We start from the raw sequence: 56,795 nt of genomic DNA on the forward strand, positions 1-56,795 counted from the left end.
GCTGCGGCCTTCGGAATGGGTTTGAGCGTGGTCATCGCGGTGGTGGTGCTCGCCTTGCGGCAACCCTCGATCGGCCTGAGCTTTGTGCCCTCGGCAAATGGGGAGAGTGTGCTGGTGCAAAGTCCCGAGCTGGAGGAGCGAGAGGTCACCGGAATGGTCTGGGAGGGAGGACGCTTCGAACTGCTGCCGCTCGATCTAACGGTGGAGCCGGACGGGGCGATGGGGGACTATGCGAGCTACGACACCTTTCTCAGCCGACAGCAAACGCTGTCAGAAATTCAACGAGCCGATCGCTTCACCCTTCTCACCGAGCAGGGTGAGATTCCGGTGCAACCCTCGCAGAGCGGTCGAAGCTTTTTCTCCCTGCCCAAGGGCTTCTGGGTACAGATTGTGGTGGGCTTGTTGGCCTTCCTGGTTTCTGCCGGAGTGTTCGCTTTCCGTTCCGGGAGCGCTGCAGCCCGTTACCTGTTGTTCAGTGGCGCGGCGACCTTGCTGTTCGCGCCGGCGGCGGCTCTTTACTCGACGCGGGAGCTGGCGCTGCCGGGCGAGTTGTTCCGATGGGCGAATGATCTGAATTTCCTCGGCGGAAGCCTGTTCGCCGCGAGCTTCGTAGCGCTGCTGCTGCACTACCCGCGAAAGCTCGCGCCGTGGTGGGTGGGGTTTTCGGTGGTTTGTCTGTTCGTCGTCTGGTGGGTCGCGCAGCAAGTCGGAGTGTTCGAATCGATGACCTTCGCGCGGCGTTTTCTGGTGATGATCGCGGTGCTTGCGACCTTCATCCTGGCGGGGCTGCACTGGTTCGGGACCCGTCGTGATCCCGTGGGGCGCGCTGCGCTGAAATGGTTCCTTCTTTCCTGGGTGCTGGGCACCGGATTGTTCGCCGTCGGGATTCTCCTTCCGCAACTTTTCGGGGTCGATACCTCGCGCCTTCAAGGTTACGCCTTCCTGCTTTTCATTCTGGTCTACGCGGGTCTCGCGTTCGGAATCCTTCGCTACCGGCTCTTTGATCTGGGCGAGTGGTGGCGACAGATCCTCATTTGGGGAACGGTGGTCTTGTTGCTGGTGACGCTCTACTTTTCGCTGGTGACCGGCCTGCAACTGCCGCCGGGACTTTCGCTGGCGCTTGCCTTGCTGTTAGGCGGGGTGTTCCGGATCATCATGCGCAACCGGCTGCGCCGTCGCGAGGGCCCGCGTCGCGAGGACCTCTTCGCAAGTGTGCTGGATGTCGCCTTCGGGCCGGACGACGGGTTGGAAAAGCGATGGAAAGAACTTCTCGCCGGACTCTTCCATCCGCTCGGGCTTGAGGTCGCGCGTCCATCTCCCCGCTCGGTTACGATTGCCGATGATGGGGCATCGATGCTGGTTCCCGGAATCGGGACGGCTGCGGCCATTCTGTTAGAGTTCCCGGAAAAGGGTGGGCGGCTTTTTTCCCAGGCGGATGCGGCGCTGGCGACGGAGAGCCGGAAGATGCTGCAGCACGCGCTCGAGAGTCGTGAGTCGTATGAGCGCGGAGTCACCGAGGAGCGCTCGCGCATCGCCCTGGACATTCACGACAACATTGCCTCCGGTCTGCTCACCGCGCTTCATTCGCCGGACGCCGCGCGGAAGGATCAGTGCATCCGCGATACGATGACGGAGATCCGCGAGATGATCCGGAATGCTGCGTCCGAGGGTCTGACCCTCGAAGAAGCGCTGGCGGAGCTTCGGGTGGAAACGGCGGAGCGGCTAGCCGCCGCCGACATCACACTGGCATGGCGCTGCGATGAAATCCCCGCCGAGGTGCTGGGCTCCGCGCATGTCCACGCCCTCCGCTCCGTGATCCGCGAGGCGGTTTCCAACATCATCAAGCACTCCGCCGCGAGCCACGCCGAGGTCTCGCTGAGCCTCCACGGAAAAACCCTCGAGCTGAAGGTTTCCGACAATGGTCGGGGTTTCGATCCCTCTCAGGAGTCTACCGGCAGCGGGCTCGCGAATTTCCGAGAACGGCTCCGGCCATTCTCCGGAGAGGTGGAACTGGCCTCCTCGGCAAGCGGGACATTGCTTTCGGCTCGAATGGAGCTAAAAGTGGAGGACCGCAGGGTATGAAGAAAATCCTCATCCTAGAAGACAAACCCGAGATCCGGAGCTGGCTCGAAAAGCTCGTGGCGGCGGCTTTTCCCACGTCGGGTGCGCATCATGCCGCCTGTCTCGCGGAGCTGAGCGATGGGCTCATCCGCGAGCGTTCCTTTGATCTCGCCCTGATCGACCTCGGTCTGCCCGATGGTTCCGGCCTGGATGGTCTGCGTCAGATCAAGTCGCTCAGTCCTGACACCCTGTGCGTGATCGTCACCATCATGGGCGATGATTCTCAGGTCGTTGCCTCGCTGGCAGCGGGAGCGGACGGCTATCTCCTCAAGGATCAACCGCCGGAGCAGATCCAGGTGCAGCTCAGGAATATCTCGCTCGGCCTGCCGGCCATTTCGCCGACCATCGCCCGCCGGATCGCGAAACATTTCAGTCTAACAGGACCCAGCTCGCCGGACGAGAGCACCCTCACCGCGCGGGAAAACGAGATCCTTTCGCTGATCTCGCGCGGTCATCGGAATGTCGATGTTGCTACGGCTCTCGGCATTTCGGAAAACACCGTGGCGAGCCACATCAAATCGATCTACCGGAAGCTCTCGATCTCCTCGCGTGCCGAAGCTTCCTGGCACGCCACCCGGCTTGGGTTGTAGAGCCCGTCTCACCTGTTCAGGGGATGGACGAGGTTTTTGGGTCGGGTAGCTTCGCGCCCTCGGAACCATCGCGGAAGTGGCGTGGTTTCGGAGTTCATTTATACCCCCCGGAAACCATGGAGGCCCTCTCCCGATTGCTGTTTGTTCTGATTGGATCGTTTTTTCTCGCCAGCGGAGTCTGGGCGCAAAGTCAGTTCGCCGGCGATTGGGAAGGGCCTCTAACCATCGACTCGATTGCAGGCCCGCAGCCGGGGGGCAAGATCGCGATGCGCATCAACACCGCCGGTCAAGCCACCGCGCTCCCCGGAACCGCGGTCATTTTGGAAGGCTCGGTCAACAGCGCTGGTCTTCTCATCATCGCCACTCCGAACATCCTCGGATTCACCTCCGCGCAGATCACCGGGAACACGATGAGTGGGACCGGGATCGTTTATAATCCCGTGCTCGGGAACATGACGAATTCCTTCGTGCTCACCAGATCCGGCGGTGGCGGCGATCCCGTGATTCCTTCGGCACCATCTAACATGTCGGGGTACCGGGGCCGGAGCGACGGGCCTTTCCTCTTTCAGATCACCGGCAGCAACAGCGGCAGCATTTGGGGAACGGACATCTACACCGATGATTCGTCGCTCGCCAAGGCGGTCGTGCATGCCGGGGTTCTAACAGCAGGGCAATCGGGCGTGGTCGAGGTGACCCTGCTTCCCGGCAGGACGAGCTATTCGGGATCCACTCGGAACGGCGTGAACTCCTCCAGCTACGGCAGCTGGAGCGCGAGTTATTCGGTCTCCGCGCCCGGCCCTCCGGTCGACTTTTCCGTGACCGCGCAGCCTCAATCTCTGCGGAGCCAGCCGGGCTCGCCGGTCACCTTGTCGGTGAGTGTTTCCGGAAGCGACCTGAGCTATCAATGGTACATCGGTGATCGCGGCGTGGAGACCCAGCCAATTTCTGGAGCCATCACGGCCAGCTACTCATTCGATGCTCCGGCGGCCTCCACCAGCTACTGGGTAAAAATCACGAATGCCAGCGGGTCCGTGGCCAGCGAGGTCGCGCGGCTTACCATTGCGCCACCCGAAAAACTTCTCGCCCACTACACCTTCGACGGAGCTTCACCTGGTCTCGATCAGTCCGGCAATGGCTTCAACCTGAACACTCTGGGCAGCCCCGTCGTCACCACCGGACAATATGGAAATGGCATCCAGTTGAATGGCAGCTCCAGCGGGTTTTCGCTGTCGGTGGGCTCGGACTTTCAGGTCGAAGCGGTCACCCTCATGGCCTGGGTGAAGCCGCTCGGCAGCGGTCAGTTGAATCCGCGAATCGTCTCCGTAGGACCGGGGAACAACTCGCTGCATAGCTACAGCATGATTCTCGGAGGGACCTCGTCGCCGCGTCCTTACCAATTCTTCGGTCACCAATCAACCGAGGTCAAAAGCGCGAACACCTCGGTCCAGAACAGCCAGTGGGTTCACCTGGCGATCACCTACGACGGACAGCGCGTGAAGTTCTTCCTCAATGGTCAGCCGGACGGTGTCGTTTCGGCTTCGGGAACGATGAAAGACATCGGTGCCAACGCGCTCCTCACCATCGGCAACGCTCGCGGTTCATCGGATTGGTTCAACGGCGTGCTCGATGAGGTGAAGATCTACAACTACTCGCTTTCTGAAGCCCAGATTGAGGAGGCTTCGCTGGAAGCTGTTAGCGTGGCTGATCCCGCTGCCGCCTATCAGGTGACGGTGGATGCGAAATCCACGGGTAGCTTCGGCTCCCCGGTTCTCAGTGCGAACTCGCTCACGCCGGCCGCGACCTTCACCGAAGCCGGCCAGCAGGTCATCCTCACCGCCAGTGGCAGCGTGAACCTTGGCGAAGGACTTGTCGCCGGGCCCGAGGGCGTGACGGCGACCCGCGCCCAGATCATCGGCTACACCCCGATGGAGGAAAAGGAGATCGACCTCGGAAACATCACCCAAGGAGCTCTTCCCGCCCAGGTGGCCAAGGTCGGAGCCCTGATGTATGTGTTCGTTCCTTCATCGGTCGCCGATGCTTCGGGATTCGTCGCTCACGACCTCGATGTCTTCGCAGGTGGCGTGGGAAGCAGCGGGTTGATGCTTGTTGGCAGCGGCCCACTTCCTTTCATCGCCCCGGGACCGGGCACCCTCTACCTCGGCATCAACGAGGCATACGCCGCGAATAACAGCGGAGCATTCCAGGTGAACGTCGACCCCCATCTCGCCTCGGAAGGACTTCAACTCCTTCATCGAGCAGGCGAGATCGTGCTCACTTGGACGGGCGCGGCGGTGCTGCAGGCCTCTCCCGATCTTACTGAGGGATCGTGGGAAGATGTCACAGAGGCCGTCGCGCCATTCTCCGTCACCATCAAAGAGCGGGAGTTTTTCCGACTCTGTCGCTAGAACTCAGCGCCTCCCGAGCTTGAAGAGGCAAGCGTAACTCGCCCGCCATAAGGGAGTAATGTCGATTCTCGGAAAATATTTCCATCGACTCAGAAGTTGGCACGTCGGGTGCTTTAACCTTACCTGTCGCGACACATTAGGCGGTCCGACTGACATGCCCCGGGGTTAATGGGTTTTCCCTTGGGTCCTCAGTCGGGCCGCTCTTTTTTGTTTCAGGAGAGCGGTGGCGGATGAGGAGAGCTGGCGATCATGTTTTTTTCCGATCCGGCAAAGAATACCGTCCCTCGTGGAGGACGATCTTTCCTTCATAGATCAGCCGCTCGAGTGAGCGCCGTTGTGGGTCACTGAGCACATTCTTCCAACTGGGGGTTTCCACATTCTCGTAGGATTGAGTGTTGTCCTCGCCTGCTTCCTCCGAAAGTTGATCGTGCGTCAGGGTCCTGTCACCGATCTTGGCGAGGAAGTGGACGTAGTCGGACGCCAGTCGTTCCGCCGATGATGCCGGGTTCCGGGTCATGGCGAGCATCCAGCCTGCCAGTAGAACGCTGAGGCCAAGGAACAGGCTGTCGCCATTCACATCGATGACGATGCGCCTGGAGGTTTTCTCGAAGAGCGTGCCGAACCAGCATACGATCAAGACGAAGCCTGAAACCCATAAAGACACTTTCGCAAACATACGGGAAACAAGCAGTTTGCGACTGCCAGGGAAAGACCTGAGTAAGGCTGGGGTGGGAAAATCCTGCGGGCCACGAAAAATCGTCCGTCCTCACTATTCGGCGAAGCCCCAGGAAGTCAGGTGGTTCTTTTCCTTGATCAGAAGTCGGTCGTGCAGAAGCGCGGGAGCCGCCCAGGTTTCACCTTTCGAGACCTGATAGTGGTGCACGACGTTTTCCTTGTCTCCGGTTGCCTGCAGGATTCGGCAGGTACCATCGTCGGTGAGGGTGAGGATGTAACCGGGAATCGACAGCAGTTGAGCATTCTCCCCCATACGCGGGGTGCCTTTCCATTTCATGGCCCCGGTGAGGGGGTCGAGGCAGAAAAATTGACCCGTTTTGAGCGGCGAAAATCCGTAGAGCAGGCTGCCTTGAACCACCGGACTGCTCATCTCGAGCCCCGCTTCGCGATGTCGCCAGATTCTTTCCGCGTTCCAGCCATCGGCGGACTTGCTGATCCGCAGGCCGAAGACCTGCCGGCTTTCGCCACCGACGACCAAGACGTTTTTGAAGCGGGCGGGCGTCGGGGTGTTCTGATTGTTTCCGAGGTGGGGGTAGGAGTGCTTCCAGAGAAGACTGCCATCCTCGAGATCATATCCGCAGAGCCCGTCGTGATTGAAACTCACCAACTGGCGGACGCCCTCGAAGGTTTCGAGTCGCGGAGATGAGTAGCAATTGGCTTCTTCCTTGCGGACCCACAGGTCTTTTCCGGTTTCGGGATCGAGGCAGAAAAGCGCGCCATTTTCGCAGCTTCCGGTGTGAGCAAAAAGACGATCGCCCTCGACGAGGGGAGAGGTGGCGGTCCCCCAGTAGGGGTGGGAGACATCGAAATACTCGCGGAAGTCGCGGGTCCAAAGACGCTTGCCATCCTCGGCAGACCAGGCGGTCAAAACCCCGATGATGCTGAGCGTGAACACTCGGCCATCGGCATAGGTCGGGGTGGATTTGGGGCCGAGCCCGTGACTTTCCCCATTCCGTCCCGGCACGAATTCTACCGGCATCTGCTTTCGCCAAATGGCTTTCCCGCTCGTCCGGTCGAGACACCAGACCACCTCATCATCGCCTTGGCGCGCATGCTGGAAGATGCGGTTTCCGATGACCAGCGGGGTGGCGTAGCCTTCGCCCACTTCGACCCGCCAGTGCTCTGTGAGTTTATCGGGCCAGGTTTGGGGTGCTTCAAATCCCTGAGCCTGCGCCGCACGGTCCGGCCCCAGCCAACCTGTCCAGCTGGAGCTTTCCCCATGGGATGAGAGAGATGAAAGCACCGCCAAAAGGAGCGAAGCGAGGGTTCTGGAGGAAGTTGTACAGCTCAAGGGTTTCATGATCGGAACGCTTTCATACGAACCATGCACGGCTGCCATTTCGTCGCAAGTTAGGAGATGATGGAATGGTCGAGATATCGCCCCATCACCTCATCTGAAGTTTCGACAACCTTCAGCTGTTCTGATTTTGCGCGAGCGTCAGGTGATGTCTGGCGGCTCGGCCGCTGATCGACTCGTGCTCGATGAGCTCCTCGGCAATCACCTTGACGGCGGTCCAAGTGGCCTTGTTGGCGAGCAGATGCTGGGTTTTATCAAGCAACTTGTGCACCAGTTTGCTTGCCTGGCGGGGATTTCCGGAGCGGGCCATGGCCAACTTTTCGACCGCTTGAAGATCCTGGCTGGCACCCTGCAGGTTGTAGCGTCCGGACTTTCTGCCCTCGGCCGCCATGCCTGCGAGGAGGATCAGGATTTCCGCTTCCAGCTTGTCCTGAACCTGCTTCGCCCGGCCTTTCTGAATGTGGCACGAGCCGAGCCGATTCTGGGAGGGAATGATGCTGACCTTCTGGATCGAGCGTCCCATGAGCAGCGCCATCACGGCATGTCCGGCTTCATGATAGGCGGTTAGGCTTCGGGTATCGGACATCGCTTGGCGGAGCCTTCAGGCTTGGGAGCGGGATGACAAGACTGCATCGCTGGCGCGGGCCCCGCCCGATTTCGTCTGGAGCTCCGGGGTTTTGTTTTCTAGTCTCTTGCATTCTGAGTCATGGGAACTTTGGCCCGCCGCGAACATCACCTCTTTCACCCTATGAAATTCCGTGCGAACCTCGTGGGCATGCTGATGGGCTTGTCCGCCTTTTCGGTCGTCGGCTCGGAATCCGGACCACCCTTCCTTCTGGATGCGAGCAAGCTCGAGGCTGCGGTGATTTCCCGGCAGCTCGACAAAGCCCTGGCGGCGCCGATCGTTTCCGTCACCGACAAGCCAAAACCGTCGCCGACGGGAGATGAGCATGACTACGTGAGCTACCGCCGCTACTGGTGGCCGGATCCCGAGAGTTCCGATGGGCTGCCATTCATTCGGCGGGATGGCCACTCAAACCGGGAACAAGTGGCGCTGGGTGACCGGGGGGAACTGGAGAGTTTCATCAAGAACGTGTCGGTCCTGGCCGCCGCCTGGCATCTCGATCAGCGGGCCGACGGTGCCAAGCGCGCCGGGGAATGGTTGCGAGCCTGGTTTGTTGACCCCGAGACGCGCATGAATCCGAATCTCGAATACGCGCAGATCTGTCTGGGCCACGATGATGACAAGGGATCGGGTTACGGAATTCTCGACGCGAGAGGCTTTACGAAGGTCATTGATTCGATCGGCTTGTTAGAAGACTCACCGGGCTTATCCGCGCAGGATGATGAAGCCATTCGGAAGTGGTTCCGCGACTATGCGCACTGGCTCATCACCAGTAAGAATGGTCGTGCGGCGCGCTCCGCTCCGAATAATCACGGGACCTGGTATCGTGTTCAGGTCATCGCGATTTCGCGTTTTCTGGGTGACGAAGACCTGGCGCGGGAGTTGGCGCAGGAAGCCCATGCGCTGCTCGGAAAGCAATTTGCCAAAGATGGAAGCCAGCCTCATGAAATCGCCCGCGCGACGGGTCTCGAGTATTCCTGTTTCAATCTCGAAGCCATGTTCCAGCTGGCCACGCTCAGCGCGCCGCTCGGCATCGACTTGTGGAACGATGTTGCCCCAAATGGTGCCAGCTTGAGGCTTGGGCTCGATTACCTGCGGCCCTTCAACTCCGCCCCCGATAGATGGCCGCACAGGCAGACGAAACCCATGAAGCCCGGCTTTCTCGAACCGCTGATGGAACAGGGCAGGCTTGGCTGGTCGGCGAGCGAGTCGTCTACAGGGGAGTAGCCTCTCTTTCGGGAAGCGAGCCGTGAGACGCGGGGACTCAAGGTGCTTACAGCCGAGGGATGGCAAGCGGGTGATCAGCGTCCAGCGGTGATGCAGGAGAAATCCTACTCACCACTGAGTTTTTTGATCTCCGCTTGGCTTTCCTCCGAGAGCCGGCTGAGGGGGTAGTAGGTGTTTGTTCCGTTTTCTAGAAGCAGATGGGCCTTGCCATCCTTCAGGCCCATGAAGGTGGCGATGATGGTGACGCCTTGCTGATTGGTCCACTCGCGTGGTGCAGGGCCGGCCTGGGGCTCTGCTTCTTCCCCGACGAATTGCTCAGTGAGAAGGACACCGTCCTTGAACTTGAGAATCCTGGCAGGGTCCATCTCCTCATCTCCCTTGTCACCTTTCTCGCGACCGATCTTGGCGCCTTCGTGAATCCAGTTGGCGACCGTCATGATCTCTTCGGGAGTGAGCGGATCCCCCTTGCCTTCCGGCGGCATGGCCTGCTCGTCGTCATGAGGACGGGTGACCGTCACAAAAAGATAGCTGGCGTCCCAATCTCCGGGGATGACGACGTCGTTCTTGCCGAAGCGTTTGTAAAAATGATCGGGGTCATCAAGACGCAGGCCTCCCTTGATCTTCTTGGCATCGGCGCTGTGGCAGTCGTAGCACTTCGCCTTGAAGATGGGCATGACGTCCTTTTCGTAGTCGAGAGCAATGGCAGGAAGCGTGAGAAAAAGCGAGCCGATGAGGAGAGGCGAATTCATGGGAAGCTGATGACGGTGGCTTGTCCAGACGTCGCTCTATGAGCAACTCGGATAGTGGTATCCGGGATTCGTCGATCCGCGAGCTTCGAATGTGTAATCCTCTCCGAGGTGCTTCTCCTTCTCAAGATTGCGGAAGGCCGGGAGCTCTGATTAAATTCTTCGTGGATTGAATCATGAGACGTCATAAGGAAAAAGGCGGGAGCCCCAATAAGAAGCGGAAGAGTGGAACAGCGCGGGACAGTCGCGCGGAGTCTGAAGAATTTCTGAAGAAGAACCGCTCGAAGGCCGATGTCATCGAGACGGCAAGCGGGTTGCAATATTCGATCGTGGATCCAGGCGAGGGTGCGAGTCCGACGGAGTGGAGCACCGTTGAAGTCAATCAGCGAATCCTGCTGGTGGACGGGACGGTGATCAAGGACACCTTTCGCACACCGGACAGAGATCGTTTCACCATGGAAGAAGCCATCCCTGGTCTCAAGGAAGGCTTGCCCATGATGAAGGAGGGCGGCCGATTTCGGTTCGTCGTCCCTCCGGATTTGGCTTGGGGAAAACGCGGCGCGGGAAACAAGATCGGACCCAATGCGGCGCTCGTCTTCGACATTCGTCTGGAAAGGGTAAACGACTGATGGCGTCGGCCTGTCTTCCTAACAGACTGTTAGGGATCAATGTTCAAGCGGTAGAAACACGCAGGAAGGTTCAGGGCCTCAGGGGCAGCGAAAATCATCGGGGTTCCCGTTCCGACGACCGGATCACCAACATTTTCCCAGCTGCCGGAAGCAAGCGTCTCGCTTCGCTGGAGCTGATAAATGCGTCCCAACACACTCCGCACGCTCAGCTCGGTCCCCGTGCTGCTGAGGCGCATGGCGGGGGAACGCAGTTCTGCTTCTGAAATGGGAGCAAAAGGTTTGGCACTCACTGACACCGAATCATCGCTCTCACCACCCTCGCTGATGGCCGAGACCACGTAGTGATAGGTCATCCCATTGACGACATCGGTGTCGACAAAGCTGCCGCCCGCCACGCTCGAGATGACTGTGAATTCACCACTGCTGATGTTGGAGCGTTTGAGGTGATGCCGCGTCGCCCCATCGGCCAGGGTCCAGTTCAGCACGACCTGCCCATCTCCGGGTGTGGGCGTAAGATCGCTTGGAGCGAGCGGAGGCATCGGTGTGTGACCCCAGATTTCCATTTCCGTGATGCTGTTCCACCCGTTGTTTGTCGAATTGCCGTGGCCGACGATCCGCAAGTAGCGCGCCAGGGAATCCTCCACATCGACGGTCTCCAATTCGGAGCTTGCCCCGGAACTCTGCAGGCCAGTCGCGATGGTGTTCCACGTCTCGCCGTCGTTGGAAATTTCCACGTCGAAGGTCGACACGCGGCTCTCCCCATTGAACCACGCGATCTCGAGATGCTGGATGAACCCTGGCCGACCGAGATCATAGCGGATCCATTGTCCGTCTCCCTGCGCCGACCAGCGCGACTCGAGATTCCCGTCGATGGTGTTGGCGGCCCCGTTCGTTTCCTGGAAGTCGCTGGCGCTCACATCGGTTGGAGCGAGGACAAACATCATCGGTGGAAGTTCACCGCGAGGATAGCTGGCGATCGAAAGGACGCGGATGTCCTCGTCTCCATCTCGATCTGCGACCTTTACGGAGAAATCGGTGCGGCCCGCAGCGGCGATGGGACCACTGAGAATCCCACTGCTGCTCAGGGAAATTCCTGCCGGGAGATCTCCGCTGACAAGGGACCATGTCAACTCTCCTTCGCCATCGATTGCTGTTAGTGTCTGCTGATAGAAATCACCGACCGTTCCATAGGGGAGGGAGTTCGTGGTGATGACCGGGGAGGTGCCGGTGGGCGCGATGGGACTCGCACTGGCCTCGCCGGACTCGCGGCCCATGACTCCATCGAAATCCGCTGCCACCACGTAGTAGTAGGTCGTTCCCGCCGTCAGGTCGCGATCGACGAAATTGGTCGCTGGCAGCCGATCTGCAAGCAGCGTGTAAGGTCCCCCACTCGTCAGCGAACGCTTCAAGACGTATGAGGTGGCGCCGGAAACGGCGCTCCAATTCAAGTTGATCTGTGTGGCATCGGCCGCGTTGGCAACCAGTTCATCGGCGCTGAAGGTTGGCGCCTGATAATACAGGCTGGCAATTTCATGATCAGAAAGAGCCACGTCGTATAATCTTACGTCATCAAGGTTTCCATGATAACTGAAGCCGTTGATCTGACCTCCGATGGCGGCCGATGTGATGCCACTCATGGCTTTGTTCCGTCCGGTATCGGAATGCCATAACACGCCATTGTGATAGATCTTCATCATGCCTGCGCCGGCATCCTTGGTGAAGGTCCAGTGGTTCCAGCCGTGCTTGAATTGGGAGTCGACGGCCAGCTTGTTGATACGGTCATAACCATTGCTGTTGCCGGCATCCCAATAGACCTTGGAATCCTCCCAGGGGAGATGGATGTTCAGCACCCGCGTCGTCCCGGCGGTGGCGTAGAACGACGAATCGCCCAGCGCTTGCGCCGCATCGCCGTAAACCCACATGCTGATCGTGATCTCATCGTCGATCGAGCTGAACGCGGACCCAGGAATCGTGACTTTCGAGTTGCTGCCATTGAAGCTGAGGGCTCCGCCATCCATGCCGGCAACCCGGCTGGCGTTGCTCAGGCTTCCATCGTGTCCATGGCCGGAGGAGTCGGCGACGAGCGGGCCGGAAGCTTCGTCGAACTTCCAGTGCCCCACCAGCACCCTCGGGTTCCGGACAATCGAAAGCTTGTTCAGCAGGAACGCGTGGGAGGTCCCGGCGATGCTGACCTTCATGCTCTGGACACCTTCGCGCAGGGAGACGCCGCTGGCGATGGTGAGGGTTCTCCAATCCTCCGGTCCCGTGGAATCTGGTGCGCCAAAGGGAATGGCAACTTCGCCCGTCCTGTCCACACCACCGAAGGCGAACTTGATCCTGCCCCCGGCGGCGGAAGCTGCGTAGCGGATGGAAATGTCATAAAGTCCCGCCGCTGGGACCGCCACCGTGTAGGTCATCCATTCCCCCGCTTCCAGTGAACTCAGGGCATGGCCACCTTCGGAACAGGTCGTGATATCTACCCCTTCGGAGGTTCGATAATAACCTTCCGTATTTTCGTTTGTGAGATCGTGATACGTGCGGCCTTCTCCGCGGGTGGTGAAATGATCGTAGTTCTCCGCTTCGATGCTCCCGGGGAGGACGTTCATCGCATACACCGGCAGACCACCTGCAAATCCGCTGATCGGATCTCCATGGCAGAGCTCCGGACGGCGGAAGGTAAGGGCGCCCCAGCCGATGGCATCATTGGTCCATCCTGCCACCTCGTAGCCGGAGTTCTCGATGGCGATATCCCGCGCCCGCTCGGTCCACCTTACCTCCTCATCCGTCTTGATCCCTCTCCCCTGATAGTGGGCCAGCGGCATTTCAAAGATGGGCCGTTTGTTGGAAAAATCTCCCACGCCGTCCGGACTGATCGCCTTTGAAAACCATCGGGCGGTCCGGTCCAGGCGCTGGATGAACTCACCCGACTCCGCTGTCGGCACCCACCAGTTGGTCTGGTCGGGGTAGGAGCGGATGGCCGACACATTGTGGCGCATGTTGTATTCGAGACCTAACAGAAGCCTGTCCTCCGCATGGCCATAGAGGTCGCTGCCCTGGTTCCACGCCATTTCCGCCATCGAGCACAGCAACCCTATCCCGAAAAAGGCATGATGTTGGTCGCGTGAGCTTTCCTGGCACTGGCCGTTTTCCCAGAGGTAATGGGTCATCACCTCGTTGTAACCATAGTCGGACTTGGAGCTGTAGTTGTTGGTGGTGTAGGTATCAACGTACTCGGTTGAGGATTGCAGAGCCTTGGTGGTACGCGGACCCGGTGGGTAAGGAAGATCGTCCGCGCGATGGGGAAGGCCCTGGATGTATCTCAGGGCCCGTTCATACATGATCTCGTTATCGAGAAAGATGCCCATGGCCATGACCGTCCGCCATCCCGAGAGTCCCTGGTTGCCGTGGCGTCCCGGATCTCCCTGATAGGACATCCAGTAGAAGGTCCTGTTTCCGGATGGCACGGTGGTGGTCGAGTAGCCGGGGTAGACCAGCATGTCGGAGAAAGCCTGAATTTCGCTGTCAGACCATCCAGCGTAGGTGCTTTTGATGATCTCTGCGGCTTCAATCATGATGTAGCCGACGCCTCCGCTCAGGGAATCCGTGCCACCGCTCGTGACGGATGTCAGATTGCTCCAGGCCCTGAAGATCTCCACCGCCTTCTCGGCATGTCTCTCATCACCCGTCACGTACCATCGAATGGCATTGTAGTAGGCGGCCCGGATGTCGCTGTTCCAAGCTCCGTAGTTGACGCCGCTGTCCCGGCCCAGCTCGGTGAAGGAGGCGTTTCCCCTCACCACGTAGTCATAACTCGACTTTGAATCGGCTGCCATCTCCTGATAGGAGGAATACCAGGGGTCGATCCTGGCTTCCACCATGAGCTTGATCCGCTCCAGATCGGACTTCTTATGTGAGATGCCGGGATGCACGAACTTCGTCTGTGCTGCCACGACCGAGACCATGGCGACCATCGCCAAGCTCACAATGATCCCGAACCATTTTGTCGTTCTCATCGATCTGATGGGAGCCACCGGTTGCGAGTCTCTTTCCTTGTGAAAGGCGCGACGAGAGTTCGATGGCAAGATGCTGGATGACATATGTTAGAAAGTGCCGTGGGGTCGATGATGCAATGGATTGTGCCGGAGATCATGGTTTGGTGTCACCCATGGTGGAGATTTTCCATCTCCCGAGCTGATAATCTGGCTGTGAGGATTCCTTAGGACAAATGGGGAGTAGCGTTTCTCTGTTGAGCACCATGCCTTAACTCCGGCTGCGGATCCTTGGTGCTGATCGAGCTGCGGAAGGTTCCCAGCGCTCAGTCGAGAGGGGCAAGCAGGGCGGAGAGAGTTTCCTGATCCATACGCAGGGAGCTGGTTTCATCGCTGAGCAGCGATTTCACGATGCGGGCCTTGTGCGCCTGGAGCTCGAGGATGCGGTCCTCGATGGTGCCGCGGCAGATGAGCTTGTGGACGAAGACCGGCTTGGTCTGGCCGATCCGGTGGGCTCGGTCGGTGGCCTGATTCTCGGCGGCGGGGTTCCACCAGGGGTCGTAGTGGATGACGGTGTCGGCGGCTGTTAGATTGAGGCCGGTGCCGCCGGCTTTCAGCGAGATCAGGAAGACCGGGGTCTCGCCCTTCTGGAAGGTCTTCACCAGCGCGGCGCGGTTTCGCGTCTGGCCGGTGAGTTCGAGGAAAGAGATGCCGTCCTTTTCCAGACGACTGCGGATGAGTGCGAGCACCGAGGTGAACTGGGAAAAGATCAGGATGCGGCGTCCGTCTTCGATCAGCGGCGGCAGCAGGTCCTTGGTGAGGAAGTCGAGCTTGGTGGCGTCCTTGAGATTCTTCGCCTCGGGGATCTTGAGCAATGAGTGATGGCAGCAGACCTGACGGAGCTTGAGCAGGGCGTCGAGCACGATGATGTGCGACTTGCCGAGCCCGCGTTCGGCGATGGCATCGCGCACCCGTTTGTCCATCAGGGCGCGGATGGATTCGTAGAGGTCGGTCTCGCGCGGTGAAAGGTCGAGGTGGTGGATGATCTCGGTCTTTTCAGGCAGGTCGGTGGCGACCTGGTCCTTGGTGCGGCGCAGTATGAGCGGGGCGACGCGGCGGTTCAAGGCGAGCTGCGCTTGCGGGGAAGCATCGCGCTCGATCGGTCGACGGTAGTTCTCGCGGAAGGTATCGGTATCGCCGAGAAAACCGGGCATCAGGAAACGCATCAGGCTCCAGAGCTCGCCGAGGTGGTTCTCCATCGGGGTGCCGGAGAGGCAGAAGCGGTGGTCGGCGGGCAGGCTGCAGGCGTGGCGGGCGGCGGCGGTTCGCGGATTTTTAATCGCCTGGGCCTCGTCGAGGATCACGCTGTCCCAATGTTGTTCGGCGAGGATTTCATGGTCGCGGACGAGCAGGGGATAGGAGGTAAGTACGAGATCTGCCGTAGGAATCTCCGAGAACCGATCGCCACGTGAGGTGCCTTGGAGGAGCAGGGTCTTGAGCTTCGGGGTGAAGCGGGCGGCCTCCGCTTCCCAGTTGGTGATGACGCTCTTTGGCGCGATGACCAGCGAGGGCTTGCGGTCCTTTTTCCGCGGCGCGCGCCGGGTCGCGAGGTAGGCGAGCGTCTGCACGGTTTTGCCCAGACCCATGTCGTCGGCGAGGATGCCATGGAGCTGGTGCTCGGCGAGGAAATGCAGCCAGCGAAAGCCATCGAGCTGATAGGGACGAAGCTCGGCCTTGAGCCCGGCCGGCGGCTTGGTGGCAGGGAGGCCGTGGATGTCGGCGAGCTTGCGCCCGAAGGCGGCGAGTTCACGGACGGTCTTCGAGCCGTCGATCTCCAAGGTGTGCGCGATGTCGGCGGCGGCAAGCCGATCGAGCTTCGGCGGACCGTCGGGATCGCCTTGGAAAAGGTGGGCGACCTGATGGCAGATCTCCAGGAAACGCCTGGTCGGGAATCGGAAGAAGCCGTCGTCGGGATTCTCCGCACAGAAAAGCAGATTTTCGGCCAGGTCAGGGTCGTCCGGGCTGGGGAGACCCTGGCGGATCGCCGAGGCGATGTAGGGGATAAGCGAGACCCGCTTGCCGTCGATCTCGCCTGTTAGATCGAAGCGGAACCAGTCGATGCCGTGGTCGGTCTCGGCTTCGATGGCGGGAACGAAACCGGAAACCTCGTGGACGACCAGGCCGCTGGAAGGATCCACGGTGATCGTCCAGCCTTCTGCGCGGAGCTTGTCAGCATGATGTTCGAGAAAGATCAGCCAGGCCGTCATGGCATCGGGGTACGGATCCTCGAAGATGAGGCGGTGCGCATCTGATGATTGGTATTCGTGGGGGCGGAACACCTGGTGGACCGGCACCATGTCGAAGGTGACGAGCTTCTTTTCGAGCGCGCGTTCCTGCTTGAGATTGCGGGTGCAGAGGTAGCGTTTCTCGTCGTGAATCCAGGCCGTCTCAGGGGATTGTTTGTTGCTGAGTGGTTCGAGCGGCGGCGAGTGGTGGTAGGTGAAACGGAGTTCCCCGAGGATCGTCTTAAAGCGATGGTAGGATGGGCCGAAGCGGGATTCGGTGATGTGGAGATGCGGAGCGGGTGGGGTCGGAGGGAGCGTTTCGGTGGGTCGGGATTTCGGGGCGGGCATGCCGATGGCGCTGAGTGGCAGGAACGCGCTTTCGAGCAGATCGAGGGAGTCGGCGGCGACGGTGGGCCCATCTTTCCAGCGTTGCAGGGCATTGGGGGGAAGATCGCTTTCAAGCGGTCCGAGGAGACCGCCGACTGGATCGACATAGCGGGGCGGATTGACCGGCAGGAAAACGAGTCCGTTGGTCTCGTCATCGAAAGTGAGGACCGGCTGGGCGTTGCCGTCGGGCATTTCCCGCCAGGCAGCTTTCACCCTACGCATGGGCCCTGGACCCAATCGGACATAGGACCCTCCTTCCCGGCCGTAGAAAAGGCGGTTCGCCTTCATGGCATCATCCAGCACCGTATTCCATTCGGCACCAATCAGATGCGGCGTGTTGTAGGAATTCTTGGCGAGAGCCTGATAGATCGCGACCATGGGAAGATCCTCCGGTGCGAAATAGGCCGCCGGTGTGGCGACGCTGGCGCGGGCGCGGGTGTCGGTCACCTGCAAACCAGAACGCGGCTTCTCGCTCGCCTTGCGCAGTTCGAGGACCGGGCTGCTGTCGATCGAATAGCCCGAGGAAGGCTCGATGCAGTAAGCGAGGAAGTTCTGGGTGCTGGCCGGCTTCCTTTTCGCCTGATGCTCCAGCTCGAGCAGTCTCACCCATTTTGAAACCTCGTCGGGAAGCCTGGCGGAGGACGACGCCGCAGGTGCGGCTGCGGGGGGCTTTCGTGAAAGGTATTCGAGCACCGCCGCGCCATGCTTGCACTGGCTTTCGACAGGGCAGGAGCATTCGGAATGACAGTAAAGTTCGCCGTCCAGCTCATAGATCTCGAGCTCGACGTGGTAAGGGCTTCGACGGGTTCCCTTCACATCCGCCTCAATGACGTGGTCGCCCTCGATCTCGGTGGAACAGTGGAGCTTCGAGATCGGAGGCGCATAGGCATAGGCCATCCCTCGAGAAATGTCCCTTCGCTCGAACTCGCCATGCCATCCCCGCTCTTCGAGCCAGCGGATGATGGGAGCGGGAAGGGCGAAGGACATGGTGGTTGGGATAGTGGACAGACGATCAGTGAGCGCCAAGCCAAACGAGGGTAAGAAGAGCACGGACTGCTCCAATGACAATCAAAGGCCACCAAGTTCGTAGCGGGTACTGCGGCCGCCGCCGACCGGGACGAGCGCGCCGAAGCTGGCGAGTTGCTGGAGGTCGCGGGTGGCGGTGGCTTTGGAGGTGCCGGTGAGGGCGACGTATTTGCGGGCGTTCATGCCGCCGGTGAATCCATCGGGCCCGGCATCGAACATGCGGCGAAGGACTTTGAGCTGACGCTCGTTCAGCTCGCTTTCGAAGCGTTGGAAGAACTTCGACTTCTGAAGGACGAAGCGCACTTGGGCTTCGGCATCTTGCTGGGCCTTCACAACGACACCGACGAACCAGCGAAGCCACTCGGTCACTTCGTTGCCACGCTGTGCGGATTTCAAGGCATCGTAGTAGGCGTTGCGTTCGGCATCGATGGTCGCTGATAGACTGAGGACCACCGGCCGATCCAATCCTTGGGACAGGGCCTTTTCAGAAAGGGCACGACCGATGCGGCCATTTCCATCTTCAAAAGGGTGGATGCTTTCGAAGTAGAGATGGGCGAGGGCCGATCTAACAGGAGCGTGCGGGATCGCTTTTGGTCCTCCGCTGGCGGTGTCGTTGAACCACCGGATGAAGCCCGCCATTTCGCTGGGAACCTGGGCCGATGGAGGAGCCTCGAAGTGGACGGTCGGCCGATCGATGCGACCGGAGACGACCTGCATCGGATCGCCGCCTTTTCGCCATGCGCCGACGCGGAGTCCGGGAGTCTTGGCAAGGAGCATCTCGTGCCAGGAAAAGAGCGTCGCTTCGGTAAGCGGTTCCCGGAAACTGTTGCGGACCGCGACCATCAGCTCGCCAGCGCCATCGGCCAGGCGGCTGTCGACGGGTTCGGGCACGGGGTTGAGCCCGAGACGATTGCGGATCGATGACATCACGTCGCTCCGGCGGAGGTTTTCCCCCTCGATGGCGGAGGTCCTGACAGCTTCAGTGATCATCAGATCGAGCACCGCCTCGGTCCCGAGCTCGTCCGGGAGTCCTTCCAGCAGCCCTCCGACCTGGCCCGCGTGATTGGAAAAAGAGAGCAATGGCTCCTCCATCCCACCGAGGTCGAAACGGAAGTTTGGCCAGTCAGATTGCTGCCAATTGTAGCTCATGAGCCGAATATGGGCTTTAATCGGCTCAAAATCGAGAGAAATATGAGCCGATTAAGGTCGCTAATCGGCTCAATGCGGTGGGCCGAGCAGAAACAATGAATCTTGAATTGTGGTACAAAAAGGTGCACATTGATCGCGTGTCCGCACCACCTTCCAAAACGACGAAAGTCGAACGACTTGTTGCCCGGGTAAGCCCGGACGACAAACGGACGATCGAACGGGCGGCGGCTCTGACCGGGCAGTCGGTCGCTTCTTTCGTGATCGCCCACGCCCGCGATGCGGCGGAAAAGGCCGTCGAGAGGCACGAGCGGATCAAGCTCAACGCCGCTGACTCCAGCAGATTTGTCGAAGCACTGCTCGCTCCGGCGAGGAAGGTACCGAGGGCTGTGAAGGACGCGTTCGAGGATTACCGTGCGACCGTCACGGAAGCCTGACATTAGCCTTCTTTAGCCAAAGGGTTCCAATTCGGAACGTCCTTCATCGGCAGGAAGAGTCGCGAGCCAGTCAGTGGCCGGAATCCAAAGCGCTTGTAGAAAGCTGAGGCCGCCTCATCCTTCGCGTCCACCAGGATGGCAACGGCACCGATCCGTTTGGATTCTCGGTAGGAACGAAGCAAGGCACTCATCAGTAACTTTTCCCCAATGCGTTCCTTCGCAAACTCTTGATCACGGGCGAGTCGGCCAATGAGCACAGCTCCCAACTCGTCATATCGCGGGAGCTTCTTCTGAAGATTCTCAGGAATCTTGCCCAACTCGACCGTGGCCGCCGACAAAGTGTAGTAGCCTGCAATTCTGTCAGGCTCGCCATCAGGAACGATCACGTAGCAAGCCGCTGCGAGAGCCTTCATCTCCTGATTGGCCCGGCGTTTTAGGTAGGTGTTCAGAATCTCCACACCACAGTCGAACTCCTCCCGTCGATGACGGGCGGGATCGAGGAGTTCGATGGTAAACCGTGGAGTAGGCAAAGCGACTTGATTGATAGTTTGGGCTCGAATGCATCAGGAATCGACGTCGAAGTTTGACTTCGCCTTCAAGGGCGCGCCCTTTGATGATGGATCGTTTGATCCCAAAGAACTGGCGGTACGGGTTGTCCAGCGACACGCACCGACGGGTAGGGCGAACGAATGTCGCTGTTCCGGAAGGGGGCGTTTTGGAGCATCGACCTTATTGTCGATGGATCGGTCCGGGGTAGGATGGGACGACTTCTGTTGCTTTGGCGAGGTCCAGAATGGATTTGAGAGAGTGGAGAGGTGGTTCGCTGGGGATGTCCAGCGACAATAAGGTCGCTGCTCCGGAAGGGCTCCCTCACCCCAGCGGAGCAAGCAGAGCGGCGAGGGTTTGGTGGTCGGGGGCGGCGGCTTTGGCGGCGTCGCTGAGGAGGGCGTCGGCGAGCTCTGACTTCTTTTGCTGGAGCTGGTGGATGCGCTCTTCGACGGTGCCCTGGCAGATCAGCTTGTGGACGAAGACGGGGTTCTTCTGGCCGATACGGTAGGCGCGGTCGGTGGCCTGGGCTTCGGCGGCGGGGTTCCACCAGGGGTCGTAGTGGATGACGGTGTCGGCAGCTGTGAGGTTGAGGCCGGTGCCGCCGGCTTTGAGCGAGATGAGGAAAAGCGGGATCTCGCCTTGCTGGAATTTCTCGACGAGCTCGCCGCGGTTCTTGCTGGCGCCGGTGAGCATCAGGTAGCGGATCTTTCGCTGCTGCAGGTGCGCGGCGATGAGGTCGAGCATGCTGGTGAACTGACTGAAAAGAAGGATGCGTCGGCCTTCTTCGACGAGGGTGTCTAACAGGTCGGCGAGGTAGTCGAGTTTGGCGGAGCCGGCGGCGTCGGCTTCGATTTTGGATTCGTTCTCGAATTTGAGGAGTTTGGGTTCGCAGCAGATCTGGCGGAGCTTGAGCAGGGCTTCGAGGAAGAGCATGCGCGAGCCTTCGAGACCTTTGATGGCGATGGCTTGGCGGACGCGCTTGTCCATGGTGGCGCGGACGGTTTCGTAGAGATCCTTCTGGCCGGTGTTGAGCTCGATCGGGTGGACAAGGATGGTTTTTGGCGGGAGCTCCTTGGCGACTTCGGTCTTGTTGCGGCGGAGGATGAGCGGGGCGACGCGGGCTTTGAGGGCGGCTTGTTTGTCGAGGTCGCCGTCGTTTTCGATGGGCTTGCGGAACTGTCGGTTGAACTGCTCCTGGCCGCCGAGGAGGCCGGGCATGAGAAAGCGCATCAGGCTCCAGAGTTCGCCGAGGTGGTTTTCCACCGGGGTGCCGGAGAGGCAGAGTCGGTGGCGGGCGTTGAGCTCGCAGGCGGCCTTGGCGACCTTGGCGTTGGGGTTTTTGATGTACTGCGCCTCGTCGAGGATGGCGAGGTGGTAGGTGTAGGGGGTGTGCTTATCGATGTCGCGCTGGAGCAGGGCGAAGGAGGTTAGAATGACGTCGGCGTGGGGGATCGAGCGGAAGTACTTTTTCCGCTGCGGGCCATCGAGGATCAGGACGGAAAGGGCGGGGGCGAAGCGTTTGATCTCGGCATACCAGTTTGGTACGACGGATGTAGGAGCAACGACGAGGGTGGGTTTTCCCTGCGAGCGGCCGCTCTCTTTTTCGGAAAGGATGTGGGTGATCGTCTGCAGGGTTTTGCCGAGGCCCATGTCATCGGCGAGGATGCCGCTGAGGTCATGGGTGGCGAGGAACTGGAGCCATTCGTAGCCGGTCTTCTGGTAGTCGCGGAGCTCTGCCTGGATGCCGGATGGGAGATGATGGATGGGGGATGAAATGCTCGCGGTGAGGGACTCGATGAGTTGGGTGAGCTTTTCCGGGGGGTGGAATTTTTCGGGGTCGGTGTGGGAGAGGGTGGCGGCGTCGAGGGGGTGGAGCTTCAGCTTGGAGCCTTTGAAGCGACGCGGGTCGAGCAGCGCGGAAAACTGCTTGAGGATTTTGCGGATGCGGTCGGCGGGGAGATTGAGGGCGCGGCCGTCGTCGAGGTGGTGGAGAAAGTTCCCCTGGGCGGGGAATTCCAGGGTGACGTCGCTCGCGCCCTGATCGAGAAGCTTGGCGAGGATCGGGAGGAGATCGAGTTTCTCATCGCCCACATCGAAGCCGACGGAAAGGTGAAACCAGCCGGTGCCATCGTCTTCGAGAACGTATTTGAAGGCGTCGGGATTTACTTCGATGACCTCGTGGCCAATGTCGGCGTCGAAGGTGACGGTCCAGCCGGAATTCTCGAGGATGGCGGCGCCGTTCGATCGGAGCCAGGGCCAGTATTGGGCGAGCTCGCCGTGGGCAGGGTTGGGAAACCAGAGGCCTGCGGCCGATGGTGGTTGGTCGATGGAAGATGATGGATTTTTTCCGCCGAGGGCGAGGAGGAAGCGGTACTGGGCGTGGGAACCGAGGGAGGCGAGGCCGGCTTGTTGGAGCTGGAGGATGGCGTTCATTTCCGCGGCGGTGTCGCGGAGGAGGATGGCGCCATCGGGGAGCGGGTGTTCGCGCAGTCCGGGTTTGCCGCCAAGGGGGGTACGATGTTTGCCGTAGATGGCGTAGGGGCGGGCGACGACCCATTCGCCGAGGTCAGGCATCTTGAGGGCCTGGAGGAGCAGTCGGACGACTTTGGAGTCGGTGGGCTCGCGGGTGATTTGGAGTTCGAAGCGGGCTTCGCCCGAGTGGCGAGTGCCAAGTGCCGAGTGAGAAGTGGAAGACTCTGATGCGGGGGCGACGCTGGTTTCAGAGGGGTTGAGGAGGTCGCGGAGTTTGGCGGGTTTGGTGGCGACCATGAGCAGGGCGGCGGCGTGGGGGCAGTAGGTGCGGATTTCGCAAGTGCATTGGCTTTCAAAGGCCCAGAAGGAACCTTCCTGCCAGTGGAAGACTTCGCAGGTCTCGCCGGCCACTTCCGCCTTGAGGGAAAACTGATCGCCTTCCTCCCAAGCGCTGCTGAGGGCTTTGACTTTGCCTTTGAGCTTGGCGCCGACCATCAGGACTTCGTCTTCGAAGCGCTCGAATAGGGATTCGCTTTCAAAATGGGGGCGGATGTCAGGGCGGTCGGGCACGGGCGGATGATTGAAGGATGGAGAGAGGGCGGCGTCGAGCGTTGGGAGGTTGAGAATGGGGTTGATGGAAAGAATGCGATGGATGCACTCCTGTTTTTCGCTTAGCGCGTGGTTCATCGGCTTGACCTTGTGGGTTTGCGGTTCTCTTCTGCCAGCCGGTCTTTATGAATCGTTCCTCCTCATCTCAATCACTGCTGCGTGAGGGGAAGCAGACCTTGATGCTGGCGGTGCCCTTGATCGTCGGGCAGGTGAGCCAGATGCTGATGGGCGTGGTGGACACGCTGATGATCGGTCGGGTGGGGGTGACGGAGCTGGCGGCTTCGGCCTTTTCCAACAACCTGATTTACGTGCCGATGATGTTCGGGATCGGGATGTCGATTGTCGTTTCGATCCGGGTCTCGCAGGCGCGGGGAAAAGGGGATCCGGCGGCGGCGCGGGCGGCGCTGAGGCATGGCTTGCAGATCTCGGCGGTTCTGGGATTGCTGACGCTGTTGGGCGCGTGGTTGCTGCTGCCGCATTTGTGGATCTTCCGTCAGGTGCCCGAGGTGCTGGATGTTTGTCCAAACTACTTTCTGTTAGTGGCAGGGTCAATGGTGCCGGCGATGATGGCGATGGCGGTGAAGAACCATGCGGATGCAATGAATCGTCCGTGGCCGGTGTTCTGGATCACGCTGGGGAGCGTGCTTCTGAATGCGGGGCTGAACTGGGTGTTCATCTTCGGAAAGCTGGGTGCCCCGGCGATGGGGCTGGATGGAGCAGGCGTGGCCACCTTGCTGGCGCGGACGGCCGGGGTGGTGGGTTTGATCTGGTGGAGCCTGAAGTTCTCGGGTCTGCGCGAGTGGGTGCCGTATCACTGGTTCAAATCGCCAGACTGGAAGGCTGTACGGGAGTTCATCCGCGTGGGGATTCCGGCGAGCATGCAGTTGCTGGCGGAGGTGAGCGCGTTTGTTTTTGCCGGTATCTTTATCGGCACGCTCGGTGAGGATGCCCTGGCGGCGCATCAGGTGGCGATCTCTTATGCGGCGACGGTGTTCATGGTGCCGCTGGGGATCTCGATGGCGATGACGGTACGGGTCGGCGAGGTGAGTGGCTCGGGCGAGCGGACGCGATTGAGGTCGATCATAGCGAGTGGCTGGATGATCGGCGTTTGTTTTGCGATCCTTAGTGTGAGCGTGACGCTGCTTTTCAATGACCAGATTGCGGGATGGTTCGTGGAGGATCCGGAGGTGACGAAAGTGGCAGCGGGCTTGCTTCTAATTGGGGCGGCGTTTCAGTTCAGCGATTCCTTTCAGGTGATCTCCGTGGGGTCGCTGCGCGGGCTGGATGATGTGAAGGTGCCAGCTTGGATGGCTTTCTGCGCCTACTGGTTGTTCGCGATTCCGCTTGGATGGACGCTGGCGATTCCCAAGGGCTGGGGCGTCAATGGCATGTGGTGGGGTCTGACACTGGGTCTGACTCTAACAGCCGTAGCGCTGGGGGTGCGGGTGTGGCGGAAGACGCGAATTTAACGGAGCTGATGCCCTGAGCTCGGGGACCGCGATTTTTGAGAAAAATCGAACCGCAGATGAACGGGATGGACGCAGATCAAAGGCAGGAACTTCGGCAGGCTTCGCGAAATGAACGTCTTCTTGAAGTCTGACAAAGTGTCTCTCATTTGGCTGTTCCATCCGCGTTCATCCCGTCCATCTGCGGTTGGTTTTCTGGAATTGTAGGAGACCCGAATCCGGAGCCACTGGCGATTCTGCTTAAGCTGTCATCATCCCGGTGGAGGATTTCAACCGCAGATCAACAGGATAAACGCAGAATAAACGCAGGAGTCCTGGTTGCTTCGCGGAGTGGGCGACTTTTTTGAAGACTAACTAAAGTGTCTCTCATTTGGCTTCTGTTCCATCCGCGTTCATCCCGTCCATCTGCGGTTGGTTTTCTGGAATTGTAGGAGACCCGAATCCGGAGCCACTGGCGATTCTGCTTAAGTCGTCATCCTGGTGGAGGATTTCAACCGCATATCAACAGGATAAACGCAGGAGTCCTGATTGCTTCGCGGCGTGGGCGACTTTTTGAAGACTAACAAGAGTGTCTCTCATTTGGCTTCTGTTCCATCCGCGTTCATCCCGTCCATCTGCGGTTGGTTTTCTGGAATTGTAGGAGACCCGAATCCGGAGCCACTGGCGATTCTGCTTAAGCCGTGATCATCCCGGTGGAGGATTTCAACCGCAGATCAACAGGATAAACGCAGGAGTCCTGATTGCTTCGCGGCGTGGGCGACTTTTTGAAGACTAACAAAAGTGTCTCTCATTTGGCTTCTGTTCCATCCGCGTTCATCCCGTTCATCTGCGGTTGGTTTTCTGCAAACGTAGAAGGCGCGAATTGGGAGCCTTTGCTTAGCCGAAGAGGTAGAGACTGGCTTTGACGAGGGCGGCGATGATGCCGATGAGGCCGGCGGCGACGGAGGCGAAACTGACGATGCCACCGCGCTTTTTGGCGGAGAGGGAAAGGAGGACACCGACGATGCCGAAGACAATCGCCGTGATCGCGAGAATCATGCCGAAGGTGGCACCTACGGTGAAGCTGGCGATGGCCGCGACGATGGCGAGGATCGAGGGGATGCTGAACTTGGCTTTGTTGGAGTCACTCATGAAGATTGGCGCTTTTTGCTGTTATTCAGAGACTCGCCTGCCTTGCTTCATTGTCAAGTGAGCGAGGTCACCGAGAAATCAGAGCCGAAAGGCCTTCAGTATTTGGGCGCGCTGGTGGTGGTGGCGGTGCTCGGCTGGTTGTTCATGAGCCTTGATTGGAATGAGGTGGCCGATGGTTTCAGGAAAGTGGACTATCGGCTGCTTCCGGTGCTGGTGATTTTGCTGGCGCTGAATTTCGTGCTGCGGAGCTGGCGCTGGGGGTGGCTGCTTCCAGGAGGGCGTAAGCTGCCGCTGAAGAGTCTGTTGGAAGCGACGGTGTTTGGGTTCATGGCGTCATTTGTTCTGCCATTTCGTGCGGGTGAGGTGGCGCGGCCGTGGATGCTGAGCCGCTGGGAGCCGGTGAGGTTTGGAGCGGGGATGGCAAGCATCGTGGTCGAACGAATCCTGGATGCGCTGGTGGTGGTGGGAATTCTTGGGCTGAGCGTCGGGCACTGGGAATCGACACCGACCTGGCTGGGCGCGGGGGCGAGGTTGTTAGGAGTGGTTGGGGGTTTGGGGATTGCGGGCCTGGTTCTGGCCTATCTGTTTTCGGCAGCGTTTACGAAATTCGGGCAGAAGATGGTCTCGCTGGTGTTTCGCGGGCACTTGGAGATGAAACTGCATGAGTTGGTCGACGAGTTCTTTATCGGGCTGAGGGCGATCAAGTCGTTTTCGCAACTGGCGGTGGTGGTAGTCACATCGATCCTGATGTGGCTTGAAATGGCGGCTTTCTATCAGGTCGGTCTGCACACGATGAGTCTGAGTCTTCCGCTTTGGGCGGGAGTGACGGTGATGGTGCTGGTAGCGCTCGCGGTGGCGGTGCCGGGTTTGCCGGGGTTCCTGGGGACCTTCCAGTTTGGCTGTGTCGGGGCGCTCGCGCTTTATGCGATCGGGAACGAAGAAGCGCTATCTTACTCGATTGTGATGCACGTGGTGCAGGCCGTCGGGATCATCGGCGCCGGCTTGTGGATCTTGAAAGCAAGAGGCCTGAGCTTGAAGGCTGCGATGGAGCGTTGACATGCAATCAACTCAGGGAGGGTGGCATCGTGTCGCCTGCAGCCCTTCACCACAACGCGAAGAATCTTTCCTACTGCTTATGATAGTATCTCTGGACGGTTTTCGCGGTGAAATCCGGAAAGTCGGTGGCGAAGCTTGCCACGCCAAGATCCATCAATTGATAAAACAGCGATTCGTCACGGCTCTGCCAGGGCAGGGTTTGAAACAAGATATCATGAGCCCTCAGTGTGATTCCGGTCTGACGGAGGAATTCCGGTGATGGCTCGAAACCATCCTTGGTGGGCTTGACGTGAATCTGCAGTTGATCGATTCCTTCAAAACCCTCGACCGCGAGTGCGTCCAATCGTTTGGACAAAGTCGCCTCAGGTCCTCCCATCCAGTGCAAGGTCTTGGACTTTGGGGCGAGTTTCTTCCATTCGCGAATCAGCGTGTAGTCGGTGCTGGCGAGGATCAGACGATCGTCCACCTTCGCCTCCTTTGATTGACGAGCAAGCTGGGTGAGATCGACGTTCTTGATATCGACGTAGACCCGGCTGCCGGGCTTGCCATTCATCTGAGCGAACATCTCCTCGATACGAGGAATGCGTTGCCCTTCGAACTCGGGTCCTTTCCAGGCTCCGATGTCGAGAGCGGCCACCTCTTTCCAGGTCAGATCCTCAACTCCCTTCTTCTTCATTTCGGCACTCGCCCGGGGAAGGATCCGGGAGAAGTCCTTGTCGTGAAACGCGACAATGACGCCATCCTTCGTGGTCCTGAGATCCGCTTCGGGAATGGTGCCCAGACTCCAGGCCAGGTCGAAGGTTTCACGGGAATTTTCCGGAGCCAGATTCCCCGCACCGCGGTGGCTCTGGATCACGAAGTCTTCGAGCTTGATATGATCACGGACATTCCATTCGGATCCGCAAGCGAGGGATGAAGAGAGGAGCGACGCGATCAGCGAGGAATACAGGAAAAAGCGCATGGGTCAGCTATCTCCGAGACGTGTCCCCGGACTCAATGGCGAAAACCTGGGCGGGAGTGTCAATTTCGACACCTCGCTCTTAGCGAGGGAGCCTTGACATTCTGTCGGCTGAAAGGGAGATGAGCAGAATGTCCATGCGTTGCAGCGTTCAGGATGCGCGCGCTTCGATGCCTGACTCGCTTTCGTAGTAGAGCGAGGTGATCTCCGATAGCTCTAGTAGTTCGGGATCGGGGAGAAGCATGAGGGCGGTGGACCAGATGTCGGCGGCGGCAGCGGTGGGGGCGGTGAGCCAGACGTGCTTCCAGGGGAGGGCTTGCTCATCGCCGTCGGGGTGGACGATGTGGCTGCCCTGGATGCCGGTGCCGGAGGCGCTGAGGGCGGCGTTCTTGAGCTCGATGCGCTGACGGTCAGCTTCGCCAATGATCTCGACCGGCCAGCTGGTTTCACCGAAGGCGAGCTGGGTGCTGGCGCCAGCGGCGAGGAGGGCGGATTCGACTTGCCACTCGATGAGAAAGTCCTTCAGTCGATCGAGGGCGAAGCCTTTGCCGATGCCGCCGAGGTCGAGGATGCGCCCGGGCGCCTGACAGGTGACGGCGGGGCGGTCGGGATGGATGATGAGGCTGCCTTCGATGGCCGGTGGTGGGCCTTCGCGATGCTCTTTGCGGTGCTCGATGGTGCGGCCGAGAGTGATGTCGAAGAGGCCGCCGGTCTTGCCATAGTATTCGAGCGCAAGGAGCAGGCAGGCGTGGGTTTCCTCGCTGAGATAGAGTGTCTCACCTCCGCGCATGACGTTGATGCGGGCGATGTCGCTGTCTTCGATGAAACGGCTGAGTTTTCCTTCGAGGAGATCGAGTTCTTCGAAGGCTTTGTGCGCAAGGTAGGCGGCGTGGGCGTGCTCGAGATGGCAGATCTTGAGAGTGAAAAGGGTCTTCATCGCTTCGTGTTCGAAGTGATGGGATGGCGGAAGGGTGGTCACGGGGCTTTTCTCAAATGGGAAGATGGTGAACCACGGAATACACAGAATACACGGAAACTCACGAGGTGAAGTATGGACTGCTGATTCTTTAGGTCAGGTGAACTCATTCACTGAAATTCTTACCGTCCGTGTGTGGTGTTTTCCGCGGTTTTTATTCAGGACTGGATGCATCTGGCTTTTTGACAGAAGCGTCCCAGAAGTCGTGGCGGATCCAGACGACCATGGGGGTGTCGGTGCGGAGGCCGCGGGGGACGGGGACGTGAGTGGCGATGAGGGTGTCTGTTAGATCGTTCATGGCGAAGATCACGGGGAGGCGCTCGAGGCTTGGCGGAGCTTCGGGCCAGGCGCCCATTTTGGGATACTTGCGGAGATACCAGGGGAGCGGCCAGTATTCGCTGCCGATGATGGCGACGGGCTCCATGGGCGTGTCGGGGGAGGCGGCGGCAATGGAGTCGAGCCAGGGCTCAAGCGTTTCGATGTCGCCGGCGGTGGGGACGTAGGCGTAGGGGTTGCGGTCGTCGGAAGCGTAACGTCCGGTAGCGTTTCGCGATTGGAACCAGAGCGGGATGAAGGCAAGGGCGATGGCTCCGGCGAGGAGCGGCTTTTTGTTAGGGATGAGGAAAACGGCGAAGCCGGCGAGCAGGCAGACGTGAGCCCAGGGGAGCAGGACGAGCCAGGGGGTCTTGTAGGCGATGAGGCTGTAGATGAGGAAATGGAAGGCGGCGGCGAAGGCGAGGAAGCGGATGGTGGTCTGCGTTTCGCGTGACATGCTTTTCGAAACGAAGCTGGCGATGAAGGCAGCGAGGGCGGCGAGGATGAGCGGGGTTTCGAACCACCAGAGGCCACCGGCATTTTTCGGGAAGATGAGCGGAGTGAGGTAGTAGAAGAAGGGTTTGTCGTGGCCTTCAACGGTCTTGTAGACGAAGTAGGTGCGGAAGGCATCGATGGCGCCGGACCAGCGGGTGAAGTGGTCGGTGTAGTGGAACATCGAGACGGCGAGGGCGATGCTGCCGATGAGGGTGAGGGGTTTCCAGATGAAGAGGAGGGCGGCTTTGATCGATGGGCGGTCGTGGACGAGGAAGAAGGTGAGGACGGCGGCGGCGAACCAGGCGATGAGACTGGTCGCGAAGGTTTCCTTGGTGGCGAACATCAGGCCGATCCAGACGCCGGCGGGCCACCAGCATTTGCGGGCGGCTAACTGGAACAGGGCGAGCACGCCGAAGAGGGCGAGCAGCATTTCATGAATGTACATCCGGCTGTAGTAGACGAGCAGCGGGGAGGTCGCCAAGGCGAGGGCGGCGAGCAGCATCGGGGGCTGGCCGAAGCGCCGGACGCCGAGGAGCGGGAGCAGCACCAGTAGGCAGCCGGCGATGGCGGGGACGAGCCGCAGCGGCTGTTTGTTGAGTTCGCTCCAACTTTTTTCGCCAGCGGCGAGCGCGCTGAGTTCGCCGAGCTCGCTGAGGATCGGACCGTGGTAATGAAGCGGGTCGAAGACGTAAGTGCCTGACTCCAAACGCATGGAAGTGATCTTGGCGCCGGTGGCCTCGTCGGCATGGAAGGGGCGCGAGGCGAGGTCATCGAGCCGCAGGTGGGCGCCGATGGCAAAGATGGCGAGCCAGAGGAGGAAGGTAAAAATGCTTTTCATCGCTTCATGGCCCGTGCTGGTGCAAGTTCACGGGGATGGCGCACGTTGAGGGGAGCATGGAGGATGGAGAGAATCAGGCAACCACGATCCTGGTGACTCCGGTTTGGAAGGATTCCGTACGCCTGCGGGCGTTTGGACGAGAGCTGGCGAACGAGTTGGCGCGGCGGGATTCCGAGCTGCAGTGGATCATCGCAGACGATGGATCGGGCTTTGCCGAAAAGGAAGCGCTCCAACGGCTGTGTCGGGACTTTGAGATGAGCTACCCGAAAGTGCGGGTGCATTTTGCTGCCAAGCACTACGGAAAGGGCTCGGTCGTTCGGGAAGCTTGGTCTCTGGAACCCGAAGCGGCCTACTATGCCTTTGTCGATGCGGATGGCAGCGTGAGTGCGGTGGAGATGCTCGACCTGATCGAGGGTGCTGAGGCTTCGGGCAGATCGACTCTGGCGATCCGCAAGAACACCGAGACGACGAAGGTCGAGGAGGATTTGTGGCGAAAGTTGAGACACTACGGCTTTCTAACAGCATGCCATCGAATCGTCGGCGTGAAATCGCAGGACACGCAGTGCGGGGCGAAGGTGATCAAGGGCGATGACTATCGGGCGATCGCGGAGAACCTGCAGGAGAATGGATTGGCCTTCGATGCGGAGCTGCTGGCCGAGCTATCGGCAGCGGGATTCTCCTGGGATGAAGTGCCAGTGAACTGGTCGAGAAAGGGAGGAAGCCGGGTGCATCCCCTGAATGACGCAGTGGATATGCTGGCGGCGCTCTTTCGGATTCGAAGAAGATTGCGAAAACGCTGAGGGATGAAGCGTTCCAATGCAAAAATTTGAAGCGGATCGCGAAAGAAGAAGGCTAAACTGGGTGGCAATTTGGCTGATGCCAGTCGGAAGTGCGTTGAAGCTCTGAGGGTTTGCTGGCAACTAATTAAGTTTTTAAAATATTTTGATATTCTTTAGGTGTTTGGCTAATATCCCCGGCCATGAACCGTCGCGACTGGCTCCTGCTTTCCGTTTCTGCGCTCGTGCTGCCCTCCTGTGGTCGGCAGATCAAGGCGCGGCATGAGGTTTCTTATAATTTCCAGCACGGCGAGACGGCGAAGCTGATCGATGGTTTGGCCTATGCGCCGAAGGACGCGCCGATGGCGGTGAAGCGGGCGATTCAGGCGGCGAATCGTTTGCAGGGAAAACCATACAAGTGGGGTGGAGGTCATGCGCGTTTGAATGATGACGGCTATGACTGCTCGGGCGCGGTTTCCTATGTGCTGCGCGAGGCGGGACTGATGCAGGGCCAGATGCCATCCAGCGGATTTTTCAACTATGGAAAACGCGGCGAGGGCCGATGGATTACGATTTATGTACGGCCCGGTCATGTTTTCATGACGATTGCCGGCCTGCGCTTCGATACCGGTTGGGGGGCGAATCGGACCGGTCCGAAGTGGTTGACCAAGACCCGCCCCGGCAAAGGGCATGTGATGAGGCACCCGTCCGGACTCTGAAGATGCCGGACGCGTCAACAAGCTCGGCGGCGCCAAGCGGTCCGATTACCCGGCAAAATCCTCCAGGGATTTGAGCACCTTGTCGGCGATGGAGAAATCGAGGCCGGCGGTGGTGCGGTTGGGCACGGCGTAGACGGTCAGGCCGGCTTCCTTGGCAGACTTGACGCCGTTGAGCGAGTCTTCGAAAACGAGGACTTCGGAGGCGGGGAGATCGAGGCGGCGGAGGGCTTCGAGCCAGAGGTCGGGGGCGGGTTTGATGCGCGGGGCATCGCCACGGCAGACGACGGTTTCAAAGTACGAGGTGAGCCGTAGTTTATCGATCCACCCATCGACCCAGAAGTGGGACGAACTGGAGACGACGCCGATGCGGACGCCTTGGGACTTGAGGGATTCAAGAAGCTTCAGCACGCCGGGCATGGGGCCGGCTTGTTCAAGGTCGCGACGGATCTCGACCTGGCGGTCTTCGTCGAGCTGATGCCAGTCGAAGGAGCTTCCGGTGAGTTCTTCGAGGTGGGTCTTGGGCGACCAGGTATCGAAGTCGGAGCCGATGCAGCGGGTATAGATTTCGAGCGGGAGGTCGTGGTCGTGGACTTGGAAGGTGCGAAGCCAAGCCTGGTAGATGGCCCACTCGGTGTCGACGAGGATGCCATCGAAGTCGAAGAGCACGGCGGAGAATTTCATGCGCCGTGGATGGGGGTGGAGGGGTGTGGGTGCAAGGCTGAAGGTGGGGGGGGCGGGTAAATCCGGGCGGGACGCCGCATACCGTCAGTTTAAGAGTTCTGAAGATTTTTGAACCGCAGATGAACAGGATTCACGCAGATGGAGAACGCAGATGGAGACCGGGGTTTTTCTTTTTCCATCTGTGTTGATCCTGTTCATCTGTGGTTGATTTTCTTCGATTTGAAGGGCTAAGCCGACAGTATTGGGTGGGACGCTCCAGCCACGTTCTGAAGCCAGCGGTCCGTTCAGGATTTTGCTGGGAAGTGGACGAGGGTGATGAGTTCGCTTTCCGGAGTTTCGGTGGGGTCGTTGTGGTAGAGCTCGAAGGGTGGGATGCCACGCTTTTGGGAGAAGACATTGGCGCGGCCGTGCATCATGCCGGCGGACCAGGCGTTGCCGAGCTGCGGGTAGGGTCCGGTATGGCGGACGACGTAGCAGTTGCACTCGGGAAGCTCGCCGTTGATCAATCCATCAGGGAGAGAGGAGGGGGCGGTTTCGACGGGAAAGGCGAGCGTGTATTCGGCGGTGCGGGCGACGGGCTTCCACTGGTGATAGATCGAAATGGGAGGCGCGGATGGAGTGGTTTTGGATTGCTCGCACCACTGCACGAGCCTGGCCATGTCGCGCTGCATCGCCGGGCCGATCTCGTCGATGGAGCAGGTGGCGCGGATGCCGACGTAGCGGCAGCCGGGGTAGGACTGGATGCCGGGGAACGCGAGCTTGGAGAGCACCTCACCACCTTCGATGTGTTGCTTGAGCATGGTGAGGCCGCGCTCGTAGTCCATGCCGATAAAGGCGCTCATCATTTTGCTCATCCAGAACATGAAGATCGGGAGCGATCCATTCATCGTCCAGGTGACTTCCGTGCCGTCACCACTGGGCTTGAAGAAGAAAGAGGTTTCGCAGATGGATTTCCATGGTTTGAGGAAAGTCAGCTTGCTGCGGATTTCGTGGGGTGGGTCGTCCTTGATGACTTCCATTTCGCCGCTTCCGGTGATCTTTCCGTCCCAGGCGTAACCCTTGCCATCGTCGGAGTAGCTCAGCTTGCTGTCGGGCTCGGCGATCAGCCATGGGGACCAGGCGGGCCATTGTTTGAAATCCCGGACGGAGGCGTGGACGGTCTCCGCTGGAGCCTGGATGCGAATCGACTTGCTGACGGTGAAGCGAGGCATGCTGGCGAGCATGGATCATGCGAGGCGGGGAGGTGAAGGTGAAAGTGGTGACGGGGCTGCCGGAATCGACGACTGGGAGGCGATCCAAAATCCGTAGAGATTCGGAATGGCGGGATTCTGTGAAAACAGGATGATGCGGAGTGCCTCGGTGCCTCCATGGTGCTGGGCCGGATCAATCTTCTACGAAACGAAACGATGAAAACCTGGATGCTGCTTGTTCTGTTTTTTGCCGGTCTGGTGTCTCCCTTGACTGCCGAGGAGCAGGTGACGGCGGAGCCCCTGGCGGTGAGTGAGAACCACCTGCCGGGAGTAGCGGTGGCTCAGGGCATTACCGAGATCACGGGGGTGGCGATTTCTCCACTGCTCGGTGTTTCTGCGGTCGGATCATGGCAATATTTCAAAGCTCCGGCAGACGTCCGAGACGATCTGCCGTGGTACTGTCAGCCGTGGGCCTGGGGGACGGGATTCATCCTGCTGGCGATGATTTTTCTCAAAGACACGCTGGGTGCGGCGGCGCCGGGAATTTTAAAGAAGCCCTTCGACATGGCAGAGCTGTTTGAAAACAAGGCGAGCGCCTTGGTGGCGAGTGCGGCTTTCGTGCCGCTGGTAGCGCGGGAAATGTCGAAAGGAATGGAGAAGGTCGAGGTGCCCGCGGGGATGCTCGGGCACGAGATGATGGCGGCGATCGATCCCGCCTGGTGGTTGGTTCCGACATCGCTGGTGGCCTTTGGACTGGTGTGGGTGTGCAGCCACGCGATCAATGTGCTGATCATTCTTTCGCCCTTTTCGCTGGTCGACAGCATGTTGAAGATCGCGCGTTTCGGGATGCTCCTAACCATCGGGCTGATGTATTGGATCGCGCCGTGGCTCGGGGCCGCGCTTTGTGTGGTGATCATTCTGATCGCAGCATGGCTGGCACCATCGGCACTGCGCCTGATGATTTTTGGAACCCGTTTCGCGGGCGACGTCCTGTTGCCGTGGCGTGCGAAGACGACGGCAACCCCGGACCGTCCGCATGTGTTCACGCTGGGATCGATTGGCGGTCTGCCATCGAGGACGGGCGGACGCCTGGCGATGAATGGAAACGGCGACTTGGAATTCCGCTATCGGCGCTTCTGCGTGATGCCTGAGACGGCGGTGAGACTGCCGGATGGAGAGCGCCATATCGCCAAGGGTCTGCTCTCCCCGGCGGTCTTCAATGGGGAGGAAAAACAACTGCTGTTCCTTCCACGCTATCGCGGACGGGAGGAGATGCTCGTGGAAGTCATGCACTTCAAGGAAGTGCGTGAGCATCGATTGACGCGTGGTCTCGCTGCGGCCAAGGAGTGGATCAGGGGGGCACTCGGGAGCCGCCGGCAGATTGCCGGATGATGGGGATCAGACGCGGTTTCCCCAGCTGAATGGTTCTTGCCGCGAGCAGGAGCAGTTGTCAGTTTTGCAGTCATCGGAAATCCTCTTATGCCATGAAAGTCACCTCCTTCCTTCTTCTGTACCTGCTTTCCCTCCCTTTGTTCGCCGAGCCGACGGAAGAAAGGGAATGGCGGTCCACGGCGGGAACGACAATCAAGGCTTCGGCGATGAGTCTGGCCGGAGGCGAAGTCGAGTTGAAGTCGGCCGACGGTCGTCTCTTGAAGGTGCCTTTGGACAAGCTATCGGATGAGGACCAGGCGTTTCTCAACGAGCATTTCAAGCAGGAAGAGCTTGAGGCCGAGGCGGGTGAGAGGGGAAAGACGAAGGGAAGCTCCGTGCCGATCGTGAAGGATGGATTGGCCCAGCCGGTCGGAGAGGTTTCCGGACCGATCGATGCCGGCGAGGGTTCGAACTACTTTGTCTATGTGCCCAAGACCCTGCGGGAAGGACGCAAGGCCCCGTTGATGTTCATCACCGGGGCATCTGGAGGAAGTGCGGGTTCGGTGAAACGCTACATTGAGGCGGCCGAAGTGAATGGACAGATCATCGCGGCATCCGTGGAGTCGCGAAATGGAGACGATCATCCGGATGGCAATCATGAGCACAGCAAACGCTGTGTGGCGCATCTTCTGGAGACGTTGCCGATTGATGAAAACCGGGTTTACTTCACAGGCCACTCGGGCGGTGGCGCGATGTCATTCTACAATGCCATGAGGATCACCTCGGCCGGTAACATGCCGATCATCGGCTACGCCCCTGATCAGGAAATGAATACCAAGGGCTACTGTTATGCGATTGGTGGAGCGACGGATTACAACCGTTATCTAACCGCCTATGCGCGGGCTCAGTATGGGAAGCGTGGTGTCCACCGTTTTGTCTCCGGCGGTCATACCAACGGGCCGGACTCCGTGGGGTGTGAAGGCATCACCTGGTTGAATGGTCGCTATCTGGGCGACAACGCAAAGGATGCGGCCCTCGCCAATGAGCGCCAGGATTTCGAGGCGTCGATGATCGACTGGATCAAGGAGTTGCAGGGCCGTGCCGAGCATCGCGCCCACTACTGGTGCGACTTTCTCCTGAACAGCTACGAAATCAAAGGGGCGAACGTTGCGGCGGTTGAAGCTCTGCTTAATGAACTCCAGGCGAACCCCAACAATCTTCGCTACACCGATGGTTTGGTGGAGCTGGATAATTTCTCGGACAGCTTTTACGCCGATGAGGGAGAAGGCGGAGGATCAAAGTTCAACCACACCACCAGCAGAATCGAGAAGGCGGCGGAGCAACTTGCCGAGGAACTCGCAGGTGTCCCCGAGCTGGAAGAACTCGCGAAGCAGCTTGGGGAGAAGACCGTCGGCAAGTGAGCCGACGGATCCATCCGCTCAGTGCTGTGGGCCGCGATCGTGATCGAGGATGAACTTTTTCCCGCGCAGGGTGGAGCCCTTGCAGACTTCGATCACGCGGTCGGCGACGTCCTTGGCGACGTCGATGCGGCTGTTGCGATCGAAAAGTTTGACGTGGCCGATGGAGCCCTGTGGGAGGCCGGCTTCGTTGTAGAGCATGCCGATGATTTCGCCGACCTTCACGCCCTGCTGCTTTCCGAGGGAAAGGAACAGCGGAGTCATGTCGGAGCTGTCCATGTGCTGGGAGGAGCGTTCTCGGCGCTCGCGGCGGTCACCACCCTGTGGCTTTCGCTTGTGCGGTTCGCCACCTCGGCGCGGGCCGCGCTGTCCGGGTTCTTCGCGGTCTTCCTGAATCTGGTTGAACTCACGTCCACCTTCCTCACGGAGCATGGTGAAGAGCACGCTGGCGATATCGGTCGGAGTGAAGCCTTGCTCTAACAAACGGTCGACCTGGGCTTCATAGGAATCGAAGCGGCCTTCGGTGAGGCGCTCCTTGAGATCATCGAAAAGACGGTCGGCGAGGCGGCCTTCGACCTGCTCCTGGGAAGGAACGCGGGCGCGCTTGATCGGGCTGCGGGTGTAGCGCTCGATGGTTTCGAGGCGGTGGACATCGCGGCCAAAGACGAAGCTAACAGCACGACCGCTGCGACCGGCACGGCCGGTGCGGCCGATGCGGTGAACGTAATCCTCGGGATCCTGCGGAAGGTCGTAGTTCACGACGAGGTCGATCTCATCGATGTCGAGCCCGCGGGCGGCGACGTCGGTGGCGACGAGCACTTCAATGGTGCCATCGCGGAAGCGATTCAGCACGCGCTCGCGCATCTGCTGGGTGATGTCGCCGTGCAGGCGGTCGACGGCGTAGCCACGGGCAAGCAGGGCTTCGGTGGCTTCATCAACGGTGCGCTTGGTATTGCAGAAGACGATGGAAAGGCGTGAGACCTCGATGTCGAGGAGGCGGGAAAGCACCTCCACTTTCGAGCGCTGGCGCACTTCGTAGGCGCACTGGTCGATGCTGGTTACGGTCTTGGCCTTCTGCTCGATCTGAATGATTTCCGGATCGTTGCCGAAGCTTTCGATGAGGCTTTTGACGCCCCGGTTCATCGTCGCGGAGAAGAACAGCGCCTGACGCTCGGGTGGGAGGGCGGCGAGGAGTTCCTCCATTTCGTCGCGGAAACCCATGTCGAGCATGCGATCGGCTTCATCGAGAATGATCGTTTTGATCAAATTCGGATCGAGCGAGCCGCGGCGAAGGTGGTCGAGAACGCGGCCGGGGGTGCCGACGACGACGTGGGCACCGGCGCGGAGGGCGCGCAGCTGACGATCCATCGGCGCGCCACCGTAAACGGGGACCGCGTGGAGCTTGCCGAGGGCCGAGCCGAGGCGGTGCACGTCTTCGCAGACCTGGTTGGCCAGCTCGCGGGTCGGGCACAGGATCATCGCCTGGGTGCGGTTGAGATCGAGGTCGAGGCGGGCGAGCATCGGCAAGGTGAAGGCCGCCGTTTTGCCCGAGCCTGTCTGGGAGAGGCCGAAGATGTCCTTGCCGGCGAGGGCCGGCGGGATGGCGAGAGCCTGGATGGGAGATGGGCGTTCAAAGCCGAGTTTTTCAACGGCGGCGAGGAGTTCAGCGGGTAGACCGAGTTCGGAAAAAGGAGGTGTGTCCATGACAAAAGGGCCGCTTCAAGGGGCCATAAGGGTAAACAGAAGGGCTGCGGGGTTGATGTCGCGCGCGCTGCCGGGCTGGGGACATGGCTGCATTTTCCGCTTCTGGCAAGCCGGGAGTTTGTTGTGAGGAAAGGCTGAAGGCATCCTCAGGTCGATTGCCAGCTCGAAAGTGAGCCTGGGAAGATGAGGAATTCCGCAGGCGGCAACCGGGGTGGGCCGATGCTTGCGGCGCCTCCGGTTTTTCCGAGAGGTCACCCTTTTCCTACTGGTGGAGCTGCCACCGATGGGTTCCCTCGGAAGCGCAGAGGTCCGGCTTGCCCCTGGGCTGCCTGCAATTTCCCGGGCTTCAATCCTCGCGGATCCAGACATTCGCGAAGTCGATGGCGTGGCCGTGGTGCTGGAGGCCGATGGGACCCTCGGCGGGGATTTCCGGAAGTTGGGCGTTCTCGATGACCATTTCGTCATTCAGCATGACGCTGAGACGGTCGCCTTTGAGGATGATCATGGTGCGGTTCCATTCGCCGAGAGGTTTGTCCGCTTTCTTCTTGGGAGTCACAGCAGCGCGAACGGCGGCAGCTTGCTTCTTGTCCATCCGGTAGCCGTAAACTTCTCCGGAGCCGACGGGCCAGTTCCAGAGGTTCACCTGGCTCTTCGAATTTCCGCGCAGGTAGATGCCACTGTCGAGTTCTTCGACTTCGACGGTTTCGCCGGTTTCATTACCGTCGGCACCGATGACCGGTCGCTCCATTTTCTTGCCCACGTCAGACCAGCGCCAGTCGAAGACGAGGGTGAAATCCTTGTAGGACTTCTTGCTCCACAGGTCCTTCACTTCGGCGGTACTGCGGCCATCGTACTTGATGATGCCGTTGACCATGGTCCAGTGATCTTCGCTGCCGGGTTCGACCTTCCAGGCGGAGAGGTCCTTGCCTTCGCTGAGCGGCTCGAAACCTGCGGCGCGGACGCCTGCGACATTCGCGGCGGGCGGCCATTCGGTAATGCGGACGTTTCGGAAGGACACCTTATCGCCGTGACCGCAGAAGGCGATCTGGCCCGAGCGGCGTTTGACACCCGCATGGTCGGCGAACTTCTGTTGGAGCTCGCTGAGTTTGCCGGCAGTGATCTGCTGGCCATTGAGTTCCACTTTGACGTCGTCGCCATTGACGATGACGCGCTGGATATTCCATTCGCCGGCAGGTCTGAGAGCGCCTTTTTTCGCCGGAACCATGTTGTAGAGGGAGCCGTGGAACTGGTAGGGCCTGAGGTCTTGGTATTCTTCGGCGGCGTCGTCGAGAATCTGAATCTCCATCCCGGTGTAGGCCGGGTCTCCATGGCCGGGATAGTGGATCCCCAGTCCGTTGTTCGCTCCAGCGGTCAGCTTGAATTCAAGGTCCAGGGCGTAGTTGGCAAAGCGGGAGTCGGACTTGAGTATCCGGCCCTTTGGCGTGCAGACGATGGCTCCGTCTTCGACGACATAGCCCTCGCCGTTCCAGCCAGTGAGGTCTTTTCCATTGAAGAGCGGCAGGGACTCCAAGGGCTCGGCGGAGGCCATGGTGGCCATGGCGGAAAGTAGAAGCAGGTGGGATTTCATGATGGTTGTTAAAGTTCGATGGTTTTTCCGGTGCGAAAGCTTTCGTCGGCGGCGGCTACGATGCGCATGGAGCTCAGGGCATCCTCCATGTGGTCGGTGAGATCGAGCTCGTCGCGGATGGCTCTGAGAAAATACTGCTGCTCGCGATAGCACAAGCCGTCGTGATCAGGTTCGTCGTCGAGGCGGATGACTTCGTCGCTTTGGGTGAAATTTCCATCAGCACCGAGCTCGGCGTGGTGAAGTCTGAGCGCCTGGGTCTGGGTGTGGGCGTCAACGTTGGCACTCTGGCCTTCGGCGGCGGCTTTGTCGGCGACGATCGAGATGCAGCCTTTCGGACCGACCACGTCTTTCACAAAGAAGGCGACTTCGCTCATCATCGGGCCCCATCCGGCTTCATACCAGCCGACCGAGCCGTCTTCGAAGCTCACCTGAAGGTGGCCGTAGTTGATTTTCCCCTCGGGGAGTTCGTCGCTGAGCCGGGCGCCGAGGCCGGAGACACGGACGGGCTTCGACTGGGTCATCCGGCACATCACGTCGACGTAGTGGACGCCGCAATCGACGATCGGCGAGATCGAGGACATGAGGTTTTTGTGGGTCTGCCATTCGCTGCCGAAGGACTGCTGATTGAGGTTCATGCGCATCACCAGCGGCTTGCCGAGGGTGTGCGATATCTCGATGAATTTGATCCAGCTCGGATGGTGGCGGAGGATATATCCAATGACGAGCTTGCGCCCGGCGGCTTTCGCCTTCGCGACGACCCGCTCGGCGGCTTCGACGGTTTCGGCGAGGGGCTTTTCGATGAAGACGTCGCAACCGGCATCGAGCGCGGCGAGGGCGTAGGCTTCGTGGGTGTCCGGGTAGGTGGAAATGCTGACCGCATCCGGCTTGCTGATCTTCAGGGCTTCCTCGTAGCTACTAAACTCCTCATAGTTTCCTCCGAGTTCGGCATTGAGCCTGGCGCGGCTCTCGGGTGAACGGGTGACGATCCCGCAGATTTCGAAGTCGGGGATGGTGTGATAGGCGAGCGCATGGGAGCGGCCCATGTGGCCGGCTCCGACGCAGAGGACGCGGATGGGTTGTGGCATTCTGAGAGGGAATTAGGCGTTTACCAGCGAAGCTGCAAGTCGGGGCCGATGAGCTGGATCTTTGATTCGCTGATGGAGTCGAGGCGCTGGAAGGCGCGTTCGATGCTGGCGTGGGCGGGTAAGGGAAGGGCGCTCAGACCGGCTTCGCGGATGACGTTGCGGATGGCAGCGGTGGTGGGTGAAGCGCTGCTTCCCATGCGGACGATTTCACCGTCGGTCATTTTTTCGGGTTCGGAGAAGAGCCCTTCGAGCATGCTCGTCGGCTCGGGCTTGAGTTGGGCATTGCCATCTTCGATCTCAGCTTTCTCAGCGGCCCAGGCGATGGCGTCGGAGAGTCCGCCGAGTTCATCGATGAGCCCGAGCTCGAGGGCTTTGGTGCCGGTGAAGACGCGACCGCCGGCCATGCTTTCGAGTTCGCCGTTAAGGCGATCGCCGCGGCCATCGGTGATGTGCTTTTTGAAGGTGCCGTAGACATCGAGCATCGATTCCCGGACGAGCTTGCTTTCCTCGGGGGAGAAAGGCTTGCTCATCGACATGGCGTCGGCGTGTTCGCCGCGCTGCACGGTGTGAGTGGTGATGCCGAGCTTTTCCATGGCGCCGGCCATGACGAACTTCATGCCGACGACGCCGATTGATCCGGTAAGGGTGCCGGGTTCGGCGAAGATGCGTTCCGCTCCACTAGAAACATAGTAGCCCCCGCTGGCGGCCACTTCGCCCATCGAGACGGCGAAAGGACGGTCGGCGGCCATCCACTCGTCGGTGGCTTCCCAGAGAACTTCGCTGGCAAGAGCGGAGCCGCCGGGGGAGTTGACACGCAGGACGAGGGCTTTGGCGTGTTTGTCCTTCAGAAGCTTGAGGATCTCGGCGCGCACGGGGGCGATGCTCTGAGAGGTGATGGCGCCTTCGAGCGCGACGACTGCGACGTAATCCTCGTCTGCCCGGGATTCCTTGCCGGAGTTCATCATGAGTTTGAAGAGATCGAAAATGCCTTCGATTTCCGGGCCGTCGAGATCGGGGAGGGAATACTCGTCGTCGATGTCGGCGTCGGCATACTTCTCCTTCAGCTCCTTGTTGAAATCGGTGCGATACTTCAGGTCATCGACCAGGCCCGCCTCCTTCGCCTCCTCAGCGGTGAAGGTGCCGCGCTCGATGAGCGAGAGCACTTTTTCGCGGGGGACTTGGCGGCCTTTGGCGACGTCGCCGGTGATTTGATCGAAGATGCCGCCGATGAGTTCCTGAGTTTGCTTTTCCGCGAACTCGCTGGGACCGCTGCGGTAGAGTTCCTCTCCGATGCACTTGAAGTCACCGATGTGGATGACATCGGCGGCGATACCTGCCTTATCGAGCATGCCTTTGAGATAGATCGACTCGGCACTGATGCCGGCGAAGGAGACCTCGGCCTCGGGCATCAGGACGAAGTGGTTGGCAGCGGATCCGAGCAGGGCGGTGCTGTTGTTGTACGCGTCGCTGTAAAGCCATACGTCCTTACCGGCTTGGCGCGCGGTGAGGAGATGGCTGCGGATTTCCTGGAGCTGGGTAAGTTGGAGGTCGGCGTCATCGATATCGAGGACGAGGGCTCCGACTTCGGGGTCGGCGGCGGCTTGTCGGAGGCTGCGGGTAATGTCGAAAAATGTCAGTGGTCGGTCGGCTTCGAGGTCCATCGCCAGCAGCGAAGGCTCGGCCATGCCGCTTTCGCTTAGCGGACCCTGAAGGTCGTAGACCGCAACGATGGATTCGGCGGATGCCAACGACATTGTGACGCCGAGGATGAGCGAAATGAGGGACTTGATCATGATGCTGAGAGACTTACCCGGGAACGGAGGCCTGTCACCGGGGATTTTCGAAGAGCGGGCGGAATAGGGGAGCATTGCCGAGTGTGCGGCGTTCTTCCCAGGCGGCTAGTAACCGGACCTATTGGGAATGGCCTTGTAGTCGCTGAGAAGGATTCGGGCTTCGTCGGCGTGGCTTTGCAGGGAAGGGACGGAGCGCTTCTCGGCCGGAAGGACCAGTTCGGAGTAAAAATCGACATCATCGAAGCCAATGGCGGCGGCGTCTTTGATACTAAATCCGTAGTAGATCCGCCTGATGCGCGACCAGTAGATGGCGCCGAGGCACATCGGGCAGGGTTCGCCGGTGGTGTGGATTTCGCAGTCGGCTAAATGGAAGTTGTCTATTTTCGAGCAGGCATCGCGGATGGCGGTGACTTCACCGTGGGCGGTAGGGTCGTTGTTTCTGAGGACCTGGTTCCAGCCTTCGCCGATGATTTCACCATCGCGCACCACGACCGCGCCGAAGGGGCCGCCGTGGCCGGCCGTCATGCCTTTTCTGGCGAGCTCGATGGCGCGTCGCATGAATGGGGAATCGCTGCTCATGATGGCTGAAGCATAGGGCGAGGGGGAAAGATGGGAAGCAGGCGATGCGCGGACTTCCGGCTCGTCAGATCGGGGGTGGGTCTGCGAGGCTTGGGACATGCGCAAGATTTTGGCGATATTCATGTTGGCCCTGTTCGTCACCAGCTGTGGGTCGGGTGGGGGTGGTGCGGACACGGTGAGCTTCAAGCGGGACTACTGGGGGCACCGGCCTGGACCGAAGGGCTTCACGACGGTGATTCTCGATGCGGGGCACGGCGGAAAGGATCCCGGGGCGGTTTCGCGGACCACGGGGGCGCAGGAGAAGGCACTGGCACTGGATACGGCGGACCGGGTGCGCAAGAAGCTCGGTGGCAAAGTGAAGGTGGTGATGATGCGCAGCGGGGACAACTTTGTGGACCTGGATGATCGGGTGGATTTGGCGAGCAAGCGGGATGGGGCGATTTTGGTGAGCATTCACTACAATGCCGGGCCATCGCACCTGAAAGGACCAGAGACGTACTGGTGGCGGGTGGATAGTCATGGCCTGGCGACGCGCATGCAGCGTGGCTTGGAAAAGGTCGTGCCGCGACCGCATGACAGCCGGGGGCAGGTGCGTCGGCGTCTGCGTCTGACGCGAAACCCGAACATCCCGAGCGTTCTGGTGGAGTGCGGGTATTTGAGCAATCCGTCCGAGGCACGGATGTGCAACGAGGCGGGCTATCGGGATAAACTGGCTTCGGCCATTGCCGGGGCGATTCTTGACCAGCAGCGGATGGGTGACTCGGGAACGGGCCCATTGCCGAAGCCGATCAATGCGCCGCCGAGCCGTCCGACGGATGCGCCGGGTTCGTGAGGGGGGAGTCGGCACGCCCTCACGCCGCTACGCAAGGGATGCCCTCTCGATTGGCTTTCTAACAATTTGGAGTGGAGTCTTCACGAGGGCCTTCCGCGAAGGAGTTTGATTCCACATGGAGTCCCGGGCTACGAAGGTATCAGCCCTTTGAGCGACGGAGGCGTCGCTCCCTCTGTGTGAATTTTCGGTGAACGAATGGTGAGATGTTTTACTTTCTGAGCTCGTCCGGATAGAAACTGGAGGATGAAGGAAGAAGATGAAGTGATCGAGAAGGAGCCCGTCGATGAGAAGATCGAGAAGTCGAAGGGCTGGAACTGGGGGATGATCGTGGCGGGGGTGTTCGTGGTTCTCGTGTTGGCTGGACTGATGGCGCCGATGACGATGACATGCCGAAAGGCCGCAGATCGCACGGAGGCGATCAACCATGCGAAGCAGGTGGGCCTGGCTTTGTTAGAGTTTGATCAGGAGTTCGGATCGTTTCCGGATGAGGAGACGAGGGCGGAGGTGGACAAGGCTTCCGAGCTGAGGCCGAAGTTGGATCTATCAGGGACGAGTGCGAATGCGATGTTCCGGCAGTTGATTGCTTTTGGGGTTCAGTCGGAGGACATCTTTTACGGCCTGCATCCGGAGGGGATTCGGAAACCGGACAAGAATCTCTCGGTTGGAAAAGCGCTGGCGGCGGGCGAGGTGGGATTCAGCTACATCATGCTCGATGGCAAGGGGCAGAATACCAGTGGCAATCCAGGCCGGGCGGTGCTGGCGACGCCAATGAAGATCGGGACGGAGACCTTTTGGCCGAAGCCGCATGGGGAGAAGGCGGTGATTCTGAGGTTGGATAACTCAGTGGAAGCGCCGTTGATTCGGAAGGCGGATGGGAAGGTTTCTGTGGGGCATGGGAAGACCTTGTTTGATACGGGGCCGGATACGGTATGGGGGGATGCGGTGATTGATTTGAGGCATCCGGAGAAAGGGACCAAACGCTGACTTTGGCTGGCGAATTGTTAGGGACAGGCGTCCAGGGTGAGGCCGACAGGTGGCACGCCTTTCAGGGTGCGAATGCGATGGATTGCAGGCCCGGGGTAGTCGTCGCTACCGCTCCTCGACCCCGCGCTAATAGCTGTAGTCCCTCTCGGGACAGAGAGAGGGTACGATGAATCCTTGGAGGTGCTGGACTACGGTCGGTAGTCCAAGCGATGGGCCGGTTCAGGCCTGGGAGACGAGGTGGTCTCGGAAGATCTTTTCGTCAGCGGGCATGGGGAGGGCGACCTTTTCCTTGTCGGCGAGGATGGCGAGGCGCTCGGGGATGTCGACGATGCCGGCTCCGATTTCCTGTTCCATGACATCGAGGAACTTCGACGGGTGCGCGGTTTCCAAGGTGATGGTGGTATCGCCGGGATGCTCTTCCCGCCAGGCTTGGGCGGCGAGCCAGCCGACGGCGCCGTGGGGATCGATGTTGTAGTCGAAAGTGGACTTCACTTCGCGCACGGCGGCGCGGGTTTGTTCGTCGGTGAAGGCGTAGCCTTCGATCTTGCCGCGCATGGCGTCCCAGGAGTCGCCGAAGAGGGCTTTCATGCGGGCGAAGTTCGAGGGGGCGCCGACGTCCATGGCGTTCGAGATGGTCGCCTGGCTCGGGCGCGGTTGGTAGTCGCCGCTCTTGAGGTAGGCGGGGACGACGTCGTTGATGTTGGTGGCGGCGACGAACTTCTTCACGGGCAGCCCGAGCTGATGGGCGAGCAGGCCGGCGGTGAGGTTGCCAAAGTTGCCACTCGGGATGACGAAGACGGGCTCGGCTTCGACCTGGCGGGCACTATGGATGTAGTAGAACGACTGCGGGACGAGCCGCGAGAGGTTGATCGAGTTCGCGGAGGTGAGGTTGAGGCTTTCGGAAAGTTCGCGATCGAGGAAGGCGGACTTCACGAGGCGCTGGCAGTCGTCGAAGGTGCCGTCGATTTCCAGAGCGCTGATGTTTCCGCCGAGGGCGGTGAGCTGCTTTTCCTGCAGGCCGGAGACTTTTCCTTTAGGATAAAGGATGATCACGCGGGTGCCGGGGACCTTGTGGAAGGCCGAGGCGACGGCGCCACCGGTGTCGCCGGAGGTGGCGACGAGCACGGTAAGCATGCGGTCCTCGTCTTTTGTTAGATGCGCCATGAGGCGGGCCATGAAGCGCGCGCCGAAGTCCTTGAAGGCGAGAGTCGGGCCGTGGAAGAGCTCGAGGATGTGATCCTGAGGTGTTAGAGAGACGAGCGGGGCATCGAACTCGAGGGTGCCGTCGACGATTTCCGAGAGGGCGTCTTCGGGGACATCTTCGCCGAAGAAGGCTTCGGCGACGGCGTAGCCGATTTCCTGAAACGAAAGCTCACGCCAGATTTTCCAGAAGTCCGCGCCGAGGGTCGGCAAGGTGTCCGGCATGTAGAGGCCGTTGTCCGGTGGGAGGGAGCGTAGGATGGCTTCCTTGAGCGGGACGCGGTGGGCGGAGTTGTTGGTGGAGTGGTAGAGCATGGAAACTTTAAACTCAAAATTTCAACGGAAGGCTATAAGTTGGCCTTTTGCTTGAGATTTGAAGTTTAGGGCTTGGAGTTTTTCTCTTCCACGACGTGGACGCCGCGGGGGTTGATCTTGGAGACGTAGGATTGGTTTTCGAGGTTGATGTCGCTGAAGACCTTCTGGACGACGGCGGCGACTTTTCTGGCGCTTTCCTCGCCTTCGCAGAGGGCGAAAACGGAAGGGCCGGCGCCGGAGATGGAGAAACCGAGAGCTCCGGCGGAAAGCGCGGCACGCTTCGCTTTATAAAACTCGGGGATGAGTTTCTGGCGTCGCGGTTCGGCGATGACATCGTGGATCGAGCGCGAGATGAGGCCGTAGTCGGACTGGATCAGGCCGCAGAGCAGGCCGCCGAGGTTGCCGATCTGCTGGGTGGCATTTTGAAGGGGAATCTCCTTGGGAAGGATTTCGCGGGCGACCTTGGTTAGAATCTCGATGTCGGGGTGGACGACGGCGGCCCAGAGGTTGTCGGGCGCGGCGATCTGGGCGAGGTCGAGTTCTTCGTTGTCGCGGATGAAGACGATGCCGCCGAGCAGGCAGGGGCCCACGTTGTCGGCGTGCCAGGCACCATCGGCGGAGGCTTCTCCGGCCATGGCGAAGGGGAGGAGCTGCTTCTTGGAAAGCGGCTCGCCGATCAGGCAGTTGATGGCGTAGGCGCCGGCAACGGCGGAGGCGGCGGAGGAGCCGAGTCCCGAGCCGAAGGGCATCTTCTTGTGAATCTCCATCTCGATCCCGCGGTCGGTCATGCCGAGGTGCTTGAGCAGGTCGAGAGCGGCGACGCCAGCGGTGTTCTTCTCGGGGGCCTTGGGAAGCTTGCCGTCGTCACCGGTGATGGCGGTGATGTGGAGACCGGGCTTCGAGCTGTGGCGGACGACGACTTCGTCGCCGGGCGAATCAATGGCGAATCCGAGCACGTCGTAGCCGCAGGCAACATTGGCGACGGTGGCGGGTGCGAAAACGCGGACTTCCTGAACGGCTTCCTTGAGCATGGGGCGGGCTGTCTAGCAGCCGCCCGCCCGCTTGTCGATGGCTAGTCCGCGTCGGGAAATGCTTCTTCCGTGGAGCTTCAGTGGCTGAGAACGATGCGGTAGCGTGCGTCGCCTTTTTCGAGGTGCTCGATGGCTTCGTTGATCTGATCGAAGCGGAACTTCTCGATGACGGGTCGGATGTCGTGGCGTGCGGCGAAATCGAGCATCTGGGCGATGGTCGCCGGGCTGCCGACGGGCGAGGCGGAAATGGAGTGCTGGCCGAACAGCATCGGCATGATGTCGACGGAGATCGGTTCGATGGTGGCTCCGAGGAAATGGAAGCGGCCTTTCGGCGCGAGGGTTCCGAGAAAATTCGGCCAATCGAGGGCGACGTTTACGGTGGAAAGCACGAGGTCGAATCGGCCGGCAGCGGCTTTGATTTCGCTGGAATCGCGTGAGTTGATCGTTTCGTGGGCGCCGAGTTTGAGCGCTTCTTCGCGTTTGGCCTCGCTGGAGGTGAAGGCGGTCACCTTGCATCCCCAGGCATTGAGGAAGGCGAGAGCCATGTGGCCGAGTCCCCCGATTCCCACGACGGCGACCTCGGCGGTGGGCGGGATGTCGAATTGGACGAGCGGATTGAAAACAGTGATGCCGCCGCAAAGGAGGGGGCCGGCGCTGATGAAGTCGAGTCCGTCAGGCAGAGGGATGACGGCCGGTGCCTTGGCGCGGACCTTGTCGGCGAATCCGCCGTGGTGGCCGACAATGGTCGGTTCGGAATCCGGGCAGAGGTTGTGGTCGCCCGAAACGCAGGGTCTGCAGCTCATGCAGTATCCCGAGTGCCAGCCGAGCCCGACCTTTTGACCCGGCTTGAGGTGGGTGACCATGTCGCCGGTGGCGGCGACGGTTCCGACGACTTCATGTCCGGGGACGAGCGGATACTGGGAAATCCCCCATTCATTGTTGAGCATGCTCAGGTCGCTGTGACAAATGCCGCAGTGGGCGACATCGATCTCCACCTGATCGGGAGCGAGCTCGCCGGGATCGTATTGAAAGGGTGAGAGTTTTCCTCCTGCTTCGGTGGCGGCGTAGGCGTTGATCATGATCGGTATGGGGTGTTTGCTGAGACTCCCGGCCAAGGGACGCCGGGCTGGAGAATAGTCAAACAATCGTCGAAGTCGCGACTCAGAATAGCCCGAAGAACCACTTCTTTGGCTTCTTCCTCTTGTATTTGCCGTCGCCGACCGAGAGGACTTCGACCTCAACCGTGGTGAGACCTTGATCGTAGAAACCGATTTTCTTCGCGGCGCGGGGGGAGAGGTCGATGATGCGATCGCCGATGTAGGGTCCGCGGTCGTTGACGCGGCACTTGACGGATTTGCCGTTTGAAAGGTTGGTGACCTTGACGACGCAGGGAAGGGGAAGGGTCTTGTGGGCGGCGATCTTGTGCCACGGCATGACTTTCTCGCCGATCGCCGTGTCGCCTCTTTTCAGTCCGAAAAACTTCGATTCATTGAACCACGAGGCGGTGCCGACGTCCTGATAGTAGATCGCCTCGTCGACACTCATCGGGTGATAGGTCTGGCCTCGGACGGTGTAGGTGGCGTTCTTGTAGCCTTTGTAATTTCCGCGCGGGTGGGCGCAGGAAACGACGGCGAGGGCCAGGAGGGCGGACAGGATCTTCTGCACGCGGGGATGGTAGCTCAATCTGGGAGCTAGCGACACTCCTCAATCGCATCTCTGCTTTCCTTGGAGAGCTTGGTCAGGGGGAGGTCCACTTGCTTTCCGTTCGCGAGCTTGAAGGTGGCGGTCATGTCGTCGGCATGGACGAAAGAGGCCTTCATCGTGCGGCCGAGGGTGTCGGTCCATTCGCGAATGCCATCGGGATCGCACTGGGTTGCCGAGGATCGATTGGCTTCTTCCGTGTTGCTATCCGGGCGACCCTCTGGAGTTTCTTCGGCGGGTTTGGAGGCGATTTCCTGTTCAACGTTTTTCAGCCACTTGCGCTCATCGGCAGAGATCTGTTTGTAGCAGGCGCCGCTGAGGACGGCGTCAGTTTGAGGGGCGAAGACCGTGATGATGGGGATGACGTTCCCCTTTTCTTTGTAGGTCACATAAGTCTTCTGCTTGATGTCCTCTGGGAGGGCACCGGTTTCGGATTTGCTACCTTTATCCTCGAGGACGAGAACGTAGTCGGAGCGCATTTCCTTGAAGGCGGTCTCGTTACCGAATCGGCATTTTGGGCAGGAGCTGTCGATTTCCGTGTAGATCACGGCGATGTTTTTTCCCTCTTTCGCGGCTTCGGCTTTCGCTTCGGCGTACTGGCTGGCGTTGTAGGTACCTTTGGGCACCTTCTGGGCGGCGGCGATTCCGGAAACGAGAAGACCGAGAAGAATCACTTTTAGAGTCATTCCTATTCCATCCCAGATTTTGGGTGGCACGTCAATGAGGCAGTCAGGGGTGGGGCCTTCCTCGTCGGCCCGGTTTGCCGCTTCGTTTCATGGGGCTGAAACGGAGGCGGCGTTCGACGCTGGAGAGTTCGTTTTTGAGCTGGGTGCGCTTGTGGAGGTAGCGGCTGCGCATGGCGGCGAACTCCTTGGCGCGGCGGATGCCGTGTCTGGTGACAAAGTAGCTGACGATCAGGATGGCCAGTCCGATGATCAGTCCGAGCCATTGCTCGTTTGGTCCGGAAGCAACGATGATGATCAGTCCGAGGGTCCACGCGCAGACGCCCATGATGGCGGGGCTGTATCGATTCGGTTCGACCAGGTTTCCCTGACGGTCCTTGGAGCAGACCCGCTGGCGGAAGTTTTCCCACTCACTTTCGAGGCGCTGGATCTTCTTTTCCAAACGGAGGATGCGCAGTTCTTGTTCGACGGCGTCCTGACGTTTGATGACCTCGTTGAGGATCTTGGAATGGATCGTCGAACGGTCGTGGACGATCTCAAGCTGGGCGGAACAGTAACCGCAGGTGACGAAGCGGATGGATTCGTCGAGGCTGAGATTGGCGCCGCAACTTTGGCAGGCGACTTTGGTGACTTTGACCGACACGCTGCTAGATAGACGGAAATCCAGCGGGTCGGCACTTCCAAAGTTGGAAGGTGATTGGAGCGGGGCGCGACCGGAAAGTCGCCATCCCTCCGATGGCGCTTGGGGGAAGGGCGACTTGCTTATTTCGCCTCGCGCTCGCGGATGAGGGCGAGGGTGGTGGAAACTTTTTCCTTCATCTCCTTGCCGGGCTTGAATTTGACGACGGCGCGGGCAGGGATCGGCACATCTTTGCCGGGATCCTTGGGGTTGCGGCCGATTTTGGCTTTGGTTTCCTTCACCTGGAAGGCGCCAAAGTTGCGCATGACGACGGTGTCTCCGTTGGAAAGCGAGTCAGTAATCGAATCGAGAGTCTTCTGAATGACATCGAAGACCTGTTGCTGGGTCAGACCCGTTTCATTGCTGATTTTGACGACGAGCTCGCGTTTGGTGACAGTAGCCATGGGTGTGAGAGGGTGGGACGGATTCGAATCCGGCGCGGGGGTTTGAGACCATAGGCGGCGACGTTTGTCCCGTTAAAAATTCGTTTTCGTCGCAACTCCATCATGCGGATTCCGTGCCATCGGGATCGGGATGACCGAGAATCCTCGAGGAAGTCCGGAAATGCAGCTTGCCGACCTTTCCAAGCGCTGCGGGTCCATGACGCTCAATGACCTGCTTGCCTGCTTCGATCACGGCGTCGGAGGCTCCGAGGGGTAAAATGACGCCTCCGGCAGCGGAGGTTTTATCGATCCAGTCGACGAAACGTTCGCGGGCGAGGATGGAGGCGGCGGCGACGGCGATATCGGATTCCCCTTTCGTCCGTTGCTCGAGTTCGATGGTGACATGCTCCTTCTTCAGAGCGCGGGCGAGGAGCTCGGGCTGGGCGAATTGGTCGGAGAGGGTGCGGGGGCAGTCGGGGCGCTCCCTGGCGAGGTTGGCGATGACGCGGGCGTGGCCCCAGGCGAGCATGCGGTTGAGGTTGCGGAATTTCGGAAAAAGCTCGTTGTATCGCTCGGGGCCGATGGCGACGATGGAGCTGGCGATGCCGGGGACGCTGCGGATTTTGGCGGATAGCTCACGGATCCGCTTGGCGGAGCTGATGCGTTTGGAGTCCATGATGCCGAGCTCCATGAGAGCGCGGGCGATGGACGCATCGGTGTAGACGCCGGCAATGACGAGCGGGCCGAAGAAGTCGCCCTTGCCGCTTTCGTCGATGCCGAAGTGCGGCTCGAACATGTCGGGCTGATGGACTTCTTCGTAGCCGAGCCGGGCTTCGCCGATGACCTCCGGCTCGAGGGTGAACTTGACGAAGTCCTCGGTCTCCTTTCCCTGAACAAGCACCTTGGGGCCTTTCTGATAGACGGAGACGTTGAGCTTGCCCTTTTTGCCGGCGAAGAGGGTGTAGGGTTTTTCGATGAACTCAAAGTGGTCGCGTTCGAGGATGGCGCGCAGCTTTTCCGCCTGGTCGGGGGTGAGGACGACGGTGTGGGAGGTGACGGGCACGCTGTGATTTAGGACCAGGATCGACAGGATGGGTAGGATTTTGGGTCATTCCATTCATCCCGTTCTTCCCATCTGGCGTTTCTGGGACAGGGTCCGTGCATGCTCAAGCCGCGCTGCGAAAACGATGCTCTGGAAGATCCGGATGGGTTTCGGCGGGCGCTGCGGGCATGGTTTGAATCGCAGGGGAAGGATTATCCCTGGCGGCGGACACAGGATGCCTACGCGATCCTGGTTTCCGAGGTGATGCTGCAGCAGACGCAGATCGCGACGGTGTTGGGGCGCGGTTTTTATGCACGCTTCATGGAGAAATTTCCGGATACGCGGGCGCTGGCGGCGGCGGAGGATGATGAGTTGCTGAAGGCTTGGGAGGGTCTGGGATATTATCGAAGAGCGCGGATGCTGCGCGAGGCGGCGCGGGTGGTCGAAAGGGACCACGCCGGCGCGTTTCCCCGGGATCATGCGGCGGTGTTGGGTCTGCCGGGAGTGGGCCGCTACACGGCGGGAGCGGTGATGTCGTTTGCCTTCGACGAAGCGCAGCCGCTGGTCGATGGGAATGTGGCACGGGTGCTATCACGGCTGATGGATTTTTCCGGGGAGATCGATGGAGGAAAGGCGCAGAAGCAGCTGTGGACGTGGGCGGAGGAGTTGTTGGATCAGGCGCACCCGCGGGCCTACAATTCGGCGCTGATGGAGCTCGGGCAGACGCATTGCCGGACCGGTCAGCCGGATTGTCTCGAGTGCCCGGTTTCGAAATTCTGTCGCACGCGGAGCCCGGCCGAGCTGCCGAAGAAGGGCAGGCGGGTGAAGGTGACGGCGCTCGATGAGCATGTGGTTTTCGCGGAGAGAAACGGCCGCGTGCTGTTGAAGAAGTTAGAGGGAGGACGGCGTTCGGGGATGTGGCGATTGCCGGAACGCCCGGCGGACGAAATCGCATGCTGGGCGCTGCTCCATCAGCGGAAGTATGGAATCACCCGCTACCGGGTGACGCTTCACGTGCATGGCGACGAGGGATTAAAAGAGAGGGCGGGTGAGGTCTGGCACTCGCTGGATGAGGTGGCGGAGTTGGTGATGCCACCGGCAGATCGCGCGGCATTGGCAGCGGTCTTGGGCGATGGAGAAGAAATCGCGTGAGCAGCGGGCGATCCTCTGCTTATCTTGCGCCCACATGAGCCGCTGGTTAGCATTGATGTCTTTGGGCTTGGGGCTTGTGGTTTTTTCAAGCTGCACTCCTCCGCAGCCGGCGGCCAATCCGATTCCGCCGAGCCGTGAGGTGTATCGCACGGCGGCCATGCGGCTGACGGCGATCGTGGTGTCTTCTGAAAGGGACGTGGACCAATGGGTCGGCAGTCGTTTCACGAGAGGCGACGCTCCGGATGATGCGGACGGTGGCTCGGCCATCCCGATCACGGCAGACGGCTACTTTCTAACGGCAGACCACGTGCTGGCCTCTTCGGATGATCGGAACGTCTTCGTGATCTATGGCCGCTCGGGTCGTCTCGGAGCGACCAAGGCGCGGATTGTCTGGCGATCGGCGAGCAGTGATCTGGCGGTGCTGCATGCGCCGATCGATACGCCTGACCACTACCAGTGGACGCCGACCAATGCCTGGGTGCCGCGAGCCACGCCGGTGATGCACGCCGGAATTGCGACGGGTTTCAAGAGTTCCTCGGGAAAACTGATCACCGGCATCCCTCCGGAGACACCGTTTTCCGGACCTCGTCGCTTCAAGCACGACATCCCCCTCGAGCCAGGTGATAGTGGCGGCCCGGTCGTCGATGGTCGCGGCATGCTGGTCGGGGTGAACTCGGCGGTCGAATTCCTGGTGCCATTGGAGACGGCCTTTTTCATTGAATCCGAGGCGAACCGACCGAATGTCGGGAAGTTGATGGCGATGATCGCACGCGATCGGAAAAAGAATGCCAGCCATCGCGTATCTCCCTGACCGATGAAGCTTTTCGCCCTGCTTTTGGTTCCTCTGATGCTCGTTTCCTGCGGGGACGGCAGGCATTGGTCGGAACGTGCCGCGCAGGATCGGATCATGCTTGTTAGGCGGGACCCTGAAACGCTGGGACACAAGCGCATTGTCTATCAGGCCGCGGCCCATCCGGACTTCGCGAGCTTTCTGAATTCGAGCGGCGAACCGGATTTCATCGCTGAGACTTCGAGTGATTCCCGGCAGTACATGATCCTCTATTACCTCGATTCGAGAAATGCCTTTGCCTGCCGATCATGGCGTGGGAGCCAGCAGAGGATGGAGTTCGCCGGGCCCTATCCGATGACGAAGAAGGAGACCGAGTTGCTTCAGGAGCTGAAGGAGAACTCGATTCACACGGCGGATTCCGGGATTGCGTCGGGCCGCCTGCTGATGCCCTAACCGACGGGGGGCTCGTCGTTTCGCAGCTTTTTCCTGAGAGTCGAGCGATTGATCGAAAGGGCGGCGGCGAGGTGGGATTGTTTCCCTTCAAAGCGGCGGAGAAGAATCCGCAGGAGCAGGCCTTCGAGGTCGGCGCTGATGTCCTTGTAGCTCAGTGGCTCTTCAAGCTTTCGATCGACCCAGAACTCCAGGGCGTGGGAAAGAGCGCCGTCCTTCGCATGGTGCCGGGGAATGCCGGCGAGGTGCTCGGGGATGAACTGTCGGGTGATGAGCGGCGCGCCGCCGCTGGTGATAATGGCGTAGTTGATGACGTTGTGAAGCTCGCGCAGGTTTCCCGGCCAGTCATACTGGGTGAAGGTGTCGAGCACACTTTCGTCGAGGCGGGTGCTGATGCTGGCATCGAGTTCGCCGAGAAAGCAGGCGCTGAGCGCGGGCAGGTCGTCGAGACGTTCTTTTAGAGGAGGAAGGGAAACCTCGAGGATCTGAAGTCGGTAGTAGAGGTCCTGGTCGAAGCGCCCGTCGGCGACTTGCTTGAGGAGTCCTTCTTCACCGGTCGTGACGATCAGCCGCGGGGCTTGCTTGCCGAGCTGATCGAGGGTCCGGGCAAGCAGGGCTTGGAGCTGGGAGGAGAGAGCGGAGATGGATTCGATGATCAGCGCGCTCTCCCGGGCCTCGGTGACGGCATTTGCCAGTTCGCTCTCATCCAGAAGTGCGGAAGCATGGAGGATCGGCCTGGGAGGAAGGGAGCTGCTGCTCTGCTGAATGATCCGGGCGACGTGGGATTTTCCCGTGCCGGCGGCACCCCGGATGACGACGGCTTGATCGGACGCGCAGGCGTGGGCGATCTGGCGGAAGACCGGACGCATGGCGGGCGAAGCTCCGACGAAGGTGCTCGCCCTGTTCTCATCGGGTCGGGGCGACACTTCCGGCCCGGTGGATATTGTTAGAGACTGGAAAAAGGATTGAAGCTCTTCGAAATCGACGGGCTTGTCGAAGAAGCGGGCGATCCCCAATTTCCTCGCGGCGATGGCGTTCTCGATCTCGCCGTGGGCGGTGACGACGGCGATTTCGGGTTTGTGGGGAAAGTCCCAGCCCTCGATGAGTTCGAGGCCATGCCCATCGGGCAGGCCGATGTCGAGCAGGATGCCGGTGAACTCGTGGGAGCGTAGTAGTTCTCGTGCCCGGGCAAGGGTGGGCGCGAAACTGGTCGTCAGGCCGCAGCGTTCGGCACCGGCGGCGATCGCCACGGCGAGGGCGTGATGGTCTTCAACGATGAGCAGGGAGGCGGGCATGTTAGATCGGTCGCGTGTTCAGGGTGCCGGTGACACAGGCGCCACCATCCTTGAGGTTGCGGGCGGTGAGGGTTCCGCCCTGGGCGCGGACAACGCCGCTGGCGAGGGCCAGACCGAGACCCATGCCGCCTTCCCGTTCGGAATAGAAGGTTTCGCCGAAGTGCGCGAGTGCCTGCGCGGAGAATCCCGGTCCCTCGTCGAGAACGTGGAAGACAACCGAGCTCTCGTCCGTCTGCTCCATTTCCAGCGTGACGGTGCCGCCTTCCGGCATGGCCTTGATGGCGTTGTCGATGAGATTCCGGAAGACCTGCTCGAGGCGCTGGGTGTCGCAGGAAATGATCAGGGACTCCGGAAGCTGGAGCTCAAGCCTGCAACGGTGGAAGTCGAGCAGCGGGGCGAGCCTGCTTTTCAACGAACGTAGCAGCTGGACGAGGTCGGTTTCGGAGCTTCTTGGCGCTTTCGGTTTCGCGACGAAGAGCCATTGGTTGACGAGCGCGGTGATGTGCTCGCCCTCTTCGCGGATCAGCCGACCCTCGCCACGGTCTTGCTGCGCCTCGAGATTCCGGGCGTGCATGATGATCGCTGCGGCCGGGTTCTTGATCTCGTGGGCGAGCGAGGTGGCAAGCTGCCCGAGCAGCGCCATTTTCTCCGAGTTCCGACGCCGTGCCTGCTCGTCTAACAGCTCGCTGCGCTGCTGCTCGAGAGTGCGTGCCAGAATACCGATCTCATCGTGACGGGCGGTGAGCCGGGCAGGAAGTTCGTGGCCTTTTTCGGCGGGAGCCGAGAAGCCGTGCTCGGCGAGGGTCTGTAGCGGGCGGACGACCGAGCGCGCGATGAGAAAGGC

General features: G+C 60.2%; 47 protein-coding genes (1 of these 47 running past the window's edge). 17 read left to right on the forward strand and 30 right to left on the reverse strand.

Annotated elements, in window-relative coordinates; translation table 11 throughout:
* From ACFQY0_RS12105 to ACFQY0_RS12115, 3 genes are all read left to right on the forward strand, one after another.
* A partial coding sequence (locus ACFQY0_RS12105; RefSeq protein WP_379712692.1) for a sensor histidine kinase occupies nucleotides 1-2,082 on the forward strand: 2,082 nt, incomplete at its 5' end.
* Entirely contained in the window at nucleotides 2,079-2,711 is a 633-nt protein-coding gene (locus ACFQY0_RS12110; protein ID WP_379712694.1) for a response regulator, read from the forward strand. The genes ACFQY0_RS12105 and ACFQY0_RS12110, both read left to right, overlap by 4 nt.
* A gap of 116 nt (nucleotides 2,712-2,827) precedes the next feature.
* A complete protein-coding gene (locus ACFQY0_RS12115; protein WP_379712696.1) occupies nucleotides 2,828-5,116 on the forward strand; it encodes a LamG-like jellyroll fold domain-containing protein in 2,289 nt (762 codons plus the stop codon).
* 247 nt (nucleotides 5,117-5,363) lie between these two features.
* Here ACFQY0_RS12115 and ACFQY0_RS12120 read toward each other — a convergent pair whose 3' ends face one another.
* The 3 genes from ACFQY0_RS12120 to ACFQY0_RS12130 all read right to left on the reverse strand — a co-directional run bounded on the left by ACFQY0_RS12120 (nucleotide 5,364) and on the right by ACFQY0_RS12130 (nucleotide 7,734).
* Entirely contained in the window at nucleotides 5,364-5,792 is a 429-nt protein-coding gene (locus ACFQY0_RS12120; protein ID WP_379712698.1) for a hypothetical protein, read from the reverse strand.
* A 93-nt stretch (nucleotides 5,793-5,885) separates the two neighbouring features.
* Nucleotides 5,886-7,151: a PQQ-binding-like beta-propeller repeat protein gene (locus ACFQY0_RS12125; RefSeq protein WP_379712700.1), complete on the reverse strand. Its 1,266-nt coding sequence runs from the start codon at nucleotides 7,149-7,151 to the stop codon at nucleotides 5,886-5,888.
* 112 nt (nucleotides 7,152-7,263) lie between these two features.
* A complete protein-coding gene (locus ACFQY0_RS12130) occupies nucleotides 7,264-7,734 on the reverse strand; it encodes an ATP-dependent metallopeptidase FtsH/Yme1/Tma family protein (RefSeq protein WP_379712702.1) in 471 nt (156 codons plus the stop codon).
* A 162-nt stretch (nucleotides 7,735-7,896) separates the two neighbouring features.
* On the opposite strand from ACFQY0_RS12130, the gene ACFQY0_RS12135 reads away from it, so the two are divergent.
* On the forward strand, nucleotides 7,897-9,000 hold the full coding sequence (locus tag ACFQY0_RS12135; RefSeq protein ID WP_379712704.1) for an alginate lyase family protein: 1,104 nt from the start codon (nucleotides 7,897-7,899) through the stop codon (nucleotides 8,998-9,000).
* A 104-nt stretch (nucleotides 9,001-9,104) separates the two neighbouring features.
* Here ACFQY0_RS12135 and ACFQY0_RS12140 read toward each other — a convergent pair whose 3' ends face one another.
* Nucleotides 9,105-9,749, reverse strand: a complete 645-nt coding sequence (locus ACFQY0_RS12140) for a c-type cytochrome domain-containing protein (protein ID WP_379712706.1) — start codon at nucleotides 9,747-9,749, stop codon at nucleotides 9,105-9,107.
* A gap of 173 nt (nucleotides 9,750-9,922) precedes the next feature.
* On the opposite strand from ACFQY0_RS12140, the gene ACFQY0_RS12145 reads away from it, so the two are divergent.
* A complete protein-coding gene (locus ACFQY0_RS12145; RefSeq protein WP_379712708.1) occupies nucleotides 9,923-10,375 on the forward strand; it encodes an FKBP-type peptidyl-prolyl cis-trans isomerase in 453 nt (150 codons plus the stop codon).
* Nucleotides 10,376-10,404: 29 nt separating this feature from the next.
* Here ACFQY0_RS12145 and ACFQY0_RS12150 read toward each other — a convergent pair whose 3' ends face one another.
* The 3 genes from ACFQY0_RS12150 to ACFQY0_RS12160 all read right to left on the reverse strand — a co-directional run bounded on the left by ACFQY0_RS12150 (nucleotide 10,405) and on the right by ACFQY0_RS12160 (nucleotide 19,211).
* Entirely contained in the window at nucleotides 10,405-14,388 is a 3,984-nt protein-coding gene (locus ACFQY0_RS12150; RefSeq protein WP_379712710.1) for a discoidin domain-containing protein, read from the reverse strand.
* 302 nt (nucleotides 14,389-14,690) lie between these two features.
* The gene (locus ACFQY0_RS12155) at nucleotides 14,691-18,023 is read right to left on the reverse strand and encodes an SNF2-related protein (RefSeq protein WP_379712712.1); all 3,333 of its coding nucleotides are present in this window, start codon (nucleotides 18,021-18,023) and stop codon (nucleotides 14,691-14,693) included.
* 81 nt (nucleotides 18,024-18,104) lie between these two features.
* A complete protein-coding gene (locus tag ACFQY0_RS12160; RefSeq protein ID WP_379712714.1) occupies nucleotides 18,105-19,211 on the reverse strand; it encodes a Fic family protein in 1,107 nt (368 codons plus the stop codon).
* A gap of 95 nt (nucleotides 19,212-19,306) precedes the next feature.
* On the opposite strand from ACFQY0_RS12160, the gene ACFQY0_RS12165 reads away from it, so the two are divergent.
* Nucleotides 19,307-19,645 carry a type II toxin-antitoxin system TacA family antitoxin gene (locus tag ACFQY0_RS12165; RefSeq protein ID WP_379712716.1) on the forward strand — a complete coding sequence of 113 codons (339 nt, stop codon included), beginning with the start codon at nucleotides 19,307-19,309 and terminating at the stop codon, nucleotides 19,643-19,645.
* Between the two features lie 2 nt (nucleotides 19,646-19,647).
* Here the strand turns inward: ACFQY0_RS12165 and ACFQY0_RS12170 are convergent, their stop codons facing one another.
* A complete protein-coding gene (locus ACFQY0_RS12170) occupies nucleotides 19,648-20,175 on the reverse strand; it encodes a GNAT family N-acetyltransferase (protein ID WP_379712718.1) in 528 nt (175 codons plus the stop codon).
* A 340-nt stretch (nucleotides 20,176-20,515) separates the two neighbouring features.
* Nucleotides 20,516-23,353, reverse strand: coding sequence for a DEAD/DEAH box helicase (locus ACFQY0_RS12175; RefSeq protein ID WP_379712720.1), 2,838 nt, complete (start codon nucleotides 23,351-23,353; stop codon nucleotides 20,516-20,518).
* 47 nt (nucleotides 23,354-23,400) lie between these two features.
* Between ACFQY0_RS12175 and ACFQY0_RS12180 the strand changes: the two genes are divergently transcribed.
* Nucleotides 23,401-24,744 (forward strand): MATE family efflux transporter, encoded by a 1,344-nt coding sequence (locus tag ACFQY0_RS12180; protein ID WP_379712722.1) that lies wholly within the window; start codon nucleotides 23,401-23,403, stop codon nucleotides 24,742-24,744.
* An 873-nt stretch (nucleotides 24,745-25,617) separates the two neighbouring features.
* Here ACFQY0_RS12180 and ACFQY0_RS12185 read toward each other — a convergent pair.
* Nucleotides 25,618-25,872, reverse strand: a complete 255-nt coding sequence (locus ACFQY0_RS12185) for a hypothetical protein (RefSeq protein ID WP_379712724.1) — start codon at nucleotides 25,870-25,872, stop codon at nucleotides 25,618-25,620.
* A gap of 57 nt (nucleotides 25,873-25,929) precedes the next feature.
* Between ACFQY0_RS12185 and ACFQY0_RS12190 the strand changes: the two genes are divergently transcribed.
* Nucleotides 25,930-26,928 carry a lysylphosphatidylglycerol synthase transmembrane domain-containing protein gene (locus ACFQY0_RS12190; RefSeq protein ID WP_379712726.1) on the forward strand — a complete coding sequence of 333 codons (999 nt, stop codon included), beginning with the start codon at nucleotides 25,930-25,932 and terminating at the stop codon, nucleotides 26,926-26,928.
* Nucleotides 26,929-26,998: 70 nt separating this feature from the next.
* Here the strand turns inward: ACFQY0_RS12190 and ACFQY0_RS12195 are convergent, their stop codons facing one another.
* The 3 genes from ACFQY0_RS12195 to ACFQY0_RS12205 form a co-directional block, all read right to left on the reverse strand.
* Nucleotides 26,999-27,889, reverse strand: coding sequence for a glycerophosphodiester phosphodiesterase (locus ACFQY0_RS12195; RefSeq protein ID WP_379712728.1), 891 nt, complete (start codon nucleotides 27,887-27,889; stop codon nucleotides 26,999-27,001).
* A 148-nt stretch (nucleotides 27,890-28,037) separates the two neighbouring features.
* A complete protein-coding gene (locus ACFQY0_RS12200; RefSeq protein ID WP_379712730.1) occupies nucleotides 28,038-28,823 on the reverse strand; it encodes an FAD:protein FMN transferase in 786 nt (261 codons plus the stop codon).
* Between the two features lie 193 nt (nucleotides 28,824-29,016).
* On the reverse strand, nucleotides 29,017-30,510 hold the full coding sequence (locus ACFQY0_RS12205; protein ID WP_379712732.1) for a flippase activity-associated protein Agl23: 1,494 nt from the start codon (nucleotides 30,508-30,510) through the stop codon (nucleotides 29,017-29,019).
* Nucleotides 30,511-30,545: 35 nt separating this feature from the next.
* Here ACFQY0_RS12205 and ACFQY0_RS12210 point away from each other — a divergent pair, with 35 nt between their 5' ends.
* Nucleotides 30,546-31,310, forward strand: coding sequence for a glycosyltransferase family protein (locus ACFQY0_RS12210; RefSeq protein WP_379712734.1), 765 nt, complete (start codon nucleotides 30,546-30,548; stop codon nucleotides 31,308-31,310).
* A gap of 179 nt (nucleotides 31,311-31,489) precedes the next feature.
* On the forward strand, nucleotides 31,490-32,005 hold the full coding sequence (locus tag ACFQY0_RS12215; RefSeq protein WP_379712736.1) for an NlpC/P60 family protein: 516 nt from the start codon (nucleotides 31,490-31,492) through the stop codon (nucleotides 32,003-32,005).
* A gap of 45 nt (nucleotides 32,006-32,050) precedes the next feature.
* On the opposite strand, the gene ACFQY0_RS12220 is transcribed toward ACFQY0_RS12215, so the two are convergent.
* Together ACFQY0_RS12220 and ACFQY0_RS12225 are read right to left on the reverse strand one after the other, a co-directional pair.
* Nucleotides 32,051-32,686 (reverse strand): HAD family hydrolase, encoded by a 636-nt coding sequence (locus ACFQY0_RS12220; protein ID WP_379712738.1) that lies wholly within the window; start codon nucleotides 32,684-32,686, stop codon nucleotides 32,051-32,053.
* Nucleotides 32,687-32,970: 284 nt separating this feature from the next.
* Nucleotides 32,971-33,897 (reverse strand): SRPBCC family protein, encoded by a 927-nt coding sequence (locus tag ACFQY0_RS12225; RefSeq protein WP_379712740.1) that lies wholly within the window; start codon nucleotides 33,895-33,897, stop codon nucleotides 32,971-32,973.
* 195 nt (nucleotides 33,898-34,092) lie between these two features.
* Between ACFQY0_RS12225 and ACFQY0_RS12230 the strand changes: the two genes are divergently transcribed.
* Nucleotides 34,093-35,268, forward strand: a complete 1,176-nt coding sequence (locus tag ACFQY0_RS12230) for a hypothetical protein (RefSeq protein WP_379712742.1) — start codon at nucleotides 34,093-34,095, stop codon at nucleotides 35,266-35,268.
* Between the two features lie 92 nt (nucleotides 35,269-35,360).
* A complete protein-coding gene (locus ACFQY0_RS12235) occupies nucleotides 35,361-36,668 on the forward strand; it encodes an SHD1 domain-containing protein (protein ID WP_379712744.1) in 1,308 nt (435 codons plus the stop codon).
* An 18-nt stretch (nucleotides 36,669-36,686) separates the two neighbouring features.
* On the opposite strand, the gene ACFQY0_RS12240 is transcribed toward ACFQY0_RS12235, so the two are convergent.
* From ACFQY0_RS12240 to ACFQY0_RS12260, 5 genes are all read right to left on the reverse strand, one after another.
* On the reverse strand, nucleotides 36,687-38,369 hold the full coding sequence (locus ACFQY0_RS12240; RefSeq protein WP_379712746.1) for a DEAD/DEAH box helicase: 1,683 nt from the start codon (nucleotides 38,367-38,369) through the stop codon (nucleotides 36,687-36,689).
* A 346-nt stretch (nucleotides 38,370-38,715) separates the two neighbouring features.
* Nucleotides 38,716-39,957, reverse strand: coding sequence for a 3-keto-disaccharide hydrolase (locus tag ACFQY0_RS12245; protein ID WP_379712748.1), 1,242 nt, complete (start codon nucleotides 39,955-39,957; stop codon nucleotides 38,716-38,718).
* Nucleotides 39,958-39,965: 8 nt separating this feature from the next.
* Nucleotides 39,966-41,042 (reverse strand): Gfo/Idh/MocA family protein, encoded by a 1,077-nt coding sequence (locus tag ACFQY0_RS12250; RefSeq protein WP_379712750.1) that lies wholly within the window; start codon nucleotides 41,040-41,042, stop codon nucleotides 39,966-39,968.
* A 20-nt stretch (nucleotides 41,043-41,062) separates the two neighbouring features.
* Nucleotides 41,063-42,835, reverse strand: coding sequence for a signal peptide peptidase SppA (gene sppA, locus ACFQY0_RS12255; RefSeq protein ID WP_379712752.1), 1,773 nt, complete (start codon nucleotides 42,833-42,835; stop codon nucleotides 41,063-41,065).
* Between the two features lie 105 nt (nucleotides 42,836-42,940).
* Entirely contained in the window at nucleotides 42,941-43,414 is a 474-nt protein-coding gene (locus ACFQY0_RS12260; RefSeq protein ID WP_379712754.1) for a nucleoside deaminase, read from the reverse strand.
* Between the two features lie 121 nt (nucleotides 43,415-43,535).
* Between ACFQY0_RS12260 and ACFQY0_RS12265 the strand changes: the two genes are divergently transcribed.
* Together ACFQY0_RS12265 and ACFQY0_RS12270 are read left to right on the forward strand one after the other, a co-directional pair.
* Nucleotides 43,536-44,246 (forward strand): N-acetylmuramoyl-L-alanine amidase family protein, encoded by a 711-nt coding sequence (locus tag ACFQY0_RS12265; RefSeq protein WP_379712756.1) that lies wholly within the window; start codon nucleotides 43,536-43,538, stop codon nucleotides 44,244-44,246.
* Nucleotides 44,247-44,489: 243 nt separating this feature from the next.
* Complete coding sequence (locus ACFQY0_RS12270; protein ID WP_379712758.1) at nucleotides 44,490-45,230, forward strand: hypothetical protein; 741 nt, start codon at nucleotides 44,490-44,492, stop codon at nucleotides 45,228-45,230.
* A gap of 219 nt (nucleotides 45,231-45,449) precedes the next feature.
* Here ACFQY0_RS12270 and thrC read toward each other — a convergent pair whose 3' ends face one another.
* The 8 genes from thrC to rnhC all read right to left on the reverse strand — a co-directional run bounded on the left by thrC (nucleotide 45,450) and on the right by rnhC (nucleotide 52,285).
* Nucleotides 45,450-46,745: a threonine synthase gene (gene thrC / locus ACFQY0_RS12275; protein ID WP_379712760.1), complete on the reverse strand. Its 1,296-nt coding sequence runs from the start codon at nucleotides 46,743-46,745 to the stop codon at nucleotides 45,450-45,452.
* Between the two features lie 65 nt (nucleotides 46,746-46,810).
* On the reverse strand, nucleotides 46,811-47,776 hold the full coding sequence (locus ACFQY0_RS12280) for a homoserine kinase (protein ID WP_379712763.1): 966 nt from the start codon (nucleotides 47,774-47,776) through the stop codon (nucleotides 46,811-46,813).
* A gap of 77 nt (nucleotides 47,777-47,853) precedes the next feature.
* A complete protein-coding gene (gene ahr / locus ACFQY0_RS12285) occupies nucleotides 47,854-48,855 on the reverse strand; it encodes an NADPH-dependent aldehyde reductase Ahr (RefSeq protein WP_379712765.1) in 1,002 nt (333 codons plus the stop codon).
* Nucleotides 48,856-48,937: 82 nt separating this feature from the next.
* On the reverse strand, nucleotides 48,938-49,441 hold the full coding sequence (locus ACFQY0_RS12290) for a septal ring lytic transglycosylase RlpA family protein (protein ID WP_379712767.1): 504 nt from the start codon (nucleotides 49,439-49,441) through the stop codon (nucleotides 48,938-48,940).
* A 26-nt stretch (nucleotides 49,442-49,467) separates the two neighbouring features.
* A complete protein-coding gene (locus tag ACFQY0_RS12295) occupies nucleotides 49,468-50,163 on the reverse strand; it encodes an SHD1 domain-containing protein (protein WP_379712769.1) in 696 nt (231 codons plus the stop codon).
* Nucleotides 50,164-50,206: 43 nt separating this feature from the next.
* On the reverse strand, nucleotides 50,207-50,803 hold the full coding sequence (locus tag ACFQY0_RS12300) for a hypothetical protein (protein ID WP_379712771.1): 597 nt from the start codon (nucleotides 50,801-50,803) through the stop codon (nucleotides 50,207-50,209).
* 119 nt (nucleotides 50,804-50,922) lie between these two features.
* The gene (locus ACFQY0_RS12305) at nucleotides 50,923-51,243 is read right to left on the reverse strand and encodes an HU family DNA-binding protein (RefSeq protein ID WP_379712773.1); all 321 of its coding nucleotides are present in this window, start codon (nucleotides 51,241-51,243) and stop codon (nucleotides 50,923-50,925) included.
* A gap of 100 nt (nucleotides 51,244-51,343) precedes the next feature.
* Nucleotides 51,344-52,285: a ribonuclease HIII gene (gene rnhC / locus ACFQY0_RS12310; RefSeq protein ID WP_379712775.1), complete on the reverse strand. Its 942-nt coding sequence runs from the start codon at nucleotides 52,283-52,285 to the stop codon at nucleotides 51,344-51,346.
* 99 nt (nucleotides 52,286-52,384) lie between these two features.
* Here rnhC and ACFQY0_RS12315 point away from each other — a divergent pair, with 99 nt between their 5' ends.
* Genes ACFQY0_RS12315 through ACFQY0_RS12325 form a run of 3 tightly spaced genes read left to right on the forward strand, consistent with a single transcriptional unit; the run spans nucleotide 52,385 to nucleotide 54,659 of the window.
* Nucleotides 52,385-53,416, forward strand: coding sequence for an A/G-specific adenine glycosylase (locus tag ACFQY0_RS12315; RefSeq protein ID WP_379712777.1), 1,032 nt, complete (start codon nucleotides 52,385-52,387; stop codon nucleotides 53,414-53,416).
* Nucleotides 53,417-53,450: 34 nt separating this feature from the next.
* Nucleotides 53,451-54,227, forward strand: a complete 777-nt coding sequence (locus tag ACFQY0_RS12320) for a S1 family peptidase (protein ID WP_379712779.1) — start codon at nucleotides 53,451-53,453, stop codon at nucleotides 54,225-54,227.
* Between the two features lie 3 nt (nucleotides 54,228-54,230).
* Nucleotides 54,231-54,659 (forward strand): hypothetical protein, encoded by a 429-nt coding sequence (locus ACFQY0_RS12325; RefSeq protein WP_379712781.1) that lies wholly within the window; start codon nucleotides 54,231-54,233, stop codon nucleotides 54,657-54,659.
* Here the strand turns inward: ACFQY0_RS12325 and ACFQY0_RS12330 are convergent.
* Both ACFQY0_RS12330 and ACFQY0_RS12335 read right to left on the reverse strand, forming a co-directional pair.
* Entirely contained in the window at nucleotides 54,656-55,951 is a 1,296-nt protein-coding gene (locus ACFQY0_RS12330) for a sigma-54-dependent transcriptional regulator (protein WP_379712783.1), read from the reverse strand. The genes ACFQY0_RS12325 and ACFQY0_RS12330 overlap by 4 nt on opposite strands.
* 1 nt (nucleotide 55,952) lies before the next feature.
* Nucleotides 55,953-56,795, reverse strand: partial view of a sensor histidine kinase gene (locus tag ACFQY0_RS12335; RefSeq protein ID WP_379712785.1) — the 3' portion only. Its footprint extends 513 nt past the window's final position; the window shows 843 of its 1,356 coding nt (coding positions 514-1,356); its start codon lies beyond the right edge, outside the window — the gene reads right to left on this strand; it ends in the stop codon at nucleotides 55,953-55,955.

It is taken from the genome of Haloferula chungangensis, from assembly GCF_042664875.1.
Classification (GTDB): domain Bacteria; phylum Verrucomicrobiota; class Verrucomicrobiia; order Verrucomicrobiales; family Akkermansiaceae; genus Haloferula; species Haloferula chungangensis.

What these genes read in the sequence shown, in the direction of transcription:
- ACFQY0_RS12110 (WP_379712694.1), top strand. Translation starts at nt 2,079, where the DNA reads ATGAAGAAAATCCTCATCCTAGAAGACAAACCCGAGATCCGGAGCTGG.
- ACFQY0_RS12115 (WP_379712696.1), top strand. Translation starts at nt 2,828, where the DNA reads ATGGAGGCCCTCTCCCGATTGCTGTTTGTTCTGATTGGATCGTTTTTT.
- ACFQY0_RS12120 (WP_379712698.1), bottom strand. Translation starts at nt 5,792, where the DNA reads ATGTTTGCGAAAGTGTCTTTATGGGTTTCAGGCTTCGTCTTGATCGTA.
- ACFQY0_RS12125 (WP_379712700.1), bottom strand. Translation starts at nt 7,151, where the DNA reads ATGAAACCCTTGAGCTGTACAACTTCCTCCAGAACCCTCGCTTCGCTC.
- ACFQY0_RS12130 (WP_379712702.1), bottom strand. Translation starts at nt 7,734, where the DNA reads ATGTCCGATACCCGAAGCCTAACCGCCTATCATGAAGCCGGACATGCC.
- ACFQY0_RS12135 (WP_379712704.1), top strand. Translation starts at nt 7,897, where the DNA reads ATGAAATTCCGTGCGAACCTCGTGGGCATGCTGATGGGCTTGTCCGCC.
- ACFQY0_RS12140 (WP_379712706.1), bottom strand. Translation starts at nt 9,749, where the DNA reads ATGAATTCGCCTCTCCTCATCGGCTCGCTTTTTCTCACGCTTCCTGCC.
- ACFQY0_RS12145 (WP_379712708.1), top strand. Translation starts at nt 9,923, where the DNA reads ATGAGACGTCATAAGGAAAAAGGCGGGAGCCCCAATAAGAAGCGGAAG.
- ACFQY0_RS12150 (WP_379712710.1), bottom strand. Translation starts at nt 14,388, where the DNA reads ATGAGAACGACAAAATGGTTCGGGATCATTGTGAGCTTGGCGATGGTC.
- ACFQY0_RS12155 (WP_379712712.1), bottom strand. Translation starts at nt 18,023, where the DNA reads ATGTCCTTCGCCCTTCCCGCTCCCATCATCCGCTGGCTCGAAGAGCGG.
- ACFQY0_RS12160 (WP_379712714.1), bottom strand. Translation starts at nt 19,211, where the DNA reads ATGAGCTACAATTGGCAGCAATCTGACTGGCCAAACTTCCGTTTCGAC.
- ACFQY0_RS12165 (WP_379712716.1), top strand. Translation starts at nt 19,307, where the DNA reads ATGAATCTTGAATTGTGGTACAAAAAGGTGCACATTGATCGCGTGTCC.
- ACFQY0_RS12175 (WP_379712720.1), bottom strand. Translation starts at nt 23,353, where the DNA reads ATGAACCACGCGCTAAGCGAAAAACAGGAGTGCATCCATCGCATTCTT.
- ACFQY0_RS12180 (WP_379712722.1), top strand. Translation starts at nt 23,401, where the DNA reads ATGAATCGTTCCTCCTCATCTCAATCACTGCTGCGTGAGGGGAAGCAG.
- ACFQY0_RS12185 (WP_379712724.1), bottom strand. Translation starts at nt 25,872, where the DNA reads ATGAGTGACTCCAACAAAGCCAAGTTCAGCATCCCCTCGATCCTCGCC.
- ACFQY0_RS12195 (WP_379712728.1), bottom strand. Translation starts at nt 27,889, where the DNA reads ATGCGCTTTTTCCTGTATTCCTCGCTGATCGCGTCGCTCCTCTCTTCA.
- ACFQY0_RS12200 (WP_379712730.1), bottom strand. Translation starts at nt 28,823, where the DNA reads ATGAAGACCCTTTTCACTCTCAAGATCTGCCATCTCGAGCACGCCCAC.
- ACFQY0_RS12205 (WP_379712732.1), bottom strand. Translation starts at nt 30,510, where the DNA reads ATGAAAAGCATTTTTACCTTCCTCCTCTGGCTCGCCATCTTTGCCATC.
- ACFQY0_RS12210 (WP_379712734.1), top strand. Translation starts at nt 30,546, where the DNA reads ATGGCGCACGTTGAGGGGAGCATGGAGGATGGAGAGAATCAGGCAACC.
- ACFQY0_RS12215 (WP_379712736.1), top strand. Translation starts at nt 31,490, where the DNA reads ATGAACCGTCGCGACTGGCTCCTGCTTTCCGTTTCTGCGCTCGTGCTG.
- ACFQY0_RS12220 (WP_379712738.1), bottom strand. Translation starts at nt 32,686, where the DNA reads ATGAAATTCTCCGCCGTGCTCTTCGACTTCGATGGCATCCTCGTCGAC.
- ACFQY0_RS12225 (WP_379712740.1), bottom strand. Translation starts at nt 33,897, where the DNA reads ATGCCTCGCTTCACCGTCAGCAAGTCGATTCGCATCCAGGCTCCAGCG.
- ACFQY0_RS12230 (WP_379712742.1), top strand. Translation starts at nt 34,093, where the DNA reads ATGAAAACCTGGATGCTGCTTGTTCTGTTTTTTGCCGGTCTGGTGTCT.
- ACFQY0_RS12235 (WP_379712744.1), top strand. Translation starts at nt 35,361, where the DNA reads ATGAAAGTCACCTCCTTCCTTCTTCTGTACCTGCTTTCCCTCCCTTTG.
- ACFQY0_RS12240 (WP_379712746.1), bottom strand. Translation starts at nt 38,369, where the DNA reads ATGGACACACCTCCTTTTTCCGAACTCGGTCTACCCGCTGAACTCCTC.
- ACFQY0_RS12245 (WP_379712748.1), bottom strand. Translation starts at nt 39,957, where the DNA reads ATGAAATCCCACCTGCTTCTACTTTCCGCCATGGCCACCATGGCCTCC.
- ACFQY0_RS12250 (WP_379712750.1), bottom strand. Translation starts at nt 41,042, where the DNA reads ATGCCACAACCCATCCGCGTCCTCTGCGTCGGAGCCGGCCACATGGGC.
- sppA (WP_379712752.1), bottom strand. Translation starts at nt 42,835, where the DNA reads ATGATCAAGTCCCTCATTTCGCTCATCCTCGGCGTCACAATGTCGTTG.
- ACFQY0_RS12260 (WP_379712754.1), bottom strand. Translation starts at nt 43,414, where the DNA reads ATGAGCAGCGATTCCCCATTCATGCGACGCGCCATCGAGCTCGCCAGA.
- ACFQY0_RS12265 (WP_379712756.1), top strand. Translation starts at nt 43,536, where the DNA reads ATGTTGGCCCTGTTCGTCACCAGCTGTGGGTCGGGTGGGGGTGGTGCG.
- ACFQY0_RS12270 (WP_379712758.1), top strand. Translation starts at nt 44,490, where the DNA reads ATGAAGGAAGAAGATGAAGTGATCGAGAAGGAGCCCGTCGATGAGAAG.
- thrC (WP_379712760.1), bottom strand. Translation starts at nt 46,745, where the DNA reads ATGCTCTACCACTCCACCAACAACTCCGCCCACCGCGTCCCGCTCAAG.
- ACFQY0_RS12280 (WP_379712763.1), bottom strand. Translation starts at nt 47,776, where the DNA reads ATGCTCAAGGAAGCCGTTCAGGAAGTCCGCGTTTTCGCACCCGCCACC.
- ahr (WP_379712765.1), bottom strand. Translation starts at nt 48,855, where the DNA reads ATGATCAACGCCTACGCCGCCACCGAAGCAGGAGGAAAACTCTCACCC.
- ACFQY0_RS12295 (WP_379712769.1), bottom strand. Translation starts at nt 50,163, where the DNA reads ATGACTCTAAAAGTGATTCTTCTCGGTCTTCTCGTTTCCGGAATCGCC.
- ACFQY0_RS12305 (WP_379712773.1), bottom strand. Translation starts at nt 51,243, where the DNA reads ATGGCTACTGTCACCAAACGCGAGCTCGTCGTCAAAATCAGCAATGAA.
- ACFQY0_RS12315 (WP_379712777.1), top strand. Translation starts at nt 52,385, where the DNA reads ATGCTCAAGCCGCGCTGCGAAAACGATGCTCTGGAAGATCCGGATGGG.
- ACFQY0_RS12320 (WP_379712779.1), top strand. Translation starts at nt 53,451, where the DNA reads ATGAGCCGCTGGTTAGCATTGATGTCTTTGGGCTTGGGGCTTGTGGTT.
- ACFQY0_RS12325 (WP_379712781.1), top strand. Translation starts at nt 54,231, where the DNA reads ATGAAGCTTTTCGCCCTGCTTTTGGTTCCTCTGATGCTCGTTTCCTGC.
- ACFQY0_RS12330 (WP_379712783.1), bottom strand. Translation starts at nt 55,951, where the DNA reads ATGCCCGCCTCCCTGCTCATCGTTGAAGACCATCACGCCCTCGCCGTG.